This is a genomic window from Rhizomicrobium electricum (genome assembly GCF_011762045.1).
Taxonomy (GTDB): Bacteria; Pseudomonadota; Alphaproteobacteria; order Micropepsales; family Micropepsaceae; genus Rhizomicrobium; species Rhizomicrobium electricum.
This window is the reverse complement of sequence record NZ_JAASQS010000005.1, coordinates 285,342-343,012: the sequence shown is the minus strand read 5'-3', so window position 1 is coordinate 343,012 and position 57,671 is coordinate 285,342. Positions and strand designations below refer to the sequence as shown.

Genomic DNA, 57,671 nt, shown 5'->3' with positions numbered 1-57,671 from the left:
TGGCGGCAAAAGCTACCAGCCCATCATCACCGCCATTCCGCAGGTGGCGAGTTGGCAGAGAGCGGAACTCGCCGTGGTGCCCGGCCGTCTTCGCGATCTGTGGCTGGCAATGCCGAACGGTCTTTTCCATTCGGCGAGCAACGCCGATCCGCTCAGCAATGTCCGCGGCGTGCAGGAAGCCTGGCATGTGAGTTTCGGCAAAGCGGCGCCGGGTGCGGCTTATCCCGCGGTCTTCCTGGCCGGAAAAATCAAAGGACAAGCCGGCATCTGGCGCTCCGATAATGGCGGCGACAGCTGGGTTCTGATCAACGACGACGCGCACCGTTATGGCGACGGCAATGGTCTCGCGGGCGATCCCAACGAGTACGGCACCGTCTATATCATCCGTGCGGCGGGCGGAATCGTTGTCGGGCGGCCGGCCGCGAAATAGGCCTTACCAAATCGCGGCGATGGCGCTCATCGGCGGGATCATATGCGGGATGTCGGGAACCGGAGACAATGAAGCCGGTCTTGGCGTTCCCAGCATAACGACCCGCTGCGGGTGCGATCGGGGACGTTCGGAGACGGCGGCCGGCCGGCTCTCATCGCTCTTGTTGACGAGGGCGACGATCTTCGTCTTGCCGCTGCGGCCGATATAGCCGCTCAAACCGTGCGAAGGTGCAAGCGTCTTCACGGCGCTGCCGGCAAACAGATTGGCGAATGGCATGCCGTAACAAAGCGGCCGTTTGATCGCGGCCCCGGTGACGGTTTCGATGGGCGTGTAGATGCCGTCGCCGCCGCCGTGAAGATTGCCGACACGACCTCTTCGATCCGCCGTTTGGCATCGCCCCCAGTACCTCCTGCAACATTTTTGCAGAGACCCGGCGATTTGTGCGTATGACGATGCCGTTCTTTCGCAAGAAAGACGATCCTCACTGGGGCTCCCGGTGTTCGCCACTGGGAGCCCGTTTTGCGAGTAAGTGGCTGAAGCCCGATCCGATTGCGTATTCCACGAACAATCCCGTTCGTACCTACGACGTCGTCATGGTCGGACTCGAAAAAATCTCCTGCGGAATGCTTCTGTGAAGCGGCCGGATTTTACCGGTAACGCGCCGCTATTGCTGGCAGAAGAAGGCTTTATGGCACCTCTTTTCAGGTGCGGCACTCGCAGATCGCAATCTTTGGTAGTGGCGCGGCATGGATCGGCGCAAATCCCGCGCGTTGCCGATCCCCGATTTTTGCAGCGGATTTGACGCCTTCGGCAACGCCAATCCTCGCTTTCGCAACATATTCCTGGAGCCCCAAAATGAGGTGCTATTCGTTTGTCCTACAAATTCTGGCCGAGGGGGCTGGAGTGCTTGTCGGGTGTAGCGGCCCAGGAGAGCATCTGTCGAAGTTCTCCAAAAAGTGCGGGAGGGGAGATTTGAATGGATAAGGCGAGGGACGGCGTGCCTTCGCGAAAGGCATGGCTATCGCACTGAATGGCCGCCGGTACCGGAGAACGGCATCGCGGCGCGTTCGGTCAGCGCTATCTGGTTCAAAACTGAAAACGGCATCGGCTCAAACGACCGGCTTAAGTCGGCGCGGGCGCGCGGCCGCGGGAAAGGTCGGCGGGACAGCCGATTGGGAGGGAAGTATGAAACATTCGATCCGACATAACCGCCGCACGTTGTGGCTTTCTGCCAGCGTGCTGGCTATTGCGGCGGCGAGCGCGGCTTCGGCGCAGAACATGGTACTGACGCCGGGAACCGATTACGACATCTACGCCTTGGCGGGACACTATACGACCGTAGAGCTCACGTCGGGGACCAGCGGTTACCTGATTCAGAACCATTCGGAGACAACGCCAGCGGGCGGTGTCGGAATTTTCACGAATGGCGGTATCGCATCTGCGGCGAGCCTTGATCCCGCCGGCAGCTTCCACAACATCTCGTGGTCGGTCTCGACCACCAGCGCGCCGCAGTTCGTGGTCGACAAGGGCGCCTCGCTGACGGTGATCGGTTCCGGCTACAATATCGCCTCGATGTTCCAGGCGGCCGGCGATGTCACGTTTCGTCAGGGAAGCTGGTCGTTCTTCGAAGCCAACAGCTTTCTCGGCAATCTGACATTCGAAGGAAAGTCGGACGTCAAGTTCGGCGATTTCTGGTGGGGCTGCTGCGAATTCGCGAGCGCTGCGACGTTCGGACCGAGCGCCAATCTGGCGTTGAACGACAGCACGATCTCGTTCCGGCAGTATGGCGCCGGCAGCACCATCAATATCGGCGGCAATATTTCCGGCAGTGCGATAGCCGATATCGAACTGGTCAAAGGCGCTCTGATCGTGAACGGCAGCGACGCCTCGAAAGTGTTCGCCGGTACGATCAATGTCGGCGGCGGCGCGACCTTCACGGTCGGTGACTCGACCCACGCCTCGGCCGTATTCGGCAATTCCGGCGTCAACACCGCCAAGATCAATATCGCCACCGTTACCTCGAAGCTGACCGGCTACGGCACGATCGACGGCGTCGTGACCAACAACGGCGTTGTGAAGGCCGGCGGGACCAGCGGCGTCGCCGGTAATCTCACCATCAACGGCAGTTACACGCAGGCGCAAGCGGCGCAGTTGTATGTCGGCGTGACGCCGACCGGGCCTCAGGGTCTGATCGTCAACGGCACCGCGATGCTGAACGGCGAAATGATCCTTGCGGTGTCCCCAGGGACCTACGGCAACGGCGTTTATCCCATTCTGACGGCGACCCACATCGTCGGCGATTTCGTGACCGTTTCCACCACCGGCGCGGTGAGCGGTGCGATGGTCGGCATGATGAAGTCCTCGACCGGTTATACGCTCGTCACCGAGAAGGGCACGGCCGCCCAGGTCTTCGGGCATCTGGCCTATGCGAACCGGACGTCGCTGACTAACTTCGTGAACTCGGCTTACGATGCCATGGTGATGACCCCGGCATCGGGCGCCAAGATCGACACCTGGCTGACGCCGACCGGTGCGCTCGAAAACGTGTCGCGCGACGGGCTGGGCTACGAGAACAAGACCTACGGCGTGAGCCTCGGCGGCATGCATCGCTTCGCGGCGCACGGCGGCGTTGTCGGTGCGGCCTTCTCCTATCGGCATGGCAACATGACGGTGAAGGACGATCCGACGACGGCATCGACCAACGGCTACGATCTCGCCGTTTACGGCGGTGCCGACGTCAATGAGCTCCGGTTCGAGGGCAGCGCGTTCTACAATCTGACGGATGCGCATACCAACCGGCCGATGGGGTCCTTCGGCACGTCCCAGGCCGATGTCGGCGGCTATGCCTACGGCGTTTCCGGCCAGATGAGCCACGCCATGCTGGGCGGGCTGGTGGCGCCGTATCTGCGCGTCACCTACGCGCGGATCCATATGGATGGGGCCAAGGAAACGGGATCGACCTATTACGACCTCGCGCCGAACGCCATCAACCTCAACACGGTCGTCACCGACCTCGGCATTCGTGCGCACCTTCTGCGTCCGGAGCCTGGCCGTCGTCTCAAAATCGATGCCGATGTGGCCTGGCAATACGATCTGTCCGACACCGGAGAGACCGTCACCGGCGGCTTCGCCAATTTCTCGGGCGGAACGTCCGTCAGTTATTGGGCGGGCGACTCGAAGAACGCCCTCCGGGTGGGCCTGAGTGCCACCGGCGAAGTGACCGATCAGATCGAGGCCTACAGCCGCGTCGGCGGCACGCTCACGAGCCACCGGCGCGCCGGCGAGCTCGCAGTGGGCGTCAAGTACAAGTTCTGAGCGGGCCGTAAGGCTGAGGATCGAAAGACATAGGGCCGGTGGGCCCAAGGAGTGGAAACCAGCGGCGGATAGTGATCGCGAAGATTCACGCAAACCGTGCCGATTGCCGGCGACCGCTGTTGGTTCTGCTCTAGAGGAAGATTTGGGAGGGTACAGTGAATAGACAGGTGAATTGCAGCGCCTCGGCAAAGCTGAGTGCCATGCTGTTCGGTGGCGTGTCGGTATTGGCACTTGGTATGGCGATGCCGGCGGCGGCGCAGGGTTCCGACACGATCGAAACGGTCGTCGTCACCAGCCAGCGGGCCGCCATCCAGAGCGCCGTCAAGATCAAGGAAAACGCCGATCAGATCGTCGACTCGATCGTCGCCGACGATGCCGGCAAGCTGCCGGACCGTTCCATCACCGAAGTATTGCAGCGCGTTTCCGGCATCACCACGACGCACTTCAACAATCTCGGCAACCCCGACGACTACACGGTGGAAGGCTCCGGCCCGACCGTGCGCGGCCTGCAGGGCGGCACCTCGCTGTTGAACGGCCATGCCGCATTCAGCGCCAACGGCGGCCGTCAAATCCTGTGGGGCGACGTGCCGGCCGAATTGATGGCCGCGGTCGACGTCTTCAAAACCTATACGCCGGACCAGATCGAAGGCGGCCTCGGCGGCACGATCAATCTCAGGACCCACAAGCCGTTCGATTTCGACGGGACCAAGATCGGCGGCATGATCAGCGCCAGCTACGGCGATCTCATCAAGCAGGCCCGTCCCAAGGCATCGGTGATGGCAAGCACGCGGTGGGACACTTCCCTGGGCGAAATGGGTCTGCTGGTCGATCTTTCCTATGACGACAGCTCCTACCGCAACGACTCCATCCAGGTCGATCCCTATTTCCCGCATGCCGATGTGATCGACAACTACACGGTCGTCGGTTCGGGTGCGTCCGCCGACGTGAAGTTGAAGGACAATCCCACCATCTACTGGCTGCCGGGCGGCTTCGGCTATCACACGGCCTTCGGCTATCATAAGCGCGGCGGCGCCTATGCCGCGTTCCAGTGGCGGCCCAACGACCGCTTGTCGCTCTATGCGACGGTGTTCAGCACGGTCAACGATAGCCACGAACTCAACAACGATTTCCGCGGCGGCGGTGCTGCCAACCACTCGAACGTCACGTACACCACAAGCTCGAGCGACACGCGGCTCGCCGGCATCGGCAAGCAGCAACTGCTTGCGGCTTTGTCGAGCGGAACGCCGAGCCCGGCCAGCCCGCTGTATCATCTGTACGATGCGGGCAACAATCTCGCTTATACGAACGCGTATTACGATACGAGTTTCGGATCGGGCTGGACGCCCGGATTCGACGTCATGAAGGATCAGTGTACCGAAGCGGCGAAGCTGTGCTCGACGGCCAACACGTTTACGACCGCCAGCAAATCGTTCGCCCGGACCACGGATCTCAACGCCGGTGCCAACTGGGAACCGACCGAGAACTGGAAGGTGCGGTCGTCCTTCGACTACATCTACTCGAAGTCGAATTCCCGCAGCCTGAACGTCCAAGCCAACGCGATCATGCAGCCCTATGGCCTGGATTTGCGGGGGAACTATCCGACCGTCGTGATGGGCGATCCGGCCGCGCTCAAGACCCGTTCCAGCTATTACTGGAACAGCACGATGGATAAAATCTCCAGCAATTACGGTCAGGAGATGCAGGGCACCATCGACGTCGAATACGCCCTGAACGCCGGCATCATCAAGAAGATCAAGTTCGGCGTTCGCGGCGACGTTCGCCTCGAGCACGATCGGGATTCGGGCTTCAAATGGAACGGTCTCACGCCGACCTGGACAAGCCCGCAGCATTGGTGGACCGATGCGGCGTCTGCAAAGGACACGGTGCTGTATCAGTTCCCGAACTTCTTCCGCGGCGAAGTGAACCTGCCGGGTCCGGCTCTGTTCATCGCGCCGTCGGCGGTGGAATCCTACGACACCAAGTATTTCCACACCAATTACGGACAAGCCGGCGATACCACCGGCAATGCGACGTTCGACCCGAAGCTGGAAGCCCGCTACAAGACCATCAACGTCGCGGGTTATGCGATGGTCGATTTCTCCGCCGAGAGCGTGTTGGGCATGCCGTTGAGCGGTAATGCCGGCGCGCGTCTGGTCTATGTCGACAACCAGGCGGTGGCATCGTGGACGCAGAATTCCAACATCGCCTTCCTATACGACTTCAACAACACCGGCACCAACCAGGTCTACGCGACGGCTCCGGTCACGTACCCGAAGGCGGAAGGGCGGGTGAGCTGGACGCTGCTGCCGGCGTTCAACGTCCAGGTCATGCCGACGGACAAGATCCATATCCGGTTGGCCGGATCGATCACGATGGAACAGCCCGGCTTCCCCGGCAGCTACAGCTCGTACAGCGTCGGCACGAATAGCGCCAATATCGCGCAAACCTTCGGCTTGCAGGCAAACAATCTGCGCCTGAAGCCGCAAATGGGGCGCAATCTCGACCTGTCCGCCGAATGGTATGGCGATGGCGGCGCGACGGTCTACACGTCGATCTTCTACAAGTCCCTCAAGCACCGGCAGATTACGTCTTTCGAGATGCAGAACATGTCTTGGGTGGTCGGTATTCCGGCGACGGACGCCACCGGCAGCACCCCGGTCCCGACGACCAACGTGAGCTGCCCGGCCAAGAATTCCGACGGCAATTGCATCTTCGTCAACAACGCCACGCAGACGTTCACGGTGCCGACCCTGGTGCAGTCGAACATGAACTCGAGCAAGGAAGACGTGATCCGGGGCGCCGAATTCGGCTTCACCAAGTATCTCGATTTCGACTTCGTCCCGTCCTATCTGAAAGGCTTCGGCGTCAGCGGCAACTTCACCTACATCGACTCGCGGGCTCGCGGCGACTACTCGTTCGACATGTACGGCCGCAACATCAGCTCGCATCTGCCGCTGTCGGGGTTGTCGCATTACGCCTACAACGCGATCCTGATGTACGACCGCGATCCGGTCTCGTTCCGCCTCGCTTACAACTGGCGCAGCAAGTACCTGATGTCGGCCTATGGCTGGAACACGCAAGGCAACTATCAGGCGAGCGATAACGCCATTCTCTGTCCGAAAAACAACACGGCCTCGGCGGGGTTCGGCGGCAACTCGGTCGATGGCACCTGCCATTACTCGCTGCCGGTCTGGAGCAAGTCGTTCGGTTCGCTCGATGCGGGCATGAACTACAACATCGACGAGCACTTCTCGTTCAACGTCCAGTCGCAGAACCTGCTCAACACCAAGGCCAAGACGACCATGGGCTACGGTTTGCAGGAGCATGGCCGCAGCTGGTTTGTTGCCGACCGTCGCGTCTCCATCGACCTTCGGGTGAACTACTAGGAGAGGGCCGGGTTTGGGGGCCCGGCTGGTTTAGGCCTTCGATCCCGCCGTTCGGTGGCGCGGCGGGATCAACAGCGAAAGGCGGCGCTACCCGCCTTGCACTTCACCTGATGCGACATCACGAGCAGACGAAGTGCCCTCCCAGGGATCCCCGGTGTCTCAAACCGGGGATCCCGACTTGTTACGGTCGTGAGCGAAAACTTCCGGCGGTCATTTTCCCCGCGAGCCGCCGGATCACTCACCAGTTTGGCAAAGATGCGCCAATTAGGTTATGACAGGCAGTCGCCCAGCCACCTGGGCAGCGAGATGATCGGCCCGATCGCGGAGCGACACGCGACCGCGCATGTCCGGCGGATCGAGGGCGGCGGCCACGTGGGGATGGACCGCGAACGGTGGAAGGATAGCATGAACTGGTACAGCGCGACCGTCGGGCGCTATCCGGAATGGGTGCAGAACACCATTCTGGTTGTGCTGCTGTCGACCGCGTTTGGTTTGTTCACGGGAATCGCGGACTTCGTGCATGGCAGCGGCGATATCGCCGGTCTATTGAACAAATTCCTGTCCGCCTGGATTTGGGCCCCGATGGTGCCCCTCATTCTGGTGATAGACCGGCGCCTGCCGCTGACCGAAAAGCAGTTTCCATTGCGGCTTATGGTTCATTTCGTCTTGAGCGTGCCGTGGGCCGCTGCGCACACCGCGGTTCTGGCGATTGCCGAGCTGCCGTTCAAGATCATCCCCTTTAGTCCGCTTTTGCAGCCGCAATACGCCTACTACTATTTCCTCGGCGATTGGTTCTCCTATTGGGCGATTTTCGCGTTGGTCTTCGCCATCCGGTACTATCGCCGGTACAATCAGGGCCAGCTCGAGTTCGAGCGGCTGAACAACCGCTTCCTGCAGATTCATCTCGACTATTTGCGGATGCAGCTCGAGCCGCATTTCCTGTCGAACGCGCTGAATGCCATTGCCTCGACCACGGAAACCGATCCGCCTTTGGCCCGCAGGATCATTGCCGATCTCGGCGCGCTGCTGCGCCTTTCGCACGAATACAAAGACCGGCAATTGATCCCGCTCAACGAGGAGATTGCGGTTCTGCAGCACTATCTGTCGATCCAGCGGGTGCGGTTCGGCGAGCGCATCCGGATCGAGATCGATATCGCCCCCAATGTCGAAAATGCCTATGTGCCTTGTCTGCTGCTGCAGCCGCTGGCGGAAAACGCCATCCGTCACGGTCTGATGGGCACCAGCGCCGGCGGCACCATCACGATCAGCGGCAAGCGTTGCGGCGATACCGTCGAGATCGAACTGGCCGATGACGGCGCCGGATTGCCGCCCGGCTGGAAGATCGAGAATTCCGTCGGCCAGGGGCTGGCGATCACGCGCGAGCGGCTGGCGGCACTGTTTCCCCATCAGGCGGCGCGGTTCACGATGGAGCCGCGGGAGGGAGGCGGCACGGTGGCCCGCGTGGTCATTCCGATGTTATCGAGCGGAGCCCGGTTGTAATGGCGGCCAGGGAACAGGCATTGCGGGTGCTGGTTGTCGACGACGAGGCGTTGGCGCGCAGCCGCTTGACGAACCTTCTCAAGCGCGACCCGCAGGTCGGCGAAATTTTCGAGGCCCAGAACGGTCTGGCGGCGATCGACCTCATCGAGGCCGAGCATCCCGACGTCGTCTTTCTCGATGTGCAGATGCCTCAGCTCGACGGCTTCGGCGTGATCGAGGCGCTGGGGGCGGAGAACATGCCGCAAACGATTTTCGTCACCGCCTACGACCGCTATGCCGTGCGCGCGTTCGAGGCGGATGCGGCGGATTATCTGGTGAAGCCGTTCGCCGACGAACGGTTCGAGCAGTCGATGACGCGGGTCAAATCGCGGCTCGCCACTGCCCAGCCGATGCAATTGGGGCCGAACATCCGCGATGTGGCCGGGGGCGGGGCGCTCTGGACCCGGCTGGTGGTGCGGGTGGGCGGTGTCGTCCGGCTGATCTCGATCGAGGAAATCGACTGGATCGAGGCGGCCAACGTTTATGTCAATCTCCATGTCGGGCCGCAGGAGTTTCTCTACCGGATCGCGCTCAGCCATCTGGCGACCAAGCTCGATCCGCTGCGGTTCGTCCGCATCCATCGTTCCGCGATCGTCAATATCGAACGCATCAAGGAACTCGAGCCGATCGGGCAGGGCGAGTTCGAGGTCGTTTTGGCCAACGGCAACCGTCTGCATCTGTCCAAGACCTATCGCATGGAACTGGAAAAGCGTCTTGGTCAGTCGCTCTGATGCGGTCTTCGTCCATTCGCCGGAAATGTCTTGCCGTGCTGGACGACCGCTTCGCCGGTGATAACTCCCGCAACAATTCTCCACCGGCAGGGTAAGTTCGCTTAAGGTACAACGTTTTTTGCGGGATATTGGGGGACAATACGAATGCTCGTCTCGGAAAACCGGCGATTGGCTTTCCTTCTGCTGGCGCTCCTCGCCGCAGGGGTGATGTTTTTCCTGCCGGCATCGGCCCGCAGCAGGATCAATTTCAATGCCGATTGGCATTTCACTTTGGGGGATCCGCAGGGTGCGGAGGGGGCGGGCTTCGATGATTCCGGCTGGCAGCGCGTTGGACTGCCGCACAGCTTTTCGATGCCGTATTTCCAAGCCCGCAGTTTTTATGTCGGCTACGGCTGGTATCGCAAGCATCTGGAACTGAAGACCGCGCCCAAACAGCGCTATCATCTGGAATTCGAGGGCGCCTTCCAGGACGCGCAGGTCTTCGTCAACGGCATTGCCGTCGGCCGGCATCGCGGCGGCTATACCGGCTTCACCTTCGATATCACCAAAGCCCTGCACGCGGGCGATAATGTCGTCGCCGTGCGGCTGAACAACAATTGGGACCCGACGCTGGCGCCGCGCGCCGGCGAGCATGTGTTCAGTGGCGGTCTTTATCGCGACGTCTGGCTGGTCGAGACGCCGCCGGTGCATGTGCCGTGGACGGGAACGCGGATCACCACGCCCGACCTGTCGGCCGCGTCCGGCCGTGTGAACGCGGAAACCGAAATCCGCAACGACGGCGGCAAGACGGCGTCCGTCGTTGTGCGCACGAAGATCATCGACGACCGCGGCAAGACGGTCGCCCGTCTGCCCGATGCCTGCGTGAGTGTCGCACCGGGAGAGACCGGCACCGCGATGCAGGCTTCCGCGGCAATCGCCTCGCCGCATCTGTGGAGCCCCGAAAGTCCGGCATTGTATCGTGCCGTGACCAGTCTGGTCGTGAACGGCCAAAGCGTCGACGCGTATGAAACCGAGTTCGGCTTTCGCTGGTTCGCCTGGACGGCGGACAAAGGCTTCTTCCTCAACGGCCGCCACCGCTACTTCAAGGGCGCCAACGTGCACCAGGATCAGGCGGGGTGGGGCGATGCCGTCACCGACGCTGCCATCGACCGTGACGTGCAATGGATGAAGGACGCCGGCTTCGATTTCATCCGCGGTTCGCATTATCCGCACGATCCGCATTTCGCCGAAGCCACCGACCGCATCGGCATGATGTTCTTGAGCGAAGCGCCGTTCTGGGGCACCGCGGGTTTTCCCAATCCCTGGGCGTCCTCGGCGTATCCGACCAATCCGGCCGAACGGCCCGCGTTCGACGCAAGCGTCAAGCAGCAGCTTGCCGAGATGATCCGCATCAACCGCAATCATCCTTCCATTGTCGATTGGGGAATGGACAATGAGGTGTTCTTCTCCGATCCGGCGGTGATGCCCGAAGTGCGCCGGCTGCTCAAAGAGATGGTGGCGCTTTCCCATCAGCTCGATCCCACCCGTCCGGCGTCGATCGACGGCGCTCAGCGCGGCGAAATCGATCATCTGGGCGACATCGCGGCGTATAACGGCGATGGAGCGTGGCTGTTCTCGAATCCCGGCCTGCCGAATATGGTCGCGGAATACGGCTCGACGATGGAAGACCGTCCTGGGCCTTATGCGCCCGGCTGGGGCGATATCGCCAACGTACAAGGCAAGACGAATGTGGTGCCGGAAGACTGGCGCTATCCCTGGCGCGCGGGCGAAGTCATCTGGTGCGGCTTCGACCATGGCTCGATCGTCGGGCGCAAGTTCGGCTCCATGGGGCTGATCGACTATGCCCGTTTGCCCAAGCGGGCGTGGTATTGGTACCGCAACGCCTATCGCGGGATCGCGCCGCCGGAATGGCCGCAACAGGGCGTACCGGCCGCTCTGCGACTGACGTCGTCCTCGCCTGTCATTCGTCGGGCCGACGGCACCGATGACGTGCAGCTTGTCGTGACCGTGCTCGATGCGGCCGGAAAGCCCATCAGCAATGCGCCGCCCGTGACGCTGTCGCTTGAATCCGGTCCCGGCGAATTGCCGACCGGGCGGACGATCACCTTCACTCCGAACGGCGATATTCCCATCCGCGACGGCCAAGCGGCGATCGCAATGCGCAGTTGGCAGGCCGGCAAAACCCGTATCGTCGCCACCTCACCGGGGCTCAAGGACGGGGTGCTGGAGATTGCGACGCTCGATGGTCCGCGGTTTGTCGCCGGCGTGACTCCGCTCGCGGCCGACCGGCCTTACGTCTCGCCGGACGATCATCCGGCCAAAGCGGCGGAATCCCTGTTCGGCAAAGACAACCCGACGAAAGCTAGCTCGGCCATGCGCGGTCACGGCTCCAATCTTGCCAATGACGGGAACCCTGCCAGCTATTGGCAACCTGCGGCCGGCGATACCGCGCCGTGGATGCTGGTCGATACCGAGCGCGTCCTCGCGATCCACCGGCTCCTGATTACGTTCCCTGCCGACGGCGGTTACGGCTTTGTCGCGGAAATCCAGAACGGAGACCGCTGGGAGGTGCTGGCGGAGCAGCCTGCCGGTGCGGACTGGCGCCGCGAGCGCGAGATTCCCACCAAGGAACTGAAAGGCAACCGCGTCCGTGTCCGCCTGCTCACGCCCAATGGATTGGTGCCGGGGATTGCGGAAGTGCAGGTGGCGGGCGTCGTGCAGGATCGGTGAGGCGGTCCGACGGGACAACGCTCACGCTGCCCCCTAAACCAAAGTATGGCGCAGCCGATAATTGCGTCGGATAGCGCCGGGCGGCGCGTGCGGCCCAGTGTGGGATGAACCCTCGTGGGGACATCCATGGCACGTTCCGTTCTGGACGACATCATTCCGGCCTTGAATGAAGTGGCGGCGTTTGCGCTGGGCGATCCGGTCCGGGTGGCCACGCGCGCTCCCATCGGCCATTACCGCGTGCCGGTCTACCTGCGCGGCTGTCGCGGCAAAATCGTGCGCGTGATCGAGCCGGTGATGATCGACAACGAGGAGGAGGGATACGGCCGCAACGCCGGCAACAAGCGTCACTATTACCGCGTGGCCTTCGCCATGACCGAGTTGTGGCCCGGCTACAGCGGCCCCGTCAACGACGCCCTGGAAATCGAGATTTTCGAAACCTGGCTGGAGCGTGCCGATGTCTGATCACGATCACCCGCACGACGCCATCACTGCGGATGCCAAGCCCGGCTATTACGAGATCATGGAGACAGCGATCCGCGAACTCCTGATCGGCAAGGGGCTGATCTCCGCCAACGATATCCGTCGCCAGATCGAGGTGCTCGATTCCCGTTCGCCCGCGTTGGGCGCGCGTGTCGTCGCCAGGGCCTGGACGGATTCCGCCTTCCGCGAGCGTCTGCTCGCCGACGGCCGCGCCGCTTGCGAGGAACTCGGCATCACGTTCTACGACGATACCGATCTCATCGTGCTGGAGAACACCGCGACGGTGCACAATCTCATCGTCTGCACGCTGTGTTCCTGCTATCCGCGTCCGGTGCTGGGATTGCCGCCCGACTGGTACAAGCTGAAGCCCTATCGGGCCCGAGCGGTGAGCGAGCCGCGCAAGGTGCTGGCCGAGTTCGGCACGGTCATTCCGGACGACGTGGAAATCCGGGTCAGCGATTCCACCGCGGTGATCCGCTATCTCGTGCTGCCGCGGCGGCCGGAAGGAACCGAAGGCTGGTCCGAGGACGAACTCGCCGCCATCGTCACACGCGACGCCATGATCGGCGTGGTGCCCGTTACCGTCAACGCCGGAGCCGTATCATGACCGCGGATTTCGTCAGCCGTCTGCCCAACGATCTCGGCGGCGCCGAAGCCGGGCCTGTCGCGCGCGTCGACCACGAACTGGCGCCGTGGGAAAAACGTTGCCACGCGCTCGCCGACGTGCTCGATTTCAAGAAGATCATCAACACCGAAGAAAAGCGCAAGGGCGTGGAAGCGCTCGGCGCCGATCTGATCGCCAAGCTTCCGTATTACGAGCGCTGGATCGTTGCGTTCGCGAACATCCTGTTCGCCAAGGGTCTGCTCACGCCCACCGAACTGGCCGGGAAGATGGCCGAGGTCGAGGCGCGGACTGCTGCGGAATAATCGTCCGTTGGCAACCGCTACTTTGGTCTGGGGCGATGTCGCGGCCGGTATAATGGCGGCGGCGGGCAGAGTCCGGAATGATGGCGCCGTAACGCTTCGGCCATTTCGAGGATCGCTTCATGCCCAGCACAGATGTATTTTCGGGTCCGACCAGACGCGATCTCATCGCCGGGATGACCGCAGCCGGAATTCTTGCCGTTGCGGCACCGGCCGAAGCGTCCCGCCACATTCTGACTGGAGAAAGTCCCATGGCAACGATCAAGACCAAAGACGGCATCGATATCTTCTACAAGGACTGGGGTCCGAAGGATGCCCAGCCGATCGTCTTCCATCACGGCTGGCCGCTCAGCGCCGACGATTGGGACAATCAGATGCTGTTCTTCCTGGGGCAGGGCTTCCGCGTCATCGCGCATGACCGCCGCGGCCATGGCCGCTCGACCCAGACCGACATCGGCAACGATATGGACACCTATGCGGCCGACGTCGCCGCACTGACCGATGCCTTGGATCTGAAGAATGCCGTCCATATCGGCCATTCGACCGGCGGCGGCGAAGCCGTGCGGTATGTGGCACGCGCCAAGCCGGGCCGGGTCGCCAAGGCGATCATCGTCAGCGCCATTCCGCCGATCATGCTCAAGTCCGACAAGAATCCGCACGGCACGCCGCTCGAAGTGTTCGACGGTTTCCGCAAGGCGCTCGCCGACAATCGCGCCCAGTTCTACATGGATATCGCCAGCGGCCCGTTCTACGGCTTCAACCGGCCGGGCGCGAAGGTCTATCCCGGCGTCATCCAGAATTGGTGGCGTCAGGGCATGATCGGCGGCTCCAAGGCGCAATACGATTGCATCAAGGTGTTCTCCGAAACCGATCAGACCGAGGATTTGAAGGCCATCACCGTGCCGACTTTGGTGATGCACGGCGACGACGATCAGGTCGTTCCGATCGCGGCCTCGGCCGAACTTTCCGTCAAGCTGCTCAAGCACGGCACGCTCAAGGTCTACAAGGGATTCCCTCACGGCATGCTGACCGTGCACGCCGATGTGCTCAATCCCGACCTCTTGGCGTTCATCCGGGCATAGCGTTTCCGTCACGTCGTTCGACGGATATCGGGCGCGGCGCTTGCGCCAAGGCGGCAGGCATTGCAACGTTCACGGGAGTTCGTGGGCTGAGCTTTGAATGCGTCTGCCGCAAAAGTGGATTGGCTCGGCTGCTGCCGTGGCGTTGGCATCGTGCGTTTTTGCGGGCGATGCCGCCGGGCTGATCCGCGGCCCTGTTCCGGTTCTCTACACGCCGGTTCTGATGCTTGCCGGTCTCGACGGCGGTCTGCGGCGTCTCAAGATCTGGACGGCGCTCTGCCTTCTGCTGGCCATTGCCTCGTTCGCGCTGCACGCGGCTCCGGATGCGGAAGCCGTGCTGTGGCTGCTGACGGCGTTGGCGATGATCGCAGCGACGGACGTTCTGCTCGTCACCCGCGAGGCGCCGGGGATGTCTCCCATCGGATTGGAGCGGCGCGTCCGCGAGCTGCGGACCTTCGCCGATTCCGTGCCGTCGCTGTTATGGAGCACGCGGGCCGACGGCCGCTGCGATTTCATCAACCAGCGCTTCGCCGATCTCACCGGCATGAGCGTGATCGAAGCCATCGCCGATCAAAGCTGGACCAAGCCCATCCATCCGGACGATGTCTCCGGCTTTCTCGAGACCTGGGATGAGGCGCGCCGTCGCGGCGAGGAATTCCGCACCAATTTCCGCCTGCGCCATCGCGACGGCTCCTATCGCTGGATGCTGTCCATCGGGCGCCCGTTTCGCGCCGCGACGGGCGAGATCGTGCGCTGGTACGGCGGATTGTCCGACGTCGATGCCGAAGTCCGGGCGCAGGAAACCATCCGCGCGCTGAATGCGGCGCTGGCGCGCAAGGTGGAAGAGCGTACCGGCGAACTCCTGACGGCGCAGCAGGAACTGGCGCGGGCCAATCGCGTCGCGACCCTGGGCGCCTTGTCGGTCTCGATCGCCCACGAACTCAACCAGCCGCTTTCGTCGATGGCGATCGACATCGACACCAGTCTGCGCACGCTTCAGACGGAGACGCCCGACAAGACGGTGTTGCGCCGGATTTTGGAGCGGGTGCAGCGAAACACGCAACGTTTGTCGGACATAGTCGAACGCACCAGGGAGCGGATTTCGCGTCAGCGCCGCAAGGCGGAACGCCTGAATCTGGCCGACATCGCCGAAGACGTGCGCGGACTTCTCGAACACGATGTCGCCGCCCGGCAGGCGGTTCTCCGGTTGAAATACGACGGCGCCTTGCCGTCCGTTTCCGCCGACAGGATCGAACTGCAGCAGGTCTTCATCAATCTCATCGTCAATGCGCTCGATGCCATGGCCTCCGCCGAGCAGCGCGTCGTGGAGGTGTGGATACGCCAAGCAAGCGCCCAGGTCCTGGTCTCGGTGATGGACACCGGGCCGGGCATTTCGGACGAGATCATGACGAAACTGTTCCAGCCGTTCTTCACCACCAAATCCGGCGGCATCGGCATGGGTCTTCAGATCTGCCGGACCTGCATTGAGGCTCTCGGCGGCGAATTGCATGCCCGCAACCGGCCGGAAGGCGGCGCGGTGTTCGAGTTCGCGCTGCCGGTCTCGCCCGAAGTGCCTAATCGCCGTGCGCCATGACGTTCCGCAGCTTGGCGATGATGATGCTCGGCGTGATCGGCTTCTTGAGAAGGCAAAGCGCTCCCGCCGTTGCCGCCTGCTCGACCAGAGTCTCCGTCACATAGGCCGAGACGAGGATCACCGGAATGTGCGGCGCCGCTTGCGCCAGATGGCGGACGAGTTCCAGCCCCGACATCCCCGGCATCCTGAGATCGCTGATGATGCAGCGCGCCTCGTGCAGCCGGGCGAAGGCGAGCAGGGCGGCCGCATTCTCGAAAATCGCCGCATCGAATCCGATGCTGTGCACCAGCGCTTCGAGCGACAGGCGCATATCCTCGTCATCGTCGGCGATCAGAACGAGAGGCAATGGACGATCCTTGGTGCAGAGCCGGATGGGCGTAGTCAAATCTACTGCGGGGCATGCCGGTTCCGCGACACGTGTCGTCGATTTGCCATCCACTACCAAGGTATGGGAGCCGGCAGGCAGGCGGGCATGGATGGGGCTCTGCGGCCATGCCAGTATGCCGATGCAATGCCGGCGTTACTTCCCTTAAGACAGTATTGATGCGGGCAACAGGAGTGCAATGATGCACGGGACCTTCGCGTCGACGGCGGCAAAAGCGGTGGATCAAGCGGCTCTCGTGCTGGTCGTCGACGACGACGCCGAAATCCGCGCCAGCTTGCAGGATCTCTTCGCTTCGGTATCGCTCGATTGCGCGGTGTTTGCCTCCACGTCCGAACTGCTGGCGGCGCCGCTGCCGGATCGGCCATGCTGCCTGGTGTTGGACTTGCGTCTTCCGGGTGCGTCGGGTCTCGATTTGCAGAGCCGGCTTGCCGCCATGGGCGAGCACATTCCGATCGTGTTCATCACCGGCCATGCCGACGTGCCGACTTCGGTGCGGGCCATGAAGGCCGGGGCGGCGGATTTTCTGTCCAAACCTTTCCGCAATCAGGAACTGCTCGATGCGGTCAATAACGCTCTGAAACAGGACGGCGTGCGGCGGCAGCAAGCATCAATCGTCTCCGGCATCCGCGGCTTGGCGGAGCAATTGACTCCGCGCGAACGGGATGTGCTGCGCGGCGTCGCCCGAGGGCTGCTCAACAAGCAGATCGCGCACGAGCTCGGCATTGCGGAGATCACCGTGAAAATGCACCGCAGCAGCGCCGGGCGGAAACTCAAGGCGAAGTCCGTCGCCGATATGCTGCGCAAGATCGAGTTGCTCGAGCTCGGCGAAACGCCCGGCAGGAATTGAAATCCCCGCCGCCGCCGTGCGCGGGTTGTCGAACGCCACAGAAAGGTTCCGTGCGATGAAAGCTCTGGTCGTCGAGAGCGCCAATGGTCCGTTCCAACTGAAGGACATCCCCGAACCGAAGCCGGGACCGGGCGAGGTTCTGGTCAGAATTCACGCCAGCGGCATCAATCCGCTCGATACCAAGATATGGGCGGGCGGCGCGGCACACGCGTGTCATCCGCTGCCGGCGATCCTCGGCCTGGATCTGGCCGGAACCGTCGAGGCTGCAGGCGAGGGCGTGACGGCGTTCCGTACGGGCGATGCGGTCTACGGCATGACCGGCGGGGTCGGCGGCATTCCGGGTACGCTGGCCGAATATGCCGCCGTCGATGCCCGCTTGCTGGCAAAGAAGCCCGCCGGGCTTTCCATGCGCGAGGCTGCGGCGCTTCCGCTCGTCACCATCACGGCGTGGGAAGGCATGGTGGATCGCGTTGATGTGGCCGAAGGCGAGACCGTCCTGGTGATCGGCGGCGCCGGTGGCGTCGGCCACGTTGCTTTGCAGATCGCCAAGGCCCGCGGAGCCGTGACCTTCGGCAGCGGCCGCGCCGAAGACGGTGACTATTTCCGCTCCATCGGTACCACGCCGGTGGATCGCGACGTGCCGGTGGCGCGCTATGTCGAAGACCTCACCGGCGGGCGCGGCTTCGATGTCGTGTACGATTGCGTCGGTGCGCTGGACGATGCCTTCCAGGCCGTGCGCCGCTTTGGGCGCGTGACCAGTTCGCTGGGCTGGGGCACCCATTCCCTCGCACCCTTGTCGTTCCGTGCTGCGACTTACGGCGGCGTCTTCACGCTGCTGCCGCTTCTGACCGGCGAGGGGCGGCAGGCGCATGGGCACATCCTGGCCGAAGCAGGCAAACTGGTCGAGGCTGGCAAACTCCGGCCGCGCCTGGACACGCACCGCTTCTCGTTCTCTCAGACCGACGAGGCCCATGCGCTGGTCCGCAGCGGATCGGCCCGCGGCAAGGTGGTGGTGGAGTTGATCGCAGACTGAGGCCGCTCTCAGCGGCGCTTTCGTTTGGCCGGCGCGCGGCGGGTCTTGGCGATGTCGTCGATCCAGGTCAGTGCCCGCACCGCCGTTGCAAGTCCGAGCGTCGGGATGGCAAGCACGGCGACGTGACGAAGTTCGTCCGCCGTGAGGCCGTCGGCGAGGGCGCGGCGGGTGTGGGAATGGACTGCGCCTTCAAGTCCGGCGCCTGCGGCGAAGGCGAGTTTCACCAGATGCCGCGTGTGCGCATCCAAGGGGCCGGCCTCGGCGCAGCGTTCGCCCAGCTCCGTGAAGCTTTCCCAGATCTCGGGATGGCGTTCGGCGATGGTTTGCGCTCCGCCGGGAAGTTTGGCCGGTTTGGGCATGAAGCCTCCCTATATAAGAAGTGTGTCGACCAGCGATCCCGTTTCGGCGCGCGCAGCGCTTGGCGGGCGCGAGATCAGGTATTCGGCCGCGGCGAGGGCTTTCTGGGCGCCGGAATCCTGATCGCGCAAGGCTTCGACGCCATCGCCGCTGCTTTTCGCCCGCAGGAAAGTATGGCGCTCGCCGCCGGTCTCGAGCGGTGCTGCCAGCGGGCGCGTTTGCCACGCCCAGGCTGTGGCCGGATCGAATCCGGCAAGACCCGCAAGCAAGGGGGCGAGATACAGGCGGGCCGTCACCAGCGCCGAGGTCGGGTTGCCGGGCAGGCCGACGATCAGCGTGCTCCCTGCACGGCCGAGCCACACCGGCTTGCCGGGACGGATCGCGACCTTGGCGAACACGAGGTGCAGATCGTGATCGGCGAACATGGTCTTGGCGAAGTCGCGCTCGCCGACCGAGGCGCCGCCGGTCACCACAACGACATCGGCCTGAGAAACGGCTTCCGATGCCGTGCGCTGCAATCGGGATAGATCATCCGGGCACACGCTGTGACCGGCGACATTGCCGTGCCAGCGCCGGACGAACGCGGTGAGGGCGGTCGTCAGACTGTCGGGAATCTGATCGGCGGCTCCGGCCGAGCCGGGCGCGCGCAACTCGTCGCCGTTGGCGAGAATGAACACCCGCGGCTGCCGGATCACCGCAACATCGGCCAGATCGGCGGCGGCCGCCGCGACCAGCCGCTGCGGATTGAGTGGAACATCTGCGGGCACCAGCACGTCGCCGATGGCAAAGTCGGACCCGGCCGCGCGGATGTGGCGGCTCGAACCCGGCGGATGATCGAACTGCGCGCCGTCGTTCGTCGCGGTCACGTCTTCCTGGATGATGACCCGGTCGGCCCCCGGCGGGACCGCCGCGCCGGTGAAGACGCGCACGCATGTCCCCGGCAGAATCGCGTCCGGCACGCCGCCGCCTGCGAAAGACTTTCCGGTCACGCGCAGGGTGGCTGGCAGATTACGAAGGTCTTCGTCGCGCACGGCATAGCCATCCATCGCGGATACGGCGAAAGCGGGGGCGTTGCGGCCGGCAACGACCGGCGCGGCGAGGACTCGGCCGTCGGCCTCTGCCAGCGGCACCATCTCGGCAGGCAGCGGCTTGGCCAGTTCGGCCACCTGACGAAGCGACTCATCGAAGCTGATCATGCGGTTTCCTTGGCGCGGCGGGCGGGCTTGCGGGGCAGGCAGTCCGCGATGGTATGCTGATCGAGATCGCGAAAGAAGGCATTGCGCGCATCCTTGAGATAGCAGCGCAAGCGGCAGTCCGCACTCAGTACGCAAGTCCCGCCGTCCCGGAAGCATTCGACCACCGGCTGTTCGCCTTCGAGATCGCGGATCAGCTTTCCCACTTTTATCGAGCCGGGTGGGGCCGCAAGTACCACGCCGCCGCCGTTGCCGCGAATTGTACGTACCAGCCCCAATCCGGCAAGCGTTTGAACCACCTTGTGAAGATGGTTGCGCGAGACGTTTCCGAGCATTGTGGCAAGCGTCTCGACATTGAGCGGTCCCCCTTGCGGTTGGTTGGCAAGAAGCATCAATGTTCGGAGCGCGAAGTCGGTTGAGGCAAGGAGTCGCAAGCGATGTTCCTCAAACTGGCATTGACAATACCACATTGAAGCGTAGTTTGAAGTGGTATTCAAGATACTTGTTTGAGGGGCATTGCAGTGGCGTGACGGATGGGCCGGTCCGGGCGCGGGGGCGGCAGTCTACGGAGAAGTACGAACCAGACACGGGCTGCGTAACTAGGCCAGAACTATAAGCCAGCGGAGGAGAGACAGGTGGCAGCGAACGTTGCGAATGCAGTGGGCACGCCCCTGCGATTGTCCGGCAGTCCTTCCCTCGGTCTCGGCATGGGAACCTGGGGCTTCTTCATCGGCTTTGCTGCGGTCGCGCTCTACGGCCCGGCGGCGAAGTTCTTCCAGGCACAGATGCATTTGAGCGGCTTGGCGCTGGGCCTTCTGGTGGCGGCGCCGCAGCTCACCGGTTCGTTGCTTCGCATACCATTCGGCGCCTGGGTGGATCGCGGCGGCGGCCGCATCCCGATGCTGACACTGTTCGGATTGTCGCTCGTCGGCATGGCCGGGCTCGTCTACGTCCTCATGACCATGAAGGCGCTGACGGCCTCGGTCTATCCCGTCGTGCTGGTGTTTGGCTTTCTCAGCGGCTGCGGTGTCGCGTCGTTCTCGGTGGGCGTACCGCAGGTCTCCTACTGGTTCCCGCAGAATCGTCAGGGCACCGCGCTCGGCACCTATGGCGGCCTCGGCAATTTGGCGCCGGGCCTGTTCACATTGATCCTGCCGTATGCCATCGCCGCCTGGGGTTTGGGCGGGTCGTATCTTGCATGGCTGGTCTTCCTGGCGATCGGCGCCACGGTCTATGCCGTGTTCACCCGCGATGCCTACGTGTTCCAGCTTCGCAAGATGGGACTGCCGGAAGAGACCTGCCGTGACATCGCGCGCGAACGCGGCCAGGAGCTGTTCCCCAAGACCGCCGTATGGGATGCCCTCGGTCTGGCGGCCAAGGATATCCGCAGCTGGGGTCTGGTGGCGCTCTATTTCGTATCCTTCGGCGGCTTCCTGGCGCTGACGGTCTGGTTCCCTGTCTATTGGGCCAACATGCATCATCTCGATGCCAAGACGGCGGGCATGCTCGGCGGGCTCGGCTTCTCGCTTCTGGCCGCCGTGATGCGTATCGCGGGCGGCGTGATTGCGGAACGTTTCGGCGGCGAACGCACCGCCGTCGTCAGTTTCGCCGGCGTCTTGGCGGGCGCATTGCTCCTGGCCGTCGCCGCGAGTTTCGCCCAGGCGCTGGCGGGTGAACTCGTGATCGCCATCAGCATGGGCGTCGCCAATGCCGCCGTGTTCAAGATGGTGCCGAAATACGTGCCCAACGCGGTCGGCGGCGCCGCCGGTCTGGTCGGCGGACTGGGTGCCACCGGCGGCTTCATCCTGCCGCCCGCGCTCGGCGTGGTGATCGATAGCGTCGGCAGCGCCGGCTACGCCTACGGCTTCTACGCCTACGTCGTGCTGGCCGTTGCCGCCATCGCCGTTGCCGTCGCCTTTATGCGTTCCGACGCCAAGGCCTGATCCAATCTGAGGTCCCGATGAGCCATTTCCTCGATCGCTTGACGTTCTTCAAGAAGTACGAAGGCACTTTCTCCGACGGTCACGGCGTGACCACCAATGAAGACCGTTCGTGGGAGAACGCCTATCGCCAGCGCTGGAGCCACGACAAGATCGTGCGCTCGACCCATGGCGTGAACTGCACCGGATCGTGCTCGTGGAAGATCTACGTCAAGGGCGGTATCGTCACCTGGGAAACGCAGCAGACGGATTATCCGCGCACGCGTCCCGGCTTGCCCAATCACGAACCGCGCGGCTGCGCCCGCGGCGCCAGCTATTCCTGGTACCTCTATAGTGCGAACCGCCTCAAGCATCCGATGATCCGCGGGCCGCTGGTGCGGCTGTGGCGCGAGGCGCGCAAGACCAAGAGCCCGGTCGCCGCCTGGGCCTCGATCGTCGAGGACGCCGACAAGCGCAAGGCCTACACCTCCCGCCGCGGGCTCGGCGGCTTCATTCGCGTTACGTGGGACGAGGCGAACGAGATCGTCGCCGCCGCCAACGCCTACACGATCAAGAAATACGGCCCCGACCGCGTCGCGGGATTTTCGCCCATTCCGGCGATGTCGATGGTGTCGTATGCGGCAGGCACGCGCTATCTCTCGCTCCTGGGAGGCGTGTGTCTGTCTTTCTATGACTGGTATTGCGATCTGCCGCCGGCGTCGCCGCAGACCTGGGGCGAGCAGACCGACGTGCCAGAAAGTGCCGACTGGTACAATGCCGGGTTCCTGCTCTTGTGGGGCTCGAACGTTCCCCAGACCCGCACGCCCGATGCGCATTTCTATACCGAGGCGCGTTATCGCGGCACCAAGAGCGTGGTGATATCGCCCGACTATTCCGAAGCGGCGAAGTTCGGCGATCTCTGGCTGCATCCCAAGCAGGGCACCGACAGCGCGCTGGCGATGGCATTCGGCCATGTCATCCTCAAGGAATTCCATATCGACCGGCAGGTGACGTACTTCACCGACTATTGCCGTCGCTACAGCGATATGCCGTTCCTGGTGCGCCTTATCGAAAAGAACGGCCGCTATGTGCCCGAGCGTCTGGTCCGCGCCAGCGATTTCGACGGCGGTCTCGGCGAGAGCAACAATCCCGATTGGAAGACGGTCGCCTTCGATCAGAGCGGTGCCGCGGTAGTTCCCAACGGCTCCATCGGTTTCCGCTGGGGCGAAAAGGGCAAATGGAATCTGGAAGAGAAGGCCGCCGGCACCGATACGCCGCTGACGCTTTCGACCATTGATAGCCGCGACGACGTGTTGCCGGTCGCGTTCCCGTATTTCGGCGGCCAGCATCACGACTATTTCACCGGCACCGATCACGACGAGGTGCTGCCGCGCCATGTCCCGGTGCGCAAAATCAGGCTTGCCGACGGCGAGGTCTATGTCACCACCGTGTTCGATCTGTTGTGCGCCAATTACGGCGTCGACCGCGGTCTCGGCGGTGCGAATGTCGCCCAGAGCTTCGACGACGATGTGCCCTATACGCCAGCGTGGCAGGAGAGGATCACCGGTGTGCCGCGCTCGCAGGTGATCGCCACCGCGCGCGCTTTCGCCAAGAACGCCGAGAAGACCAATGGCAAGTCGATGGTCATTCTCGGTGCCGGTATCAATCACTGGTACCACATGGACATGAACTACCGCGGCATCATCAACATGCTGGTGATGTGCGGCTGCGTCGGCCAGGAAGGCGGCGGCTGGTCGCATTATGTCGGCCAGGAAAAACTCAGGCCGCAGACCGGCTGGTTGCCGCTGGCGTTTGCGCTCGATTGGGCGCGTCCGCCGCGCCAGATGAATGCGACCTCATATTGGTATGCCCACAGCGATCAGTGGCGCTACGAAACGCTGGCGGTCAATGAAATCCTGTCGCCGCTGGCCGACAAGAAGGAATGGTCCGGCAGTCTGATCGATTTCAACGTTCGTGCCGAGCGCATGGGCTGGCTGCCGTCGGCGCCGCAATTGCAGACCAATCCGCTCGAGGTCGCCCGCGCCGCCGAAGCGGCCGGCAAGGACGCCAAGGATTATGTCCGCGACGGTCTCGCGTCGGGCGATCTGAAACTGTCGTGTCTCGATCCCGACAATCCGGCCAACTGGCCGCGCAATCTGTTTGTCTGGCGCTCCAATATCCTCGGCTCCAGCGGCAAGGGTCACGAGTACTTCCTCAAGCACTTGCTCGGCACCACGCACGGCATTCAGGGCAAGGACCTCGGCGAAACCGGCGAGCAGAAGCCGTCCGACGTCGTCTGGCACGATCAGGCGCCGGAAGGAAAACTTGATCTGGTCGTCACGCTCGACTTCCGTATGTCCACGACCTGCGTTTACTCCGACATCGTGCTGCCGACTGCGAGCTGGTACGAGAAGAACGATCTCAACACTTCCGACATGCATCCCTTCATCCACCCGTTGTCGGCCGCGGTCGATCCGGTGTGGGAAAGCAAGAGCGACTGGGAAATCTACAAAGGCCTCGCCAAAACGTTCTCGGCCATCGCGCAGGAAGTACTCGGCAAGGAAAAGGACGTCGTCCTGGTTCCGCTGCAGCACGACACGCCCGGCGAACTCGGTCAGGCGTTGGGCGTGAAAGATTGGGGCCGCGGCGAAACCGAACCACTGCCGGGCAAAACCATGGCAAGCATTACTGTGGTCGAGCGCGATTATCCCAACGTCTATGCCCGCTTCACCGCCCTCGGGCCATTGATGACCTCCATCGGCAACGGCGGCAAAGGTATCGCCTGGAAGACCGAGCATGAAGTCGATCTGATCGGCAAGCTCAATGGCATCGTCGGCGAAGGTCCCGCCAAGGGTCTGCCGCGGATCGACACCGACATCGACGCCACCGAAGTCATCCTGTCGCTGGCGCCGGAGACCAACGGCGAAGTGGCGGTGCGCGCTTGGGCTGCGCTAGGGCAGGCGACCGGCCGCGATCACACCCATCTCGCCGCCGCCAAGGAAGACGAGAAGATCCGCTATCGCGACATTCAGGCTCAGCCGAAGAAGATCATCTCGTCGCCGACCTGGTCGGGCATCGAGTCCGAGAAGGTCTGCTACAACGCCGGCTATACCAATGTGCACGAACTGATCCCGTGGCGCACCATTACCGGCCGCCAGCAGCTGTTCCAGGATCATCCCTGGATGACGGCATTCGGCGAGCAGATGGTCGTCTATCGTCCGCCCATCGACACCAAGACGATCAAGCCGATCATCGACACCAAGGAAAACGGCCACAAGCAGGTCGTGCTCAATTTCATCACGCCGCATCAGAAGTGGGGCATCCACTCCACCTACACCGACAACCTGTTGATGCTGACCTTGTCGCGCGGCGGCCCCATTGTGTGGATGAGCGAGATCGACGCCAGGAAAGCCGACATCGTCGATAACGATTGGATCGAAGCCTACAACGCCAACGGTGCGCTGGTGGCGCGGGCGGTGGTTTCGCAGCGTGTGCCCGAGGGCATGGTGATGATGTACCACGCCCAGGAGAAGATCGTGAACATGCCGGGCTCGGAAATCACCGGCACCCGCGGCGGCATCCACAACTCGGTGACGCGCACCGTGCTGAAGCCGACCCACATGATCGGCGGCTACGCCCAGCAGAGCTACGGCTTCAATTACTACGGCACCGTGGGCTCCAATCGCGACGAGTTTGTGATTGTGCGAAAACTTTCGAAAGTCGACTGGATGGAAGAAACAGCGGTGGAGGCCGTGTAATGAAAATACGGGCTCAAATCGCGATGGTGCTGAATCTCGACAAGTGCATCGGGTGCCACACCTGTTCGGTGACCTGCAAGAACGTCTGGACCTCGCGCGAAGGCGTCGAATACGCGTGGTTCAACAATGTCGAATCCAAGCCGGGTGTCGGCTTTCCCAAGGAATGGGAAAACCAGGAGAAATGGAACGGCGGCTGGGAGCTTGACGCCGGCGGCAACCTCAAGCCGAAAATGGGCGGCAAGCTGAAGGTGTTGTCGAAAATCTTCGCCAATCCCGATCTGCCGCAGATTGACGACTACTACGAGCCGTTCACCTTCGATTACGAGCATCTGCAGAATTCGCCGGCCTCCAAGGCGATGCCGACGGCGCGGCCGCGCTCGCTGATCACCGGCGAACGCATGGAGAAGATCGAGGGCGGTCCCAACTGGGAGGAAATCCTCGGCGGCGAATTCGCCAAGCGCTCCAAGGATGCCAATTTCGAAGGCATCGAGAAGGCGATCCAGGGTGAATTCGAAAACACCTTCATGATGTACCTGCCGCGCCTGTGCGAGCATTGCCTCAACCCGACGTGCGTCGCGGTATGCCCGTCGGGCGCCATCTACAAGCGCGAGGAAGACGGCGTCGTCCTGATCGATCAGGACAAGTGCCGCGGCTGGCGCATGTGCGTGTCGGGCTGCCCCTACAAGAAGATCTATTACAACTGGCAATCCGGCAAATCGGAAAAGTGCACGCTGTGTTATCCGCGTCTCGAAGCCGGTTTGCCGACGGTGTGCTCGGAAACCTGCGTCGGCCGCATCCGTTATCTCGGCGTGGTGCTCTACGACGCCGACCGCATCTCCGAAGCTGCGTCCGCGCCGGACGAGGGCGATCTTTACGAGAGCCAGCTTTCTGTATTCCTCGATCCCAACGATCCCAAGGTGCAGGCCCAGGCCGCGGCCGATGGCGTGCCTGAAGCGTGGATCGAATCCGCCAAGAAGTCGCCGGTGTGGAAGCTGGCGATGGAATGGAAGGTCGCGTTCCCGCTGCATCCGGAGTATCGCACGCTGCCGATGGTCTGGTACGTGCCGCCGCTGTCGCCGATCCAATCGGCCGCTGCCCGCGGCGAGATCGACATCGAGAACGATCTGCCCGACGTCCGTTCGCTGCGCATTCCGGTGAAGTACCTCGCCAATCTGCTGACGGCCGGCAACGAAGCGCCGGTGGTGAACGCGCTCGAGCGCATGCTGGCGATGCGCGCCTATATGCGCGGCAAGACGGTCGATGGCGCCGCCGATGCGGGTGTGGCGACCCGCGTCGGGCTGACGCCGGAAGCGATCGAGGAAATGTACCGCTATATGGCGATTGCGAACTACGAAGACCGCTTTGTCATTCCCACCTCGCATCGCGAATTGACCGAAGATGCCTACGACCTGCGCGGCAGTTGCGGCTTCACCTTCGGCGACGGCTGCTCGGGTCATTCCGGCGGTCATTCCGATGCCAAGAAGGGCCCCGCAACCCTGTTCACGACCTCGCGAAAGGGAGGCTGAGATGGCATCGTCCTACAAACTCCTGAGCGCGCTGCTGTCGTACCCGACCGAAGATCTGCAGGCGGGCGCGGCGGAAATCGCGGGCATCGCGCTTCAGACGATGGGTCTGTCGGAGACTGTCCGGCGCGGTCTGGTCGGGCTGGCGCTCGACCTCAGCGGCCGCGATCTGATCGACTCCCAGGCGCGCTATGTCGATCTGTTCGACCGCTCGCGCTCGCTGTCGCTACATCTGTTCGAGCACGTCTACGGCGAATCCCGCGACCGCGGTCAAGCAATGGTGAACTTGCGCCAGCGTTATCGCGATGCCGGTCTCGATATCGCCAGCAACGAACTGCCGGATTACCTGCCGCTGCTGCTCGAATTCCTGTCGCAGCGCCCGGAAGAGGAGGCGCGGCAATTGCTCGGTGACGCCGCGCATGTTCTGCGCGCCTTGCGGGAACGCCTGCACGAGCGCGGCAGCGTCTACGCGCCGGTCTTCGCCGCGCTGGAGGAATTGGGCCAGCGCGAGCCGGAAGCGGACCAATTGGCGGCGATGCGCAAGGCCGAAATCGACGATCCGTCCGATCTCGCGGCGCTCGATCGCGTCTGGCAGGAAACGGAAGTGCAATTCGGCCCCGGCGGCTTCGGTGAAACCGGATGTCCGTCGGCGCGTCCGGCAGCGAGGGTGTGATGATCAACACGTTCTTCTTCGGACTATACCCTTATATCTGCCTGACGGTGTTTCTGGTCGGTAGCCTTTATCGCTTCGAGCGCGGCCAATACACCTGGCGCAGTCAGTCGAGCCAATTGCTGCGCCGCGGCCAGTTGCGCTGGGGTTCGAACTTGTTCCATCTCGGCATCCTGACCATTCTCGGCGGCCACATCGTCGGCCTGCTGACGCCGGTCGTGGTGTGGGAGGCGCTCGGCATCTCGCACACCTTCAAGCAGTTGATGGCGATGAGTGTCGGCGGTGTCGCCGGCGTGTTCTGCTATATCGGACTGGTGCTGTTGTTGCACCGCCGCCTGTCCGACTCCCGCATCCGCAAGACGTCGTCGTTCGGCGATATTGCGGTGCTGTTTCTTCTCCTGGTGCAGTTGACGCTCGGCCTCTGCACCATCGCGGTCTCCGCCCAGCACCTCGACGGTTCGGAAATGGTGAAGTTGATGAACTGGGCGCAGCATGTCGTGACCTTCCGCGGCGGCGCTGCCGACTTCGTCGCCGACGTATCGATCGTCTTCAAGATGCACCTCGTGCTCGGCATGAGCATCTTCCTGGTCTTCCCCTTCACCCGTTTCGTGCACGTTTGGAGCGCGCCGATCTGGTATGTCGGCCGCCAGGGCTATCAGATCGTACGCGCCCGGCGGTCCCGGTAAGCGCATGGCGGGGGCGGGAGCAACGTTGGGCGTAATACTGGCCGGAGGCGCCTCCAAGCGCTTCGGCACCAACAAGGCGCTGGTTGCTCTCGACGGCCGCGCCATCGTTGCTCATGTCGCCGCGCGCGCAGCGCCCCAGGTCGATCTCCTGGTCCTCAATGCGGCCGACGACGCGGCGGCAACCGGACTGACCGTCGTTCCTGACCGGGCGGCAGGCGAGGGTCCGCTGGCCGGCTGGATCGCCGGACTGCGCTGGGCAAAGGCGGAAGGCATTTCGCTGATGGCGACGTTCGCGTGCGACACGCCGCATTTTCCCCTCGATACCGTCGGCCGGCTGCGGGCCGCGATGACCGGCGGCGTCGATTGTGTCATGGCGCGGCACGACGGGCAGGTGCATCATACTTTTGCGCTGGTCCGCACCGCCGCGCTCAGCCGCATTGAGGAAGCCTACGCGGGCGGCATGCGCCGCTTGCGCGCCGTGGGCGGGATTCTGAGTTGCGCCTTGCCGGATTTTTCCGATTACCGCGACGGCCCCAACGGCGATGCGTTTTTCAACATCAACACGCGGGAAGACCTCGCCGTGTTCGAAAGCTGGTGGCATGGACGCGATCTTCGCTAATGTGATCGGCATCGTCGGCTGGAAGAACAGCGGCAAGACCACGCTGGTCGAGAAGCTGGTGCGGGAACTGGTCGGGCGGGGCCTGCGCGTCTCCACCATCAAGCACGCCCATCACGATTTCGACATCGACCATCCCGGCAAGGACAGCTATCGCCATCGCGCGGCGGGGGCGCAGGAAGTGATTGCCGCTTCGGCCCATCGCTGGGCTTTGGTGCACGAATCCCGCGGCGCGCCGGAACCGTCGCTGGCCGAATTGCTGGCCAAGCTGGCACTGTGCGATCTCGTTGTGGTGGAGGGTTTCAAGCACGGCCCCCACGCCAAGATCGAGGTCCGGCGCACCGGCGCCTGCGGGCCATTCCTCGCCGCCGAGGACGACAGCGTGATCGCCGTCGCCACCGACGATCCGGCACTGGCGCACGGTCATCCTTCTCTGCCGCTCGACGACGCCGCGGTCATTGCCGACTTCGTGTGTGGGGCGAAACATGTGGCGAGCGTACCTGTAAACGCCGGGCGGAATACGCTAGGGTTGCGGTCATGTCGCTGGAACTCCTGAACAGAATGCCCCTGATCGACGGTTTCGGCCGTCTGGTCGATTATCTGCGCGTTTCGGTCACCGACCGCTGCAATCTGCGCTGCACCTATTGCATGCGCGAGGCGATGCAGTTCCTGCCGCGCAAGGATTTGCTGTCGCTCGAGGAACTCGACCGGTTGTGCACCGCCTTCGTGCATCGCGGCGTCAAGCGGCTGCGATTGACCGGCGGCGAGCCGCTGGTGCGCAAGGGCGTGATGGATCTGGTGCGGAGCCTGTCGCGCCATCTCGCCACCGGCGCGCTGGAGGAGCTGACCCTCTCCACCAACGGCGTGCTGCTGAAGGATCATGCCGCGGGATTGGCGGCGGCGGGCGTCAAGCGGGTCAATGTTTCGCTCGACAGTCTCGACCGCAGCGGTTTCGCCCGCATCGCGCGGGCCGATCATCTCTATGAGGTGCTGGAAGGCATTGCCGCTGCGCAAGCAGCGGGCCTCAAGGTCAAGATCAACACCGTGGCGCTCAAGAACGATAACGCCGCCGAAATCCCCGACCTGATTGCCTGGGCCCATGCGCGCGGCATCGACATCACCTTGATCGAAACCATGCCGATCGGCGAAGTCGATCAGGACCGCACCGACCAGTTCGTGTCGCTCAAGGATGTCCGCGCCGATCTCGAATCCTTCTGGACTTTGACCGATCTGCCCGACCGCACCGGCGGTCCGGCGCGCTATGTGCGGGTGAACGAGACCGGCGGGCGGCTGGGGTTCATCACGCCGCTCAGTCACAATTTCTGCGATGCCTGCCGCCGGGTTCGCATCACCTGCACCGGCAAGCTCTATATGTGTGTCGGTCATTCCGCGTCGGTGGATTTGCGGGAACCGCTGCGCGCGAGCGAAGGCGACGGGCCGCTCAACGCCGCCATCGACGCCGGACTGGCGCTGAAGCCGAAGGCGCACGATTTCCAGCTTCCGGTACGCGGCGCCGCGCCGGCGGTTTCGCGTCATATGTCGATGACCGGGGGCTGAACATGGTCAAGCTGGTTTTCCTCGGCAAGCTCCGCGGCGAAGGGCGCGATGATCTCGTCGCGCCGCCGAATGTGATGACGCTCGCGGACCTCAAGGATTGGCTGGCGCATTGCGATCCTGCCTTGGGCGAGGCGTTGACAACCATGCGCACGCAAGTGGTGCTCAACCGGGAAATCGTGCACGACATGGCGCTGCCGATCGGCGACGGCGACGAGGTCGCGTTCCTGCCGCCGATGAGCGGAGGCTGAGATGGACATCCGCCTCGCGCCCGAGCCGTTCGATCCGCAAGCCGAGGAGGCCGCGTTCGCCGCCGGACGCCGCGACATCGGGGCGGTGGTGAGCTTCACCGGCGTCTGCCGCGAGCGCACGGACGGCGAGGGCGTCGGCGAATTGTTCCTCGATCACTATCCCGGCTTCACCGAAAAAGAGATCGCGCGCCTCGCCGCCGATGTCGCCGCGCGCTGCCAGTGTCCCGATATCAAGGTGATCCACCGCGTCGGCCGCCTCACGCCGGGCGAGCCCATCGTGCTGGTGGTGGCGCTGTCGGAGCATCGCGACGCCGCCTTCGAGGCCGTGCGCCTGTTGATGGACTATCTCAAGACCGATGCGCCGTTGTGGAAGCGCGAGACCGGCCCGAACGGCGAACGCTGGATCGAACCGCGGGCGGACGACATTGCCCGCCGCGCCGCGGCTGAGATCACAGATCGTACTTGATGCCGATTTCGATGGTGCGGCCCAACGGATCGGCGATGAACGGGTCGTAGCCGAATTCTTCCTGCACCAGCGGCGGATCGCGGTCGAGAATGTTCTGCACCGTCAGCGTCAGGCTGACATTCTCCGCATACTGATACCGGTAGGTGAAGTCGGCGGTGATCCAGTTCTTGCCGTGTTCGTCGATCTGGGTGCCGGTGCGGTCGTCGGTCACCGCCGAAACGAAATTCACCGCCAGCCGGAAATTGTGCTCGTCGAGGGCGTAGTTGATGCTGGCGTTGGCGCGCGTGCGCGGTGCCGAGGTGGCGAAGGTCTGGAAATTCAGCTTGCCCAGCCGGTTCATCGCCGGTGTCACCTGCACGCCGTCGAGGAAGGTCGCGCCGGTCTTGAGCTGCGTCACCCAGGTGCCGTTGAGCGCCAGGGTCAGGTCGCCGGTCCACAGCGGCATGTCATACACGCTTTGCAGATCGAAACCGGTCGTGGTTTGCCCCGGCCCGTTGCCGGTCAGCGTGGTGACCATCGAGAAGGTGTTGTTGCCGCTCATGCCGACGGCGCAACCGGCATTGAAGGTGATGCGGTTGAGGAGCGGCTGCACCGTGGAATCGCAAGTCGTGATGGTGTGTCCCGCTCCGTTGAACACCAGATTGGCGATGGCGTTCGGTTCGGCGATGGTGCCGATCTGCCCTTTGGTGCGGATATCGAAGTAGTCGACGATGATCTGGAAGTGATTGTCGTCGGCAAAGCCACGGCCTTGCAGGATGGCGCCGACATTCCACGACTTCGCCGTTTCGGGGCGCAGATTGGGCGCCACCACGAAGCGCCCCGCCAGCCAGTTGCCGCTGGCGGCATCGAAGGTGCGGCCGTTGATGGTGGTGTTGCCCGGAATGGTGCCGAGCGGCGGCGCTTGATAGTTGGTGCCGTAAGAGCCGCGCAGCGACAGCGGTCCCCACACGTCCCATTTGCCCGCGATCTTCCACACGTCGGCTTTGAGGCCGCCGTCGAATTCCTCGTGCCGCCCGCCGATCTGGAAATTCAAATTATCGAGCACCGGAATCTGCAACTCGCCGAAGATCGAGCCTTGCGCGCGCGAGGCCGACACCGGCGGCTGGGTCGAGAACAGGATGAATGGGCTGTCGTTGAGCCCGCAGCCGCGATAATTCGGATCGGTGTTGGAGGCGGGCGTTTGCGGCATCGGCGTCGAGCCGGCGCCGTTGACGCCGGTGAAATTCGACGGCCACGGGCAGGCGAGCGTGCCGTTATAGACCGGATCGGGAATGTTCTGGTGGCTTTCGAGATGGCGATACTGTCCGCCGAGCGCCCAGCTTAGGTCGCCGCCGGGCAACGCAAGCCCGCTGGAGCCGCTGAACACCAGATCGAGCGTGACGTCGCTGGCGATCGTATCGGTGGCGCGCGGATCGAACAGCCAGCGCGTCAGATCGAGCGGGTTCTCCTGGCCGGGAACATAGTTCGGGTTCGCCAGTCCCAGCACCGGCTGGCCTTTGAAGGAGGTCGAGAACGGATTCCAGTATTGGCAGCCGTTCTGTCCCGCCGCGGCCGGGTTCTGGGTGCCGAAGCGTGTCGGATCGAGATCGGTCGCGTGGCAGTTCGGCCCGCCGAAACCGTCGAGCGCTTCCTGGAAGCGGTAGCCGACGATATCGGGATGGGTATTGAAGGAATTGGTCTGATTGTAGGTGACCGCGGCGTCGTAGGAGACGTCCTTCAAGACATCCGCCCAACTGCCGAGTTCGCCGGTCACGCCCGCCGACACGTGCCACGTCGTGTTCTTCACTTTGTCCGGCACGCCGTAGCCGCGGTCGCTCATCGCGAAATTGCCGCCGTGCGCCATCACGCGATAGGTGATCGGCGTGAAGCCCGAGGCGCCGGTGACGCCGTGCGCGGTCGCGAACTGGGCCGCATAGGGATTGGTGATCGGCACATAGAACTGGTAGAGCGCGCCGCCCGCCATCGCCGGTCCCTGGACGATCGGCTGCGACGGCGACGCCATCAGTTCCGGAATCCAGGTCTGGCCGTAAAACGCGTCCATATGGAATTTCATATGGCTGTTGAGTTTCGCGTTGAACTGCAGGAAGCCGCGATAGGTGTCCTGGTCTTCGACCAGATTGTAATAGTTCACGTAGTTGTAGGAGCAGGTGTAGGCGTTGATAGGGCGCCCGCCCACCGCGCCGCAGCTCTCCGGCGTGAAATCGGAGACGAGGCCCAGCGCCGGTCCCCATTCGCCGGTATCGGTCGCGCTCGGCGTGGCGGGCAGGGCGCCGCGCGGCACCCAGCCGGCGAGATTGGAGAAGGTCGACCACGGCGACGGATTGAATTCGGGGTCGCTGGGGTTGAGCGATTTGCGCACGAAGTTGCGGTCGACCGCATGCAGGCGCGAGCGATGCGCCCATTCGCCCGAAACCATCAGGTTCATGCGGTCGTCGCCGACGCCGCCGAGCAGGCCCAGCGACCACTCGCCGGAGGTATCGGAGACGGCGCGGTATTGGCCGCGCGCTTCCAGGCCGACGAAATCGTCCCGCGTGATGAGATTGACGACGCCTGCGGTGGCGTCGGCGCCGTAGGTGGTGGCGGCGCCGTCTCCCAGGATTTCGGTGCGGGCCAGCGCGATCTGCGGAATGTTGGTCAGGTTGTTGTTGGAGCGGCGGCCGTTGAACAAGGTCAGCGTTTCGCCGGCGCCGAGATTGCGCAGATTGAGGCTGGTATAGCCGGCCAGCGCCGGTCCGCCGAAGTAATAGGCTTCGCCGGTGGTCGGCCCCACCATCGGCAGGTCTTTGGCGAAATCGATCGCCGACGGCGATCCGCGGTTTTCGAGATCGGCCTGGGTGAAGGTCTGAACGGGCAGGGCGGTGTCGGATGGCGTGCCGCGGATCAGCGAACCGGTGACGGTGACCTGTTCCATCTGTGCGCCGGATGTGCCCGTGGTCTGGGCGAAGGCCGGGCCGATGAGGCCGACAAGAATGGCAGCGCCGGAGGCGCCATTAAGCCAAGACGAAAGGCGCAAAGACATCGTCCCCTCCCTGGGGTTTTATCCACGCTCTGCGGCGCGTCCATTCGAGGCTGCATGATTTTCACTCTCTTGCCAATATTAATTAGAAAAATAATAAAGAACATGTAGCCGCTGTCGCCAGCGGGCAACAAGAAAAGATGTCGTTAGGTCAATATCTTGCTGGAGGCGAAGGTGTGGATCGCACCTTCCTTTTCTGCCCTCCGCGGGCGCAAGACTTTCGTCATGCGCACTAAGACCGCGGGGGGAAGTGGTTCAGCGCGGCAGCGCTGAACCGAAGGGGGGCTCCCCTCTCGCTGAGGAGATGGCGTTCACAGATCGCCCTCCCAATCACGTCGAGTACGCGATATCTCACGCTCTGTTCGCCAACAGGATGCTCCGCTTGGTGCCAATAACGGTCATTTCTTTACCGTGTAATTCCTTGTGGGTAGTACAGTGTTTGGCACTTCGAGGGCGGGATGAGCGAGACACTAATTACTGGGTTGGAGTTGCTGGCATTGGCTCTAGCCTTGGTATGCTTGATTGCATTCAATATGAAAGCCGGGGATGCATCTCCAAGAGCATTTGTTAGTGCGAAGCGGCGCACGAACCCGTTCGGATTTTGGCTTATCCAGACGATCCTTGGAGCGTTTGTTGTTGGGTTGCTCTTCGCCGCTTATTCGGCACTAACGGGTGGCTCTCCGTAATGGCGGTGACGGCGACTTCTGGCGCATCTCCGACCTTGCGGGAAAGCGAAACTTCGACCACCTGCTCCACGCAAACCGTTTCTGCCTCACGCGAGTACGCTTTTCGGCTCGCGCCTTCCTTTTCTGCCCTCCGCGGGCGCAAGGTTTTTGGTGACATGCACCTAGACCGCGGGGGGAAGTGGTTTGGCGCGTCAGCGCCAAACCGAAGGGGGGCTCATCCTGCATAAACGGGCTCGCCCTTGAAGGACGCTCACTTCTCACAGATCGCCCTCCCAATCACGTCGAGCACCCGGTACAGATCCTTGTATACGTCGTCGTTCTGCACCCGCAGAACCCGCCAGCCGCGGCTTTCGAGAAACGCATCTCGCCGCCGGCGCGCTCATCGTCGGTCGAATGCGTTGCGCCATCCACTTCCACGACCAGCTTCGCTTTCAGACAAACGAAATCGGCAATGTACGGCCCCAGCGGATGCTGCTTGCGGAAATGGAGACCGCCGAAGTCGTGGCAACGCAGCCGCGACCACAGAATGCGTTCGGCATCGGTCAAACGATGGCGCAAGGCACGAGCGCGGGGGATCGTTTTCGGCACTGCGTCTCGCACGACCGCCCCCCTTTCCCGGCTTCGCCGGGACTTCCCCCCGTGAACGACGGGGGGCAGAAAAGATAGGGCAACGCCGCGATAAACGAAATGCCGCGCGCTCGGCCTTCCTTTTCTGCCTGCGTGTTTGCCTCCCTTTTCTGCCCTCCGCGGGTGCAAGGCTTTTCGTGACATGCACTCAGACCGCGGGGGGAAGTGGTTTGGCGCGTCAGCGACAAACCGAAGGGGGGGCTTACATTTCGCCGCAAAATCATCGCGCGAGCGAGACGATCCAGGCCGCAATGCCGTGCCAAGCCATCGTGTGGCTGATCGGCGCTTCTAAGAGTTCCAGTGCCACGATGGCTCCGCCGCTATAGAGATAGGCCGGGTGCGGTCGCCCGCGTTTGCGCCAATCGTACAGGATCGGAACCAGGACATAGACGTCGACTGCGATCTCCCACGGCGAAACGCCATGCAGGATGGGCGGATGCGGCGGCAGGCCTGCGGGCACCGGCATGTGGCCGTGGAACTTGACGAAATAGAAGAACAGGCGCGCCAGCGGCGCATCCAGCATCGAGATGGTGGCCATGAGCATCAGCCGCTTGTGCCAATCGGGCCGGCGGATGTTCACAATGGCGAGCGCCACCATCGTGGCGAAGAAAACAATGTGCCAGGCGGGCACGATGACGAACCCAAGCCCGGCATCCGCAGCGCCCGCGCCGGCGGCATCGCGCGCCCGTTCGATCACGGCGACGAAGCCGAAGACCGTCATCACCGAGGCCAGGGAAATTCCGAATAGTCCGGCCGCGCGATGGTTCGCGGTGCGTCCCGACGCAACCAGCCAAGTTTGCAGGACGAAGAACAGCATCCAACCGGAGAAGATAATGCCGTGAATGGTGACGAGGGGGCTTGGCATGTAGGCGCCGTGCGTCATCGGCAGCCAGAATGTCGGAGCGAACCCGGCAAACGCCGTCAGGCAGCACCACACGGCCATGGTAAAGAAGAACTGAGAACGCTCCGAAACACGCGCGCCCGTTATGGCGCCTTCCACCGTCGCCATGCCGCCCTCCCAGGTAGCAATGCGAATGATTGTAATGAATAACAACAAACACGGCAATGTGCGGGTTTTGCGCCTCCCTTTCCGCCCACCGCGAGCGCGACGCCCTCCCTGACGGCACGTAGACCGCGGGGGGATTGAGTAGCGCCAGCGTGCGAAACACAGCGAAGCGCGGGAGGGGGATCACATGTCGCCGGTCGCAATCTGCGTAGCGAGACCAGGGAAACGGACAAGGCGAGCCTTGTTCCTCAAATTAATCCGTCTACGGATTATATCTTTCCGCTATCCTTAACGTCCCTCCCGCGAACCGTTCCGAACATCCGCGCACATGGACAACAGATAACTCAGGCAAGCGCTGGCTTCGCGCTGCACATCGCTCGCGCGTGCAAAACCTGTTCATGTTGCGATTGCGAGTACCTGCAAACAAAGCAGCGTTTGTCGCACCCCTTGAAAGTTCCCATTCCGTTCCCCACATCAGACTCGTGATTTTTGACAAACGGGAGTGCCTGGCAAACCAGCGGCGAAGGACGAGCGTCCGGATCCGTAACAGTGCGAAAGACCATAGCGGCCGGCTCGGTGTCTCAACTCGGGCGCACCATACGACGGTCGAGGGAAGCAGACTGTGTCCTGTCGTGTGCCGCTTGAGTGCGGTGCATGCTGGCGCCCTAGCTTCCGGGCGCGGTCCCACCGGAGCGGGTCTTTCGAAATCGGAAGGCCCGCTTCGCGTATATATATAAGGTCTATTCGCCGATGCGATGGCGCTCGCCGCGCCATTGTCCGCCGTCGTGGCTGAGGATCAGCATCTCGTCGTGTCCGATCTTGGCGCCGGTGGCTTCGGCTTCCGAGACTCCGCCGAGGCAATGCAGCAGCACCCGCATCGGCCCCAGATGCGTCACCAGCAGCGTCGGCGCCGCCGGCAGCGGATCGAGCACGCTGAGAATACGCGCTTCGATGCCTTTGTAGCTTTCGCCGCCGGGCGGGGCGTAATTGTATTTGTCCTTCTCGCGCGCCGGGCCGTATGGGCTGGCCATGATGGCTTCCGCCGTCCAGCCGTCGATCACGCCGTGATTGACTTCGCGCAGAGCGGGCGTGCGTTCGACCGGAAGCCCGATGAGGCCGCCGATGATCGAGGCCGTGGTGAAGGCGCGGTCGAGATCGCTGGCGCGGATCTGTTCGATGCCGCGGCCTTTCAAGGCTTCGCCCATGCGGCGGGCATGTTCGCGGCCGCGTTCCGTCAACGGCGGGTTCACCTGGCCGAGAAAACGCCCCTCCCGATTGCCTTCGGCTTCGCCGTGCCGCACCACATAAACGATCATCGTGAAATCCATCGACAGGAAGGCCCTTGGTTAGAACCTTCCCGCCAGAAAGAAAACCGTTTTGCCGCTATCCGGCGATGTTGCGCCGCAGGGTGAGCGAGCCGTCAGGGTTGAGGCTTTGCCGGCAGGCCCAGCGCAGCGGGTGGCGCACGCCTTTGACCTCGAGTTCCGCCTTCAGCCGCAGTCCTTCCCAACTCTCGTGTCCCGGCCACATCAGCATCGCTTGGCGGATGCCCATCGGCTTGGGGTAGCCGGGATCGACTGAGCCGCTCGCCTTCACTGCGCCCGTCGCGTCCGCCAGCGTCAGGCGCAGCACGCCGGGAACGCCTGCCACGCCGTCATTGGCGAGGCCGATCACCAGCCCGCTGCCGCCGTCGCGTTCGAACGCCCAGATGAACGCGGGATAGACGCGATAGCCGATCCGCTTCGCCGCCCGCGCGATCACCTCCGGATACTTGTCGGTATAGCTCAGCACATGCGCGGCCGCGATGTTGTGCCAGTTCCACACCGACCAGTAGTTCGCGCCCACCGCCAGCACGTGATCGATGATCTGTTCGTTGGCGGTGACGCCGTCGTCGAGCCCGAGTTTGTCGCCGGTGGTCATGCCGACTTCGCTGACGGCGGCCGTCCACGCCGGGCGATTGCTGAGCGCTTCGATCTGGGTGTTCTCGATGAAGATCGTATCGCTGCGGATCCAGTTGCCGGTCCGCACCGTGCGGTCCAGCATCGCGGCATTGCCGACGTTGTTGAAATCCGGCTGGGTGTTGGTCACCAGCGGCGTCTTGGTCCAATGGCGGAGCTGGGTCTCCAGCATGTCCATCCACGTCTTCTCGGCGGCGAGGGCGCTGGGGAAGATGTTGCCTTCGTAGGGCCAGGAATGGCCTTCGCCCCAGAAGCCGTACATCATCGTATCCATGTACTCGACATCGGGACTGCCGTTGAGCGTATCGGCCAGCAGGGCATTGAGTTCGCCGAAGGCCGCCTGATAGGCCGGATGGTCGTAGCGCGGCATCGCGTGCTTCTTGCGATAGCGCACCTGCGTCTTGTCGCCCGTCCAGCGCCCCTTGAGCGGCACGTAAGGCACTTTCTCCATCAGGAACGCGGGCATACCCGGCTCGGGGTAATCCGGGTTCTCGAGCATGATGCGGAAGCCGATGCGCTTCTTGTACTGCCGCGCGATATCGAAGCTCAGCTTCCAGAAGTCCGGCGGATCAAGCCGTCCCGGCCGCGATTGGATTTCGCGCCAGTTGAGCCGCACATAGACTTTCTGCACGAAGGGCAGGGCAATGAGATCTTCGATCGACCGTTCCAGCGATTGCCCCGGCAGCCGCGGCGGTCCGATATCGCCCGAGACATAGACGGTCAGCCCCATGCCGTAGTTGGGCACGATCTCGTGCGACGGCGTCGTCGCCATCGCCATGCCGCCGCCCGGCACGTTCGCGTCCGCGCCGTAGTTCGAGAACGGACCTTGATACAGCCGGTCGGGTACTGCGAGGCCGCCGCCCCAGTCATGGTGTTCCCAGTTGTGTTCGATGGATTGGGCGGAGGCGGGAGGAAGGGAAGCTCCGGCGCCGATCATCACTGTGCCGGTCAGGAAATCTCTGCGCTTCATGGGTCGGTTCCTGAAAAAAAAAGGGCCGGCGATGGTTCGCCGGCCCGTTTCGAAGTGGGAGGTACTGCGCCCGAAGGCGCCTTCAGGCCGGATTTACATCCGGTAACTGACACCAATCCTGATCGAGCGGCCGTAGCGATAATAGCTGTTCAACAGGAGCGGATTGCCGTTGATGGTGGTGGTCTCTGTCTCGTCCATGAGATTTGAACCTTCCACCGTCAGTTCGATGTTTTCGCCGATCTTGTAGGAGGCTTGTGCCGTGATCCAGAGGATCGGATCGGCCTGTTCGTTGTAGCCCGGTCCAAGCACACTGTTGGCCGTCACGAAACCTTCGGTGTAGTCGCCGGAGAAGCTGACCGAGATCGGTCCGTGATCGTAGAACAAGCCGAGCGAGTAGACCGACGGCGCGATGCCTTCCAGCGGACGTTGTTGGCCGCCAACCCAGCTCTCGACCCAGTTATGCGTGTATTGCGCTCTTACGCCGAAGCCGTTTTCCAGGAAGTGCTGCAGGCCGAGCTCGATGCCTTTGACCTCGGCATAGTCGCCGTTGATCGGGCGGCTGATGTTGAACAGATGACCCGGAACGCCGATATCCTGTCCGGTTTCCCAGCTATTGGTGATCTGATCGGTGATGTGCTTGTAGAAGAACGCGAAGTTCACGATCGAGTTGGCCTGGAAGTACCATTCCAGCGACGCATCGAACTGATCGGCGGAGTAGGGCTTAAGCTTGGCGTTGCCGCCGAAGACCTCTGTGAATTCGCCCCAAGACACGCTTTCGGTGGTGCTGGTGGGTGCCAGCTTTTCGACCGAAGGTCGTGCCATAGTGCGCGCCGCTCCCACGCGCAGGCGAAGGTCCTCGAGGATGTTGTAGCTTACGTTCACCGCGGGCAAGAAGTAGGTGTAGTCGTTGTCCTGGGTCACCCCCGTCGGATCGGCATAGGTAACCGTGTTGTTGAACGGTCCGTTTGGCTCGATCTTGGCGATTTTCGCTTCCCACGCCTGAGACGACGTTTTCGTATGCACGATGCGCAGGCCGAGGTTGCCGCTCCAGCTATCGCCCGACAGGTTTGCCTGTGCGAAGCCGGACCAAGTGCTTTCCGAGACGCGATAGCTTTGCAGCGGGTTCCACACCGGTGCTGCCGCGGCATAGCTGTAGGTGCCGCCACCCGGACGGGCGTGCCCATCATAGGCTGCCAGGGCTTTCTCATAGCCGGCGACGTCGAAGGCCAGGAAGGTGCGCGGGAAATCGGCATTGACCCCGTCCATGAAATTCGGGAGGGCAAAGCTGTTCGAAATCACGCTGCCGCCAAGGGCACCGACATTGATGGCATAATTGCCCGAATAGTAATCCGCGCCACCGGTGAGGGTGTTGTTGACCAGATCGCGGCTCTTCTTGCGCTCGGTTCGGTTGATGCCGAACTGGATATTATCGATCCAGTACTTGCCGATGATCCAGTCGCCCGCGATCGATGCGCCGGTAATTCTGTCGATGATGTTGTCGCCGGCGAGTGAGAAGTAGTGGGTGTTGAAGTCCGATGCCTTGAAGGCGCCAGTGGCCAACCCCGAAGACAGGTCGCGTCCGTCATCGAACTTGACCGTAACGCTGGGAACCCCGGCGCTGGTCAGCTCGATATGGGCGGAGTTGGGCTGGTTCATGCGCAGCACGACATAGCTGTCCTGCCCGCCCGAATTGCGCGCTGATTTCGAGCGATAAAGGTCGCCGGTCAGGGTCAGCGAGTCGGTGACCTTCCATTTGGCGTTGATGCCGTAGAGATCGGTATTCACCACGCGATAGGTGGTCTGGTTCAGAAGCTCCGGATTAAGGCGCTGTTCCGGATCCGGATTGGTCATATCGAAGCTGGTGACGATGCTGTTCTTGATGCCCATGTTGGACCAGCGATCCGGCGCAAACAGCGGGTAGAAGGACTGCTGATATCCGACCTGCGGCGAATCCAGATTGGTCTTCAGGCCGTCAACCACCACAGTCAGATTATCGTTCGGCCGCCATTCGACTTTCGCGCTGTAAGCGGTGCGCACCTTCTTTTCGATGATCGAGCCGACGCGGAACTGGCCGGGGCCGATCAGGCCATACTCTTCAGGGTCGAGATTGCCGTTGCCGTTGGGATCGATATTGCCGCCCCAGGCATTGCCGGTCCACTCAGTGGCCGGGTCACCGGTCGGATCGGGATTGCGGGTCCAGCCACCGTCGTTGCCGGCTTCGTCGGTCCGGTCTTTGCGCTTTTCGTAGACTACGCCGAGCAGCACGCCAACGGTATCGTTGAAGAACGTGCCGCTATAGACGCCCGACAGTTTGTAGCCGTTGAGCTCCGACATCAGATTGCGGTCGCCTTCGAGGCGGATCGCGCCGTGCTGACCGGTCTTGTCGAAGGGGCTGGCCGAGCGCAGATTGATCAAGCCGCCGATGGCACCTTCCATGTTCGCCGCTTCGGCGCCTTTGATGACGTCGGCACCGCTGATGACATCCGACGGCAGGACGTCATAGGCGAAATCGCGCCCGGCGCCGTCGGTGGCCAGGATGCGGCCGTTGAAGGTGGAGAGGGTGTAGTCTGGGCCAAGGCCTCGCACGCTGACCCTCTGGCCTTCGCCGCCGGCGGTTCGCTTAATCGTAACGCCGGTGATGTGGCTCAACGAGTCGGCGACGTTGTTGTCGGGAAACTTGCCCAGTTCGAGAGCGCTAATGGAGTCCTGCACCGTCGTGGCATCGCGCTTGATGTTGACGGCGCGTTCGATACTGGCGCGAACACCGGTCACCACCACGGTTTCCATCGAGTCGCCGCCGCTCTGCGCATAGGCTGCACTGAGCCCCATCAAGGTGGTCGTCAGAGCGCTGGTGACCAGGAGTTTCGAAATCTGCTGAAGTCGGCCTTTCATTACTGTCATCGTGTCACCCCCTTGTGATGGCCACAAACGAAATCGCAGCCCTTTCATGTTTCGATTTATATACTCTCGGACCAATTTGTCCACGATATCTTTCGTTTTCCATCCGAAATGCAATGAAAGGAAACGTTTGGGGTGGTAATTTCTAGCTAAGGTGGTGTTTTCCTGCAAAAAAGAGCGTCATGCTGCATTGATATTTGGCGTTTGCGAGGAAATAACAATCACAACAGAGCCAAGCGCAGGGTAACGCGCGAGCCGGAGCCGAACCGAGTATGACCGCAACATCGAATGCACCGACCGGTAAAGTGACGCGAGACACGAGCGAGCGTCGCCGCCAGATCACCGCAATGATCAAGTCGCGCGGCAGCGTTCAGGTCGTAGCTCTCGCGGACATGTTCGGTGTCTCCATGCAGACCATCCGCAAGGATCTGCATTATCTCGAAGAGCACGGCATCGCGGCGCGCGCCTACGGCGGTGCCATTTCGGCCGAAGTCGTCAATGTGAGCGAGCCGCCGATCGAGACCAAGCGGACCAGTCACACCGACGAGAAAGAGCGCATCGGCCGGATGGCGGCGGCGATGATCGAGCCGGGCGATTCCATCATGCTCGATTCCGGCACCACCACGCTGCAGATCGCGCGCTTTTTGCCTGACGAAGAAGACATCACGGTCGTTACCAACGATTTCAACGTGCTCGCTGCGCTGACGCAGAAGCGCAAGATCAAGACGGTCATGCTGGGTGGCGAACTGCGGCGCAAGAACATGGCCTTCTACGGCGCCAAGACGGTTGCCGCGCTGAACGATCTGTTGCTCGACAAGCTGTTTCTGGGCGTTGATGGATTCGACGTCGAACGGGGCATAACCACCCATCACGAACCCGAGGCGCTCTTGAACCGCAAGATGGTCGAGACCGCGCGCCGGGTGATCGCAGTGACGGATGCTTCGAAGTTTGGCAGGGTTTGTCTGCACCGGATCATCGACATCGGCGAGATCGACGATCTCGTCACAGACAGCAACGCTCCGGAGTTCATCCGGAGCGCTGCGGAACGCCTCAATTTCCGTTTACATCTGGCCTGACGGCTTATTGCCCGGCGAGAAATACGCGCTTGGCGTTGCGATAGTAGATCTTGTCGACAACAGCGCGGGGCAGGGCGAGGCCTTTGACGTCTGCCTTGATGTCGGCCACGTGCTGGGTTTCCACCGTAGCGAGATAGCGCCAATCCGTTTCCCAAAAGGTTTGGGCGGAGCGCGTGAACTCTGCCTTGTTGTCGGCCGGGTTCTGGGTCAGGTCGGTCGCATAGAGCAGGCGGTCCTGGTACTTGATGAAGAAGTCACGCACTTTCTTATAGTCGCGGACGGACTGATACATCACCTGTGACATACGCGCGGCGAGATCGACATTGGCATTAGGATTGCGATCGAGGAAGGCCGCAAGACGGTCGACGCTCCATTCCAAACTCGCCATATGGGCTCCGACGAAATGCAGGTCGGGGTGCTTCGCCACCAGGGTGTCGCGCGCCTTCATCAGCGTTTCATAGGACGGATCTTCGGGGTGCAGGTACATGTAGTACTGCGGATGCTCCTTGAAGTAGGCGCGGTCATTGTCGGTCGACATCTTGTCGAGCGGCAGCCAGCAGTTGTACGGCTCGCCCTGGTGATCGATCAGCGGAAGCTTGACGGCGACCATGTGGGCTATGACCGGATCGAAGCCCTGGTTGTCGAGCATGAGGAAATGGCCCTTGGCGTCTTTTTCGATCAGGCCGACATTTTTCCAGATCTTCACGGCCACCGCGCCGGCCGCTTTTTCCGCATCGAGCCGCTTGTTTACCTGTTCGGCCCAGCCCGGCGTACCGAAGCCTTTCATGGAAAAAGTAGTGGCGAAGTGGAAATTGGCTTTGTCGCGCGCCCGGAGTGTATGGGCGACTTTGGCTTGTTCGGCGATGGTCGGGAAGTCGGGATAGTCGACATTGATCGACAGAAGCTCGAAATTGTTCTTGCGGGCAACGGCAAGGAAGGTGTCGTCCGCCACGTTGTCGTGCACATGGGCATCGACTTTGTGGACGCGGGCGAAATCGGACATGCTGTAGGGCGTCTCGGCACCCGACGCCCCGGCCAGCAGCAGGACAGAACTGAGAACGGCAACCGTGATACGCATGGGTACCCCCTATCGAAGATCGATATCTTTCGGTTTCGTTCTTTTTGTTTGCATCTTGGGACGAAAATATGCAACATGAAAATCGTCGCCGGTTGGTTCCGGAGGTCCCGCCATGTTTCCACTCTGCCGCCGTTCCGTTCTAGCCCTGCTGTCCGGGGCTGCCTTGATGCCCTTGGCTGCTGCCGAACCCCGTCCTTCGGCCCGGCTTGCCGATTCCCGGATTGCGCTGGAATTCGATGACGGCCTCAAGAGCCGTGTCCTATTCCGCTCGGCGGCCACCTGGATTCCCCTCACGGATTTTGATGCTTCGGAGAGCCTACATCTCGCTGGCGGCAAGACGGCAGGGCCATTCCGCTACGCCGGTCACCGCGAAACGCGTGTCCGCGACGTTCACGGCAGCGGTCGTCGTCACCAGATCGTCGGGAATAGCGAAGACGGAATCGAGAAGACCGTTACGCTGACGCTGTACGACCGCTATCCCGGTTTCGTCATTCAGCGCGTGATCTATCGCAACACCGGAAAACAGGCGCTGGGCGTCGAAGGCTGGGGCAACAGTGCCCATATGCTGAAGGAGACCGGCCGCGGCTTCTGGTCGTGGAACGGCTCGTCGCATGAAGACCGGCATGATTGGGTATTGCCGGTGAAGCCGGGATTCAATCAAGCCAACTTCATGGGCATGAACGGCGCCGATTACGGCGGCGGCACGCCCATCGTCGATGTCTGGCGCCCCGATGCGGGGATTGCGGTCGGTCATGTCGAACTGACGCCCAAATTGGTGTCGCTGCCGCTGGTCGGCACGGATCGCGGTGCCGCCGTTGCCGTCGATATGGACGACAAGCAGACGCTGGCGCCGGGCGCGCAACTGGCGACGTTCGAGACGTTCCTGACCGTTCACAATGGCGATTTCTTCCGCACGCTGGAAACCTATCAAAAGCTGATGACCGATCGCGGTCTCGGTTCGCCGAAGCGCCAGGCTGGTTCGTACGAGAGCATTTGGTGTGCCTGGGGCTACGGCCGCGAAGTTTCGGTGGACGAAGTCAGAGGTGCGATGCCGAAAGCGGCCGAACTCGGCCTCAAGTGGACTGTGCTTGATGACGGCTGGCAGAAGGCGATCGGCGACTGGACGCCGATTGCAAAGAAGTATCCCGCCGGCGATGCCGATATGAAGGCGCTGGTGAAAACGATCAAGGATGCGGGCATGCGGCCGCGGCTGTGGATTGCGCCTCTCGCGGCGGCGCCCGGCTCCGATCTCCTGCATGATCATAGCGACATGCTGCTGCGCGGTCCTTGGGGCGAGCCGCAGATGGTGTCGTTCTGGAACAGCCTCACGCTTTGTCCTGCCTACGGCCCGACAGTTGAATGGATCAAGCAGGTGATGACCAGGATCATCGGCGACTGGGGCTTCGACGGCGTCAAGATCGATGGCCAACATCTGAACGGCGTCGCGCCGTGCCATAACCCGGATCATCGTCACGCCCGTCCCACCGATTCCGTAGAAGGTTTGCAGAATTTCTGGAAAGCCGTGTACGACACCGTGCACGCGATCAATCCGAATGCCGTGGTGGAAATCTGCCCCTGTGGCGACAGCTACGCCTATCACAACTTCCCCTACATGGATCAGGCTCCGGCATCCGATCCGATGACGTCGTTCCAGGTGCGGCTCAAAGGCAAGTCGCTCAAGGCATTGATGGGGCCGGCGGCGCCGTTTGCCGGCGACCATGTGGAACTCAGCGATGGCGGCGACGATTTTGCCTCGACCGTCGGCATCGGCGCGATTGTGTCGACCAAGTTCACTTGGCCGGGCGAGGGCCATGGCGAAAGCACCAATGTGCGTCTCACGCCCGAAAAGGAAGCCGTCTGGCGCAAGTGGATCAAGATCTACGGCGACAAGATGCTGCCGCTCGGTCGTTATCGCGGCGAACTGTACGACATGGGCTTCGACAAGCCGGAGGCGCATGCCATCGAAAAGGACGGCCGTCTCTATTATGCGTTCTATGCCACGGAATGGAATGGCCCTATCGAATTACGCGGCTTGACGGGACGTTGCACGGTGCACGATTACGTCGAAGGCCGTGATCTCGGCACTGTCTCGCCGACCAATCCCCGCCTCAACGTTTCGTTCCGCCGAGCCTTGCTGATCGAGGCCATTCCGACCGGAGCTTCCGCATGACCGAAGCCGCCTTGGCCACGCAGCCGCATTCCGATTCTCCCGCGCCTGGTGGCCGCCGCTGGCTGTTGTTCGCGCTGACGACCGTCGTTCTGTGGGGCATTTGGGGTGCGTTTGCGGGCATCTCGGCCAAACGCGGCTTTCCCGAAACCCTGACTTATTGCGTCTGGGCGCTGACCATGATTCCGCCTGCGGTTATCGTGCTTCGTCGCGAGCGCTGGCATCTCGACATCAGTGCCAAAGCGATCTTCTACGGCCTTGCCATCGGCCTGCTCGGCGCCGGCGGCCAGATGGTGCTGTTCCGTGCCGTGACCATCGGGCCGGCCTATCTGATTTTCCCGGTCGTCTCTTTGTCGCCGCTGGTGACGATCGTGATGTCGTTCCTGTTCCTTGGCGAACGCACCAACAAGCTCGGAATGCTCGGCGTGGTGCTCGCATTGCTGGCGTTGCCGATGTTCGATTACGACCCCGGCGGGGCAGTGACGGGATTCGGCCTCGGTTGGTTCCTTCTCGCCTTGATCGTGATGGCATGCTGGGGCGTGCAGGCCTATTTCATGAAGCTCGCCAACGCCAGCATGAGCGCGGAAAGCATCTTTTTCTACATGATGCTGTCGGGCCTCATGTTGATCCCTATCGCAATGATGATGACCGACTTCTCCCATCCGGTGAATTGGGGCTGGGACGGTCCCTGGCTGGCCGCCGGGATTCAGATGCTGAACGCAATCGGCGCGCTGACGCTGGTCTATGCGTTCCGTTATGGCAAAGCGATCGTGGTAGCTCCCTTGAGCAATGCGGGCGGGCCGCTGGTGACGGCGGCGCTGTCGCTCGTTCTTGAAGGGGCAGTGCCGGGACCGCTGAAGGTCGCCGGGCTGTTCCTCGCCCTGATCGCCTCGGTGTTTCTGGCTCTCGCTCCCTAAGTTCCCCAGCCCACCCGACGTTGCTTCCCGTGCCCAGCAGGCTGGCTGCGGCATGCTTTCCTTTTCTTCACTCTTTGCCTTGCGGCAAAAACGTATGTTTCGTTTTCGTTGTTTTGATTGCGATATACATTTGGGAGCGCTATATAGGGGCGCGGTTTTCTTAGGTTGTTTCGATGAAAGCGATGCTCGATCTGGTGGCACGGCATAAAGCGGGCAAATCCTGCGGCATAGCCTCGATCTGCTCCGCCCACCCGCTGGTGATCGAGGCGACGTTGGTCTGCGGCATGCGCTCGAATGTGCCGCTGCTGCTGATCGAAGCCACCTGCAATCAGGTCAATCAGGATGGCGGCTATACCGGCATGAAGCCGGCGGATTTCCGCGATTTCGTCTTCGCCATCGCCGACAAAGCCGGCGTGGCGCACGAGCGCATTCTGCTCGGCGGCGACCATCTCGGACCCAACCCGTGGACGAACCTGTCTGCCGAGGCGGCGATGGCCAAGGCCGAAGTCATGGTCGAAGCCTATGTTGCGGCCGGGTTCCGGAAGATCCATGCCGATTGTTCGATGGCCTGCGCCGGCGATCCCGTGCCGGTGCCCGAGGACGTCATTGCCCGCCGCGCCGCGCGGCTGATCGCGAAATCCGAGGAAACCTGGAAGCGCGTCGGTGGCGAGCCGCCGGTCTATGTCATTGGCACCGAAGTGCCGGTGCCGGGCGGTGCCGCTGAGGACCTGCCGGAGCTGCAGGTGACAGCGCCTGAGGCCGCGCTCGCCACGGTGGCGGCGCATCAGCGTATTTTTGCCGAATATGGGCTTGCCGCGGTGTGGCCGCGGGTGATCGCGACCGTTGTTCAGCCGGGCGTCGAGTTCGATCATCGCAAGGTGGTCGACTACAATCGTGCCAAGGCGGTCGCGTTGAGCAAGGCCATCGAAACCGTGCCCACACTGCTGTTCGAAGCGCATTCGACCGATTACCAGACCCCGAAAGCCCTTGCTGAACTGGTCGAGGACCATTTCGCCATCCTCAAGGTCGGGCCGGGCTTGACGTTTGCCTTGCGCGAAGCGCTCTGGGCTCTCGATGCGATCGAACGCGAATGGTTGGAAAAGGACCGGTCGGATTTCCGCCGGATCGCCTTGGAACGCATGCAGGATAACCCCAAGAACTGGGCGAAATACTACCAGGGGGAAGGGCATTCCCTGCATTTCGATATGCAGTATTCGCTCAGCGACCGTATCCGCTATTATTGGCCCGATGCCGAAATCGTGCGGGCTCAGAAAAAACTGTTTGAAAACCTTGCCGTCAATCCGCCGCCGTCGTCGCTCGTCAGCCAATACATGCCTGACGCGTTTGCCGCTATCCGCAACAGCGGCCTGCCGTCGACGCCGGCAAACCTCATCCGCGCTCATATCGGAGCCGTGCTTGAGGGTTATTTCGCGGCAACCCAACCCGCAACGGAGTTCGCCTGATGCTCGCCCCAACTTTCCTGGGTTTTCCCGAAACGCTTTTGCAGGCGCGGGGCGGATTGTGGACGGCGCGCGAGATCGCGCAACAGCCGCAGATGCTTCGAGAAACGCAGAAGATCCTTATGGCCCATCGCGCCGCGATCGAAGCCTTTCTGACGCCGCTGGTGGCGCGTTCCGATATCCGCGTGATTCTGACGGGCGCGGGAACCTCGGCGTTCATCGGCGAGAGTTTGGCGCCGTGGCTGGCTGCTAAGCTCAATCGCTGTGTCGAAGCGATCGCGACGACCGACCTCATCAGCGCGCCCGATCTCTATTTTGCGAAAAACACCCCGACGCTGCTGGTGTCGTTCGGCCGTTCGGGCAATAGCCCCGAAAGCGTTGCCGCCGTGAACCTTGCGCAGCAGTGCGTCAAGGATCTCTATAATCTCGTTATCACTTGCAATGCCGAGGGCGCCCTCGCGAAAGCTGCGACGGCTCCGCGCGGTCACACCATTCTTCTGCCCGAGCCGACGCACGATCGCGGCTTCGCCATGACGTCGAGCTACAGCAGCATGGTGTATGCCGGCCTGGTCGCTCTGTCGGGTATCGCGGCATTCGATGGCAAAATCGACGCCATTGCCGAGGCAATGGAGCAGGTCATCGGCGATTACACTGACATTCTGAAAGATGCCTCCGAAGCGGGCTTCGAACGCATCGCCTATCTTGGCAGCCATATCTTCAAGGGCACGGCGCGCGAAGCCGCCTTGAAGATGATGGAGTTGACCAACGGTGCGATCGTCACGCTGTTCGACTCCCCAGTGGGCGTCCGCCACGGGCCCAAGACTTTCGTCAACGCCAAGACGCTGGTGTTCCTGTTCCTGTCGAACGATCCCTATACGCGCCGGTACGACATCGACATGCTGAACGAGTTCCGCAACGACGGTGTCGCCGGACGGGTTATCGCGGTCACGGCGCAGGACGGCCTTGACGGCGATCTGATCCGTATCCGCGGGCTGGAGACGGCCGACGATTGCGCGCTTCTGTTCCCGTATATCGTCGCGCCGCAGATCTTCGCGTTCCAGCAGTCGCTGCGCCATGGCCTGACGCCCGACAAGCCCAATCCCGATGGCACCGTGCACCGGGTGGTTCAGGGCGTCCACATCCACGAAAGGGCCTGAATGGACCTCAGAACTTCGCCGGATGTCTTTCTGGGCGTCGACGGCGGCGGCACCAAGACCGAGTTCGTGCTGATCGATGCGGCGGGAAACGTGCGCGCCCGGTATCAGGGAGCTACGTCGTATTACCTTCAGATCGGCTTCGACGGTCTCGAAAAGGTTCTCGGCGAGGGCATTGCGGCGGTCGCGGCCGAGGCAAAGCTGCCGGTGTCGGCTATTCGCTACGCGTTTTTCGGCTTGCCGGCGTACGGCGAGGATTCACTGGTTCAAGATCGGATCGACGCCTTGCCGGAAACGGTGCTGCGGCATCGCCGCTATCGTTGTGGCAACGATATGGTGTGCGGCTGGGCCGGTTCGCTGGCTTGCGAGGATGGTATCAACATCGTCGCCGGCACCGGCTCGATTGGGTACGGCGAGCGCCAGGGTGTTTCGGCGCGTTGCGGCGGTTGGGGCGAAGTGTTCGGGGACGAAGGTTCGGCCTACTGGATCGCCATCCAGGGTCTCAACGTCTTCAGCCGGATGAGCGATGGCCGCCTTCCGGTCGGACCGCTGCATCGGATTTTCAAAGAGCACTTCGAGGTGACGGAGGACCTGGACGTATGCGGCCGGGTCATGAGCGACGGTGCGGCTTCGCGCGACAGGATCGCTGCGTTGTCCCGTCTGGTCTCCACGGCGGCAGAAGAGGGCGATGCGGCGGCGTTGAAGATCTTCGATCGCGCAGCAGAGGAGTTGGCCGACATCATCGATACCATCCGCGTGCAGCTCGGCTACGTGGGGGCGGACGAGGTCCGGTTATCCTATTCCGGCGGCGTGTTCCGGAGTGGCGAAATCCTGTTGCAGCCCTTGCGCCGTCATCTCGCTAGCCGTTTCCCGCGCTACGCTCTGGTCGCGCCGCAATTTGCGCCGGGCATTGGGGCTGCGCTGTATGCCGCCCGCTTGGCCGGCAACCCTCTTGGGGCGACAGCCCTGGCACGTTTGCCGAAATTTTCGGACTGACGCCGTTCGGTTAACCCTCGGGCCAAGTTGTACTTCTCGTGAGCCGGGTCCGTTTGCGAAGCATCGCGCGACGGATTAGCATTTCTCCGTCTCGGGGGCCTTGCGATGCGTTTTCCGGTTTTTACGTTGGCTGTGGCCACAGTCCTGGCGGGCTGCTCGGGGGTGCTGCCGCGGGAATCGCAGGCCAACACCGCATCGTTCGAGACTTACAACGACCTCCAGGCGGCTTACGACAAGATCGTTCCGGGCTCGACGAACCTGACCCAATTGGCCGCGATCGGGCTTGATCCCAAAGCGCTGCCGAACATCGAAGTCCTGTCCTACATCGAGGTCACGAACAAGTTCATGCCGCAGTATTCGCCGATCACCATCGATCGCGTACCAAAAGGCGCCCGCGAGTGTATCGAGGCGAAAAGCCGGTGTTCAGCCCTGGTGTTCCGCTTTGACCGCCGTCAGAGCCGGCATAACGGCAACGTTGTCGCCGACTTGCTGCAGTTTCATCAGGACAAGGTGAAATACGGCTGGTCGGCGGAGATCATTCTTCTGATGCGCGATGAGGATGTGGTCTACAAGGTAATGTCGGGGATGCCCTACGCCGAAGAGCGCATGGAAAACACACGTCCGCTCGGCCCGCTGCAAGATGTCGATGGCGTCGGGAACGACAAATCCAAAAAGAAAAAGCGCTGACAAGCCGTAACCGCCAGCGCTTTCGTTCCATCGAGTTCGGCGTCAGTTTCTGCCTTTATTCAAGTGCAGCTTGGCGATCGGCTGGAGTGCTCCGTCCTTTTCCATTTCCATCGTCCAATTCCACTTGGCGGTCTTGGCATCATAGGCAAATGTCGAATGGAGGTTTCCCTTCGGCGTTTTGAACACGAACGGCAGCGTATCGCCGACGCGCGGCGTGACCGCAACGATCGCTTCCGGATCGATCGTACCGCTGTTATCGAGCCAAGCGCAGACGTAGCGCGCCTTTGCGGCGTCATAGCCGATATAGGCGATGACTTCGAACTCCTCGAGTTCCTTGGCGTTCTCTTCTTCCGACACATCGCGGAAGCGCAAATAGTTGTTCTGGATGCTCCATTCGGCTTTGAAGTTATGCTTGGCCGGGTGGCCGTTGTAGGTGCCGGTGACTTTCCATCGGCCTGTCATCTGCTCCAGGAATGCGTCCGGCGCCGGCAGGTCCGCAGCCAAAGCTGGTACTGCCGCCGCGATCAAGAGCGCGCCCAGAAAATACATGGCACGAAGAGCTGTTCTTGTACGCATGATTGCCCCCAAATTTTGTCAGCATGACATAGATTGCAGCTTCGGATGGGTTTTAGCTGCCAACGGAGAAGTCGAAGTAGCTATCAGCTTGGCCTGTACCGAAAAAGCCGACCGAACGGACAGTCGCGCTATGGATGACAATAGCATATTCGCCACTTTTGAGTGGGGTTGCCGGTGTCACTTTGTAGACCGTAAAGCCCGCACGCACCCCGGCTTGATTAGCGTATTGCTCGCACGTGACCTCAACGCGACGATCCTGCGGAATTCCGCCCGAATACGACATATAACCCCCGCCGATTGAAACTTCGCGCGTGCCATTTTTTCTCGCTGCAAACGTCGCCAGTGTGAAATAGCTCTGCGGTTGTGCGTTGCTGGGGACCGCCAAGAGGAAACTTGGTTGATTGTTGGTCAGGTGTAGAGTGGCGGTGGAACCTAGCAAAACTGCATACTGTCCTATACCACCGAAGCCGAGCCCGCGTGAGGCGGTGCGTAGTTGAGGAGTGAGGTAGTGCATTGCAATACGTTTGCTTCCGTCGAGAAGAATGACTTCTTCCGGATTGAATGCTCCGTATACTGCGTTTGTCGCTTTGCTGGCTGTCGACGATGAAGTGCTTGCCGAACCAGCCGCGGGCTTGGGTGCGTCGGCTCGCATCATAGCCTGGATGACTGCGTCGGGTACGCCTTCCTTATTGAGTTCGATCAAGGCGGTAGCGGACGTGTCAAAGGCGGTTTTAGAACCTTCAATCGCGAGCAGGATTGAATCCTGTGAGATTTTCGCGTGAACGAGATTTATCACATCGCGGTTTGTCATCGGCTTGGCGCTTTTTGCGAAGCTGGGCGTAGCCGTGAATACCAATGCGAATGTCAGAAATGCGAACAGCCATTTGGCCATTGTAAGTCCCCCCATGCAGGCGGACCATTTGAGCCAAGTAACAACCTTGAGTCTAGTTAAGTGGTAGCGACTGCCTATTATTCGCAGACTTGGCCACCTTCGCAGATCGCGTTGGCGACGCGGGTGCCGGAAATCACGACGGCCTCGATCCCGGCGCCGGTATCGGTTCCGGCTCCGGCGAGGTAGAGACCGGGAATAGGCGTCTGCATGCGCGGCCGCCAGACGGCGCGCGCGGCGCCGTAGATATTGCCATTCCGGGCACCGGTGAATGTTGTGAAGGTCGCCGGCGTGGCCGCCTCGCGGTAGATGATGTGGCGGCTTAAGTCCGGAAATACCGATTGTTCGACCACATCGATCAGGCGATTGACCACGCCATTTTTGTGCGCCCGATAGGACGGATCGGTTTTTGACGGCCACGCGGCGGCTTCGGCTTCGGACAGCAGGAGCAGGAGGGTGACCGCGGAACAGCCGGGCGGGGCCAGTTTCGGATCGAGAACCGAAGGATTGCCGACGCCGAAGGCCAGATCGCCCTTACGGATGAAAATACGCGGCGGCAAATCCATCACGGCATCGAGGCCGAGGCTGACGAGAACTGCGGAAGGCCCGCGCCGAAGGCCGTTCACGCGCCGGGCATAGCCCGCGGGCAGGTGCTGCGGATCGGTGAGGCCGGTCAGCATGGTGACGACGTCGCCGTTGGCGATCACAACCGGCGCGGAAAATACTTCGCCCGCGACAGTGCGAACGCCGGCGACGCGGCCGCCTTCGATCATGATCTCGGCGATGCGTGTCTTCGTAGCGATCCGGCCGCCGTGATCGTCCACACTGCGGGCGAGAGTGTCGGCAATTGTCTGCGATCCCCCACGGGGATATCGGCCGCCTTCGAAATAATAACCGTAAAGCGGCGCCATATCGTGGACCGAGAGATTGTCCGGTGTGGCCGCGATGTACTCCGAAACGGTCTGCAGAAGCGTGTGCAGGCAGTCGTCGTTGGTGAACGTGCGCAGCATGTCGGCGAAGCGTTCGCGCATCCACCGCGCAGCGCTGGGATGGCTCGCATTCCAGGCGCGCAAATCCTCCAAGCGCGGCGGTACTGGGATGCCGCCGGTGCGGCCGACGTCGGCATATAGATCGCGATAGATTGCGGCCATCTCCGCCATGAACCGGCGGATGCCTTCCGCTTGTGCCGGGAAGGCCGCGCAGAGCGCGTCTTCGAATGCCTGTTGCGACTGCCCGGCTGCGACGCGGATGCCGTCGATCCAATAGAGGTGATGCACCCGTTCCCAGGCGATCGACGCTCCGATCTGGCCGAGCAGGTTGGTTACCGGGCCGCTTGGTCCTAGGCCGCTGATGTCCTGAACGCCGGAATCGAAGGTGAACAACCCGGGATGACCGGCAACCCGGCGCCGCCAGGAGGTGCAGTTGCCGCCGCATTGGTAATGCGTTTCGGCCACCAGAACCTTGAGCCCACGCGCCGCCAGCAGGGACGCCGCCGTCAGGCCGCCAATCCCTGCTCCGATCACGATGACGTCGAACTCAGACCGTGTGCAATACGCAACCATGGACGTCAGTCGTCTCACGGCCGACGCCTCGCAGCAACGCGGCCCGTTGCCAGGGGTAAGGCAATCAGCCGATCACTTGGCGAGCTTGACGAACTCACCCTTCATGGCGATGCCGTCCATCAGCAGCCCGGAATGGCACTCAACGGTCTTGTCGATCGCCACTTCGTTTTTCTTGTAATAGCTGTTGATGCCGATAACCGCATTGGCGCCCAACGCCTTGGCTTTCTCCTGGAAGGCGATCAGTCCGTCGAGGAAGGCGCGTTCGCAGCCGCGGGTGCTGTTGCGCCCGAAGCCGTTGGCTTTTTTGTTGGTTACCGCTTCGCCGAGATGTTTGACGATCGCCGGGTGAGTGGCGGTGCCGAAATAGAACTTCACCGAACCGTCGATGTGCGCCAGCGTGTCGGGCGCGTTCAGCGCCTGCTGAAGGTCGAGCGCAATTATGTCATCGGCGGCAGAGGCCGGCACGACGGCGAGCAAGGCCAGAGCGCCCACGGCGGCAACACTGCAAAAGATCTTTCTGATGGTCGGCACGGTTCCCTCCAGACCCAATAGATTAACGTAAGGATATTTATCTGCCGCAACTTGGAGGTGTCAAATCAAGCCTGATTTACCGCACATATTTGATGCCGCACGGTTGGTCCGAGCGCCACAAAACGGTGAGTTGGAAGTCGCCGCCGACCTGATGCTGGAGCAAGTAGTTGCCCTCGACGGTCTGCCACGAATCGTCCCGCGCAGGTCCGGCGAGTACCTGGCGCAATTCCTTTTCGCGCGGCCAGCATTGGTATGCCTTGAAGTGCGCTTCGAGGAATGTCCACGCACGATAGAAGCCGTTGCACGCGACGGGTGTCGCGAACGATGGCAGGAAGTTCGCCAGGATCGCGTCAAATGGACGGTCCGGCGCCATCCATTCGATGTCGATGCCGAGGGCGGTAACTGGTGGGACGGCGCAAGCGGCTGCAACCATGGCCCGGCTATGGGACTTGGAGACCATCCCTGCAGAGCCTGCGGCGGCGCTCAGCCGAGTGGCGAGGGCGGACGCGTAGGGGGATTGAACCCGATGGGCCTGCCGGGCGCGAACGTCATCCGCTGGAATGACGTCCACGCCATACAAGATCCTGTCGCCGAGCATGCCGTCTCCTGCGTAAGTCCTTGAGCAAACGGAGCTTTGGCATCTCCGCGGAATGCTACATTTGGTCGCAAGATTTGCAGCGTGACGCCGAGGGCCCTATCGTTACTGACCGCCATGACCGATAGTTTAGGAAAATCAGTCAGTAGCTGATGGGATGCGAAATTACACGTTAGGCGTGCAGCAGTGGGCCGCGGTCCTGCAAAGTCCTGACGGCGAACGGGTTTTCGGCGAGGCAGGGGGTGAGGACATCATCCCGCCCGGCGTCCGTCGTCGAATGGGCAAGCTCGAGCGCTTGGCCGTGCGCGTTATGCTGAGTGTACTCAAGTCCGGGACGACCTCCGAGCTGATCTTCTGCTCCCGCTATGGCAATCTCGAAACGCTGACGGCGCTTTTGCGCAGCATCGGCGTCGGCGAGCCGATGTCGCCGATGGCGTTCTCGGGCTCGGTGCATAACGCCGCTCCCGGTATGGTCGGGCAAATCCGCAAAGAGAAAATCGCACACACGGCACTCGCCGGAGGTGAAAACACCTTGCGGGCGGGGTTGGCAGAAGCCTATGCCCGGCTGGCGGCCGATCGCTGCCCGGACGTCATTGTGGCCTATGCGGACTTGCCGTTGGCCGACGTTTACGCTGATTTTGAAAACGATCCCGCTCCGGCTGGTGTAGGACTGGCGATGCGGCTGATCTTGGAGGAGGCTGGGAGCGCAGCCGTTGAGGTAATGCCGGGACGCGCGGGGGCGCAGGCATTGATCGAGCAGCTGCGGGTGTGTGGTGGAGTATTGGCCGTTGGGGGCGGACCATGGAGTATGTCGGCGTAGTCGGCAGGCGGGCTGAGCGCCTGTATCGGCAGATCGGGACCGGTTTTGCATTCGTGCTGTTCGGCGTGGGCGGGGTCGTTCTCTCCGTAACCCTGTTCCCGTTCTATTGCCTGTTCTACAGCGATCCGCAGGAGCGCGCGGGTATTGCGCAGCGGACGGTGCGGGAGACGTGGCGGCTGTTCGTTTGGCTGCTGGTCAACATGCGCCTGATCGATCTCGAGCTCGAAGGCGTCGACATCCTGCGTCAGGAAACCGGCACTCTGATTATCGCGAACCATCCGTCGCTGATCGACATCGTGCTGATTATTTCGCTGATGGAGCGGGCCCAGTGCGTTGTGAAGGAGGGTGTGTGGAAGAACCCCTTCATGCGTGGGGTTGTTAAGGCCACCAACTATATTCCCAATCTCGGCGATCCCGAGCGAACGCTGCGAGAATGTGTCGCAGCTTTAAAATCGGGAAACAACCTCGTCATCTTTCCGGAAGGAACCCGGACCAAGCCCGGCAAGCAGGTGCGTCTGGAAAGAGGCTTTGCCAAC

At 62.2% G+C, this 57,671-nt stretch carries 49 protein-coding genes and 1 pseudogene (2 of these 50 cut by a window edge); 32 read left to right on the top strand and 18 right to left on the bottom strand.

Translation table 11 applies throughout. The features are described from left to right. On the top strand, positions 1–430 hold the end of the coding sequence (locus tag FHS84_RS12095; protein ID WP_166934538.1) for a sialidase family protein. It extends 1,781 nt beyond the left edge of the window; only the last 430 of its 2,211 coding nucleotides appear in the window; its start codon lies beyond the left edge, outside the window; it ends in the stop codon at positions 428–430. A gap of 3 nt (positions 431–433) precedes the next feature. On the opposite strand, the gene FHS84_RS12090 is transcribed toward FHS84_RS12095, so the two are convergent. Continuing rightward, a complete protein-coding gene (locus FHS84_RS12090) occupies positions 434–937 on the bottom strand; it encodes a hypothetical protein (RefSeq protein WP_166934536.1) in 504 nt (167 codons plus the stop codon). Between the two features lie 678 nt (positions 938–1,615). Between FHS84_RS12090 and FHS84_RS12085 the strand changes: the two genes are divergently transcribed. The 10 genes from FHS84_RS12085 to FHS84_RS12040 all read left to right on the top strand — a co-directional run bounded on the left by FHS84_RS12085 (position 1,616) and on the right by FHS84_RS12040 (position 16,208). Continuing rightward, positions 1,616–3,745 (top strand): autotransporter family protein, encoded by a 2,130-nt coding sequence (locus FHS84_RS12085; protein ID WP_166934535.1) that lies wholly within the window; start codon positions 1,616–1,618, stop codon positions 3,743–3,745. Positions 3,746–3,900: 155 nt separating this feature from the next. After that, positions 3,901–7,131 carry a TonB-dependent receptor gene (locus FHS84_RS12080; protein WP_166934534.1) on the top strand — a complete coding sequence of 1,077 codons (3,231 nt, stop codon included), beginning with the start codon at positions 3,901–3,903 and terminating at the stop codon, positions 7,129–7,131. Between the two features lie 405 nt (positions 7,132–7,536). Beyond that, entirely contained in the window at positions 7,537–8,631 is a 1,095-nt protein-coding gene (locus FHS84_RS12075) for a sensor histidine kinase (protein ID WP_166934533.1), read from the top strand. Beyond that, positions 8,631–9,401 carry a LytR/AlgR family response regulator transcription factor gene (locus FHS84_RS12070; protein ID WP_166934530.1) on the top strand — a complete coding sequence of 257 codons (771 nt, stop codon included), beginning with the start codon at positions 8,631–8,633 and terminating at the stop codon, positions 9,399–9,401. The genes FHS84_RS12075 and FHS84_RS12070 overlap by 1 nt, the downstream gene beginning before the upstream one ends. 144 nt (positions 9,402–9,545) lie before the next feature. After that, on the top strand, positions 9,546–12,131 hold the full coding sequence (locus FHS84_RS12065; protein WP_166934528.1) for a glycoside hydrolase family 2 protein: 2,586 nt from the start codon (positions 9,546–9,548) through the stop codon (positions 12,129–12,131). Positions 12,132–12,257: 126 nt separating this feature from the next. Further along, complete coding sequence (locus tag FHS84_RS12060) at positions 12,258–12,593, top strand: SH3-like domain-containing protein (RefSeq protein WP_166934525.1); 336 nt, start codon at positions 12,258–12,260, stop codon at positions 12,591–12,593. After that, the gene (gene nthA, locus FHS84_RS12055; RefSeq protein WP_166934523.1) at positions 12,586–13,218 is read left to right on the top strand and encodes a nitrile hydratase subunit alpha; all 633 of its coding nucleotides are present in this window, start codon (positions 12,586–12,588) and stop codon (positions 13,216–13,218) included. Before FHS84_RS12060 ends, nthA begins: the two co-directional genes overlap by 8 nt. Continuing rightward, positions 13,215–13,538, top strand: a complete 324-nt coding sequence (locus FHS84_RS12050; protein WP_166934521.1) for an SH3-like domain-containing protein — start codon at positions 13,215–13,217, stop codon at positions 13,536–13,538. The genes nthA and FHS84_RS12050 overlap by 4 nt, the downstream gene beginning before the upstream one ends. Positions 13,539–13,786: 248 nt before the next feature. Next, positions 13,787–14,617: an alpha/beta fold hydrolase gene (locus FHS84_RS12045; protein ID WP_208393826.1), complete on the top strand. Its 831-nt coding sequence runs from the start codon at positions 13,787–13,789 to the stop codon at positions 14,615–14,617. 97 nt (positions 14,618–14,714) lie between these two features. Beyond that, complete coding sequence (locus FHS84_RS12040; RefSeq protein ID WP_166934516.1) at positions 14,715–16,208, top strand: sensor histidine kinase; 1,494 nt, start codon at positions 14,715–14,717, stop codon at positions 16,206–16,208. Here the strand turns inward: FHS84_RS12040 and FHS84_RS12035 are convergent. Next, positions 16,189–16,554: a response regulator gene (locus FHS84_RS12035; protein ID WP_166934514.1), complete on the bottom strand. Its 366-nt coding sequence runs from the start codon at positions 16,552–16,554 to the stop codon at positions 16,189–16,191. The genes FHS84_RS12040 and FHS84_RS12035 overlap by 20 nt on opposite strands. A 220-nt stretch (positions 16,555–16,774) precedes the next feature. On the opposite strand from FHS84_RS12035, the gene FHS84_RS12030 reads away from it, so the two are divergent. Continuing rightward, positions 16,775–17,440, top strand: coding sequence for a response regulator transcription factor (locus tag FHS84_RS12030; RefSeq protein ID WP_208393825.1), 666 nt, complete (start codon positions 16,775–16,777; stop codon positions 17,438–17,440). Between the two features lie 55 nt (positions 17,441–17,495). Further along, a complete protein-coding gene (locus FHS84_RS12025) occupies positions 17,496–18,473 on the top strand; it encodes a zinc-dependent alcohol dehydrogenase family protein (protein WP_166934510.1) in 978 nt (325 codons plus the stop codon). Between the two features lie 8 nt (positions 18,474–18,481). Here the strand turns inward: FHS84_RS12025 and FHS84_RS12020 are convergent, their stop codons facing one another. The 3 genes from FHS84_RS12020 to FHS84_RS12010 are packed head-to-tail and all read right to left on the bottom strand — an operon-like array spanning position 18,482 to position 20,520. Beyond that, positions 18,482–18,832, bottom strand: coding sequence for a carboxymuconolactone decarboxylase family protein (locus FHS84_RS12020; RefSeq protein WP_166934508.1), 351 nt, complete (start codon positions 18,830–18,832; stop codon positions 18,482–18,484). A gap of 9 nt (positions 18,833–18,841) precedes the next feature. Continuing rightward, the gene (locus tag FHS84_RS12015) at positions 18,842–20,026 is read right to left on the bottom strand and encodes a molybdopterin molybdotransferase MoeA (protein ID WP_166934506.1); all 1,185 of its coding nucleotides are present in this window, start codon (positions 20,024–20,026) and stop codon (positions 18,842–18,844) included. Beyond that, on the bottom strand, positions 20,023–20,520 hold the full coding sequence (locus tag FHS84_RS12010) for an RrF2 family transcriptional regulator (RefSeq protein WP_208393824.1): 498 nt from the start codon (positions 20,518–20,520) through the stop codon (positions 20,023–20,025). The genes FHS84_RS12015 and FHS84_RS12010 overlap by 4 nt, the downstream gene beginning before the upstream one ends. A 138-nt stretch (positions 20,521–20,658) precedes the next feature. Between FHS84_RS12010 and FHS84_RS12005 the strand changes: the two genes are divergently transcribed. From FHS84_RS12005 to FHS84_RS11960, 10 genes are read left to right on the top strand one after another with little or no spacing between them, the layout of a single operon-like run. Next, positions 20,659–21,966 carry an MFS transporter gene (locus tag FHS84_RS12005; protein ID WP_208393823.1) on the top strand — a complete coding sequence of 436 codons (1,308 nt, stop codon included), beginning with the start codon at positions 20,659–20,661 and terminating at the stop codon, positions 21,964–21,966. 17 nt (positions 21,967–21,983) lie between these two features. Further along, positions 21,984–25,700 carry a nitrate reductase subunit alpha gene (locus FHS84_RS12000; protein WP_166934504.1) on the top strand — a complete coding sequence of 1,239 codons (3,717 nt, stop codon included), beginning with the start codon at positions 21,984–21,986 and terminating at the stop codon, positions 25,698–25,700. Continuing rightward, positions 25,700–27,226, top strand: a complete 1,527-nt coding sequence (gene narH, locus FHS84_RS11995) for a nitrate reductase subunit beta (RefSeq protein ID WP_166934501.1) — start codon at positions 25,700–25,702, stop codon at positions 27,224–27,226. Before FHS84_RS12000 ends, narH begins: the two co-directional genes overlap by 1 nt. Position 27,227: 1 nt before the next feature. Next, a complete protein-coding gene (gene narJ / locus FHS84_RS11990) occupies positions 27,228–27,896 on the top strand; it encodes a nitrate reductase molybdenum cofactor assembly chaperone (RefSeq protein WP_166934498.1) in 669 nt (222 codons plus the stop codon). Then, positions 27,896–28,579: a respiratory nitrate reductase subunit gamma gene (gene narI / locus FHS84_RS11985; protein WP_166934494.1), complete on the top strand. Its 684-nt coding sequence runs from the start codon at positions 27,896–27,898 to the stop codon at positions 28,577–28,579. Before narJ ends, narI begins: the two co-directional genes overlap by 1 nt. 4 nt (positions 28,580–28,583) lie before the next feature. Continuing rightward, positions 28,584–29,198 (top strand): molybdenum cofactor guanylyltransferase, encoded by a 615-nt coding sequence (gene mobA / locus FHS84_RS11980; RefSeq protein ID WP_166934492.1) that lies wholly within the window; start codon positions 28,584–28,586, stop codon positions 29,196–29,198. Then, positions 29,179–29,751, top strand: coding sequence for a molybdopterin-guanine dinucleotide biosynthesis protein B (gene mobB / locus FHS84_RS11975; RefSeq protein ID WP_166934489.1), 573 nt, complete (start codon positions 29,179–29,181; stop codon positions 29,749–29,751). Before mobA ends, mobB begins: the two co-directional genes overlap by 20 nt. 5 nt (positions 29,752–29,756) lie before the next feature. Further along, on the top strand, positions 29,757–30,752 hold the full coding sequence (gene moaA, locus FHS84_RS11970; protein ID WP_166934698.1) for a GTP 3',8-cyclase MoaA: 996 nt from the start codon (positions 29,757–29,759) through the stop codon (positions 30,750–30,752). Between the two features lie 2 nt (positions 30,753–30,754). Then, complete coding sequence (locus FHS84_RS11965; protein WP_166934485.1) at positions 30,755–31,000, top strand: MoaD/ThiS family protein; 246 nt, start codon at positions 30,755–30,757, stop codon at positions 30,998–31,000. A gap of 1 nt (position 31,001) precedes the next feature. After that, positions 31,002–31,466, top strand: a complete 465-nt coding sequence (locus FHS84_RS11960; RefSeq protein WP_166934483.1) for a molybdenum cofactor biosynthesis protein MoaE — start codon at positions 31,002–31,004, stop codon at positions 31,464–31,466. Here FHS84_RS11960 and FHS84_RS11955 read toward each other — a convergent pair. The 7 genes and pseudogenes from FHS84_RS11955 to FHS84_RS11930 all read right to left on the bottom strand — a co-directional run bounded on the left by FHS84_RS11955 (position 31,450) and on the right by FHS84_RS11930 (position 42,558). Then, positions 31,450–34,485 carry a TonB-dependent receptor domain-containing protein gene (locus FHS84_RS11955; protein ID WP_166934481.1) on the bottom strand — a complete coding sequence of 1,012 codons (3,036 nt, stop codon included), beginning with the start codon at positions 34,483–34,485 and terminating at the stop codon, positions 31,450–31,452. The two genes, FHS84_RS11960 and FHS84_RS11955, sit on opposite strands and share 17 nt — an antisense overlap. 933 nt (positions 34,486–35,418) lie before the next feature. Then, positions 35,419–35,493, bottom strand: coding sequence for a hypothetical protein (locus tag FHS84_RS23080; protein WP_344469910.1), 75 nt, complete (start codon positions 35,491–35,493; stop codon positions 35,419–35,421). A gap of 110 nt (positions 35,494–35,603) precedes the next feature. Further along, a pseudogene (locus FHS84_RS23075) lies at positions 35,604–35,939 on the bottom strand (endonuclease domain-containing protein); the annotation flags it as partial. Between the two features lie 76 nt (positions 35,940–36,015). Then, a complete protein-coding gene (locus FHS84_RS11945; protein ID WP_166934480.1) occupies positions 36,016–36,804 on the bottom strand; it encodes a hypothetical protein in 789 nt (262 codons plus the stop codon). A gap of 737 nt (positions 36,805–37,541) precedes the next feature. Further along, the gene (locus FHS84_RS11940) at positions 37,542–38,129 is read right to left on the bottom strand and encodes a histidine phosphatase family protein (protein ID WP_166934477.1); all 588 of its coding nucleotides are present in this window, start codon (positions 38,127–38,129) and stop codon (positions 37,542–37,544) included. Between the two features lie 55 nt (positions 38,130–38,184). Continuing rightward, the gene (locus tag FHS84_RS11935; RefSeq protein WP_208393821.1) at positions 38,185–39,729 is read right to left on the bottom strand and encodes a hypothetical protein; all 1,545 of its coding nucleotides are present in this window, start codon (positions 39,727–39,729) and stop codon (positions 38,185–38,187) included. A 93-nt stretch (positions 39,730–39,822) separates the two neighbouring features. Next, a complete protein-coding gene (locus FHS84_RS11930; RefSeq protein WP_344469909.1) occupies positions 39,823–42,558 on the bottom strand; it encodes a TonB-dependent receptor in 2,736 nt (911 codons plus the stop codon). A gap of 341 nt (positions 42,559–42,899) precedes the next feature. On the opposite strand from FHS84_RS11930, the gene agaR reads away from it, so the two are divergent. Further along, positions 42,900–43,703 (top strand): transcriptional repressor AgaR, encoded by an 804-nt coding sequence (agaR, locus tag FHS84_RS11925; RefSeq protein ID WP_166934473.1) that lies wholly within the window; start codon positions 42,900–42,902, stop codon positions 43,701–43,703. 4 nt (positions 43,704–43,707) lie between these two features. Here the strand turns inward: agaR and FHS84_RS11920 are convergent, their stop codons facing one another. Then, positions 43,708–44,781: an amidohydrolase family protein gene (locus FHS84_RS11920; RefSeq protein WP_166934471.1), complete on the bottom strand. Its 1,074-nt coding sequence runs from the start codon at positions 44,779–44,781 to the stop codon at positions 43,708–43,710. A gap of 166 nt (positions 44,782–44,947) precedes the next feature. Between FHS84_RS11920 and FHS84_RS11915 the strand changes: the two genes are divergently transcribed. The 6 genes from FHS84_RS11915 to FHS84_RS11890 all read left to right on the top strand — a co-directional run bounded on the left by FHS84_RS11915 (position 44,948) and on the right by FHS84_RS11890 (position 52,162). Next, positions 44,948–46,951: a glycoside hydrolase family 36 protein gene (locus tag FHS84_RS11915; protein WP_208393819.1), complete on the top strand. Its 2,004-nt coding sequence runs from the start codon at positions 44,948–44,950 to the stop codon at positions 46,949–46,951. Next, complete coding sequence (locus tag FHS84_RS11910; RefSeq protein WP_166934466.1) at positions 46,948–47,865, top strand: EamA family transporter; 918 nt, start codon at positions 46,948–46,950, stop codon at positions 47,863–47,865. The genes FHS84_RS11915 and FHS84_RS11910 overlap by 4 nt, the downstream gene beginning before the upstream one ends. A gap of 173 nt (positions 47,866–48,038) precedes the next feature. Next, positions 48,039–49,328, top strand: a complete 1,290-nt coding sequence (locus FHS84_RS11905) for a D-tagatose-bisphosphate aldolase, class II, non-catalytic subunit (RefSeq protein ID WP_166934464.1) — start codon at positions 48,039–48,041, stop codon at positions 49,326–49,328. Then, positions 49,328–50,482 (top strand): SIS domain-containing protein, encoded by a 1,155-nt coding sequence (locus FHS84_RS11900; RefSeq protein WP_166934462.1) that lies wholly within the window; start codon positions 49,328–49,330, stop codon positions 50,480–50,482. The genes FHS84_RS11905 and FHS84_RS11900 overlap by 1 nt, the downstream gene beginning before the upstream one ends. Then, a complete protein-coding gene (locus tag FHS84_RS11895; protein WP_166934460.1) occupies positions 50,483–51,475 on the top strand; it encodes an N-acetylglucosamine kinase in 993 nt (330 codons plus the stop codon). A gap of 105 nt (positions 51,476–51,580) precedes the next feature. Then, positions 51,581–52,162: a hypothetical protein gene (locus FHS84_RS11890; RefSeq protein WP_166934458.1), complete on the top strand. Its 582-nt coding sequence runs from the start codon at positions 51,581–51,583 to the stop codon at positions 52,160–52,162. Positions 52,163–52,204: 42 nt separating this feature from the next. Here FHS84_RS11890 and FHS84_RS11885 read toward each other — a convergent pair whose 3' ends face one another. The 5 genes from FHS84_RS11885 to FHS84_RS11865 form a co-directional block, all read right to left on the bottom strand. Beyond that, positions 52,205–52,738, bottom strand: a complete 534-nt coding sequence (locus FHS84_RS11885; protein WP_166934456.1) for a DUF1579 family protein — start codon at positions 52,736–52,738, stop codon at positions 52,205–52,207. A 52-nt stretch (positions 52,739–52,790) separates the two neighbouring features. Continuing rightward, positions 52,791–53,630: a hypothetical protein gene (locus FHS84_RS11880; protein ID WP_166934454.1), complete on the bottom strand. Its 840-nt coding sequence runs from the start codon at positions 53,628–53,630 to the stop codon at positions 52,791–52,793. Positions 53,631–53,707: 77 nt separating this feature from the next. After that, positions 53,708–55,207, bottom strand: a complete 1,500-nt coding sequence (locus tag FHS84_RS11875) for an FAD-dependent oxidoreductase (RefSeq protein WP_166934452.1) — start codon at positions 55,205–55,207, stop codon at positions 53,708–53,710. Positions 55,208–55,261: 54 nt separating this feature from the next. Next, positions 55,262–55,720, bottom strand: a complete 459-nt coding sequence (locus tag FHS84_RS11870; protein WP_166934451.1) for an excinuclease ATPase subunit — start codon at positions 55,718–55,720, stop codon at positions 55,262–55,264. Positions 55,721–55,796: 76 nt separating this feature from the next. Further along, complete coding sequence (locus FHS84_RS11865; protein ID WP_166934449.1) at positions 55,797–56,318, bottom strand: 4'-phosphopantetheinyl transferase family protein; 522 nt, start codon at positions 56,316–56,318, stop codon at positions 55,797–55,799. 154 nt (positions 56,319–56,472) lie between these two features. On the opposite strand from FHS84_RS11865, the gene FHS84_RS11860 reads away from it, so the two are divergent. Both FHS84_RS11860 and FHS84_RS11855 read left to right on the top strand, forming a co-directional pair. Beyond that, positions 56,473–57,135 (top strand): beta-ketoacyl synthase chain length factor, encoded by a 663-nt coding sequence (locus FHS84_RS11860; protein WP_166934447.1) that lies wholly within the window; start codon positions 56,473–56,475, stop codon positions 57,133–57,135. Beyond that, a protein-coding gene (locus FHS84_RS11855) for a lysophospholipid acyltransferase family protein (RefSeq protein WP_166934445.1) crosses the window boundary here: on the top strand, positions 57,117–57,671 show its 5' portion. Its footprint extends 243 nt past the window's final position; only the first 555 of its 798 coding nucleotides appear in the window; it begins with the start codon at positions 57,117–57,119; its stop codon lies off the right edge, out of view. The genes FHS84_RS11860 and FHS84_RS11855 overlap by 19 nt, the downstream gene beginning before the upstream one ends.

Bases quoted from the DNA above. Each gene is read 5' to 3' on its own strand.
- FHS84_RS12085 (WP_166934535.1), top strand. From the start codon at position 1,616: ATGAAACATTCGATCCGACATAACCGCCGCACGTTGTGGCTTTCTGCC.
- FHS84_RS12075 (WP_166934533.1), top strand. From the start codon at position 7,537: ATGAACTGGTACAGCGCGACCGTCGGGCGCTATCCGGAATGGGTGCAG.
- FHS84_RS12070 (WP_166934530.1), top strand. From the start codon at position 8,631: ATGGCGGCCAGGGAACAGGCATTGCGGGTGCTGGTTGTCGACGACGAG.
- FHS84_RS12065 (WP_166934528.1), top strand. From the start codon at position 9,546: ATGCTCGTCTCGGAAAACCGGCGATTGGCTTTCCTTCTGCTGGCGCTC.
- FHS84_RS12060 (WP_166934525.1), top strand. From the start codon at position 12,258: ATGGCACGTTCCGTTCTGGACGACATCATTCCGGCCTTGAATGAAGTG.
- nthA (WP_166934523.1), top strand. From the start codon at position 12,586: ATGTCTGATCACGATCACCCGCACGACGCCATCACTGCGGATGCCAAG.
- FHS84_RS12050 (WP_166934521.1), top strand. From the start codon at position 13,215: ATGACCGCGGATTTCGTCAGCCGTCTGCCCAACGATCTCGGCGGCGCC.
- FHS84_RS12045 (WP_208393826.1), top strand. From the start codon at position 13,787: ATGGCAACGATCAAGACCAAAGACGGCATCGATATCTTCTACAAGGAC.
- FHS84_RS12040 (WP_166934516.1), top strand. From the start codon at position 14,715: ATGCGTCTGCCGCAAAAGTGGATTGGCTCGGCTGCTGCCGTGGCGTTG.
- FHS84_RS12030 (WP_208393825.1), top strand. From the start codon at position 16,775: ATGCACGGGACCTTCGCGTCGACGGCGGCAAAAGCGGTGGATCAAGCG.
- FHS84_RS12025 (WP_166934510.1), top strand. From the start codon at position 17,496: ATGAAAGCTCTGGTCGTCGAGAGCGCCAATGGTCCGTTCCAACTGAAG.
- FHS84_RS12020 (WP_166934508.1), bottom strand. From the start codon at position 18,832: ATGCCCAAACCGGCCAAACTTCCCGGCGGAGCGCAAACCATCGCCGAA.
- FHS84_RS12015 (WP_166934506.1), bottom strand. From the start codon at position 20,026: ATGATCAGCTTCGATGAGTCGCTTCGTCAGGTGGCCGAACTGGCCAAG.
- FHS84_RS12000 (WP_166934504.1), top strand. From the start codon at position 21,984: ATGAGCCATTTCCTCGATCGCTTGACGTTCTTCAAGAAGTACGAAGGC.
- narH (WP_166934501.1), top strand. From the start codon at position 25,700: ATGAAAATACGGGCTCAAATCGCGATGGTGCTGAATCTCGACAAGTGC.
- narJ (WP_166934498.1), top strand. From the start codon at position 27,228: ATGGCATCGTCCTACAAACTCCTGAGCGCGCTGCTGTCGTACCCGACC.
- narI (WP_166934494.1), top strand. From the start codon at position 27,896: ATGATCAACACGTTCTTCTTCGGACTATACCCTTATATCTGCCTGACG.
- mobA (WP_166934492.1), top strand. From the start codon at position 28,584: ATGGCGGGGGCGGGAGCAACGTTGGGCGTAATACTGGCCGGAGGCGCC.
- mobB (WP_166934489.1), top strand. From the start codon at position 29,179: ATGGACGCGATCTTCGCTAATGTGATCGGCATCGTCGGCTGGAAGAAC.
- moaA (WP_166934698.1), top strand. From the start codon at position 29,757: ATGCCCCTGATCGACGGTTTCGGCCGTCTGGTCGATTATCTGCGCGTT.
- FHS84_RS11965 (WP_166934485.1), top strand. From the start codon at position 30,755: ATGGTCAAGCTGGTTTTCCTCGGCAAGCTCCGCGGCGAAGGGCGCGAT.
- FHS84_RS11960 (WP_166934483.1), top strand. From the start codon at position 31,002: ATGGACATCCGCCTCGCGCCCGAGCCGTTCGATCCGCAAGCCGAGGAG.
- FHS84_RS11955 (WP_166934481.1), bottom strand. From the start codon at position 34,485: ATGTCTTTGCGCCTTTCGTCTTGGCTTAATGGCGCCTCCGGCGCTGCC.
- FHS84_RS11945 (WP_166934480.1), bottom strand. From the start codon at position 36,804: ATGGCGACGGTGGAAGGCGCCATAACGGGCGCGCGTGTTTCGGAGCGT.
- FHS84_RS11940 (WP_166934477.1), bottom strand. From the start codon at position 38,129: ATGGATTTCACGATGATCGTTTATGTGGTGCGGCACGGCGAAGCCGAA.
- FHS84_RS11935 (WP_208393821.1), bottom strand. From the start codon at position 39,729: ATGAAGCGCAGAGATTTCCTGACCGGCACAGTGATGATCGGCGCCGGA.
- FHS84_RS11930 (WP_344469909.1), bottom strand. From the start codon at position 42,558: ATGGGGCTCAGTGCAGCCTATGCGCAGAGCGGCGGCGACTCGATGGAA.
- agaR (WP_166934473.1), top strand. From the start codon at position 42,900: ATGACCGCAACATCGAATGCACCGACCGGTAAAGTGACGCGAGACACG.
- FHS84_RS11920 (WP_166934471.1), bottom strand. From the start codon at position 44,781: ATGCGTATCACGGTTGCCGTTCTCAGTTCTGTCCTGCTGCTGGCCGGG.
- FHS84_RS11915 (WP_208393819.1), top strand. From the start codon at position 44,948: ATGCCCTTGGCTGCTGCCGAACCCCGTCCTTCGGCCCGGCTTGCCGAT.
- FHS84_RS11910 (WP_166934466.1), top strand. From the start codon at position 46,948: ATGACCGAAGCCGCCTTGGCCACGCAGCCGCATTCCGATTCTCCCGCG.
- FHS84_RS11905 (WP_166934464.1), top strand. From the start codon at position 48,039: ATGAAAGCGATGCTCGATCTGGTGGCACGGCATAAAGCGGGCAAATCC.
- FHS84_RS11900 (WP_166934462.1), top strand. From the start codon at position 49,328: ATGCTCGCCCCAACTTTCCTGGGTTTTCCCGAAACGCTTTTGCAGGCG.
- FHS84_RS11895 (WP_166934460.1), top strand. From the start codon at position 50,483: ATGGACCTCAGAACTTCGCCGGATGTCTTTCTGGGCGTCGACGGCGGC.
- FHS84_RS11890 (WP_166934458.1), top strand. From the start codon at position 51,581: ATGCGTTTTCCGGTTTTTACGTTGGCTGTGGCCACAGTCCTGGCGGGC.
- FHS84_RS11885 (WP_166934456.1), bottom strand. From the start codon at position 52,738: ATGCGTACAAGAACAGCTCTTCGTGCCATGTATTTTCTGGGCGCGCTC.
- FHS84_RS11880 (WP_166934454.1), bottom strand. From the start codon at position 53,630: ATGGCCAAATGGCTGTTCGCATTTCTGACATTCGCATTGGTATTCACG.
- FHS84_RS11865 (WP_166934449.1), bottom strand. From the start codon at position 56,318: ATGCTCGGCGACAGGATCTTGTATGGCGTGGACGTCATTCCAGCGGAT.
- FHS84_RS11860 (WP_166934447.1), top strand. From the start codon at position 56,473: ATGCGAAATTACACGTTAGGCGTGCAGCAGTGGGCCGCGGTCCTGCAA.